Origin of the sequence: Streptomyces sp. NPDC002888, assembly GCF_042888465.1 — a bacterium.
GTDB lineage: Bacteria > Actinomycetota > Actinomycetes > Streptomycetales > Streptomycetaceae > Streptomyces.
Genome location: NZ_JBIAPU010000019.1, coordinates 168,122 through 225,792 on the forward strand (window position 1 = coordinate 168,122; position 57,671 = coordinate 225,792).

Annotated in this window: 46 protein-coding genes and 7 pseudogenes (1 of these 53 cut by a window edge); 16 read left to right on the plus strand and 37 right to left on the minus strand. The window is 69.5% G+C overall.

Annotated elements, in window-relative coordinates:
• Positions 1-573, minus strand: the 5' portion of a protein-coding gene (locus tag ACFYWX_RS29295; RefSeq protein ID WP_389427117.1) for a ScbR family autoregulator-binding transcription factor. The gene continues 120 nt to the left of window position 1, outside the view; 573 of the gene's 693 nt are visible here — the first part of the coding sequence; the start codon lies at positions 571-573; its stop codon lies off the left edge, out of view.
• A gap of 360 nt (positions 574-933) precedes the next feature.
• Here ACFYWX_RS29295 and ACFYWX_RS29300 point away from each other — a divergent pair, with 360 nt between their 5' ends.
• Positions 934-2,838, plus strand: a complete 1,905-nt coding sequence (locus ACFYWX_RS29300; protein ID WP_389427118.1) for an acyl-CoA dehydrogenase — start codon at positions 934-936, stop codon at positions 2,836-2,838.
• Between the two features lie 31 nt (positions 2,839-2,869).
• Here the strand turns inward: ACFYWX_RS29300 and ACFYWX_RS29305 are convergent, their stop codons facing one another.
• Genes ACFYWX_RS29305 through ACFYWX_RS29330 form a run of 6 tightly spaced genes read right to left on the minus strand, consistent with a single transcriptional unit; the run spans position 2,870 to position 12,241 of the window.
• Complete coding sequence (locus ACFYWX_RS29305) at positions 2,870-4,210, minus strand: TIGR02679 family protein (protein WP_389427119.1); 1,341 nt, start codon at positions 4,208-4,210, stop codon at positions 2,870-2,872.
• Entirely contained in the window at positions 4,207-8,361 is a 4,155-nt protein-coding gene (locus tag ACFYWX_RS29310; RefSeq protein WP_389427120.1) for a TIGR02680 family protein, read from the minus strand. The genes ACFYWX_RS29305 and ACFYWX_RS29310 overlap by 4 nt, the downstream gene beginning before the upstream one ends.
• Complete coding sequence (locus tag ACFYWX_RS29315; RefSeq protein ID WP_389427121.1) at positions 8,358-9,608, minus strand: TIGR02678 family protein; 1,251 nt, start codon at positions 9,606-9,608, stop codon at positions 8,358-8,360. Before ACFYWX_RS29315 ends, ACFYWX_RS29310 begins: the two co-directional genes overlap by 4 nt.
• A complete protein-coding gene (locus ACFYWX_RS29320) occupies positions 9,605-11,188 on the minus strand; it encodes a TIGR02677 family protein (RefSeq protein ID WP_389427122.1) in 1,584 nt (527 codons plus the stop codon). Before ACFYWX_RS29320 ends, ACFYWX_RS29315 begins: the two co-directional genes overlap by 4 nt.
• A 19-nt stretch (positions 11,189-11,207) precedes the next feature.
• Positions 11,208-11,417: a DUF397 domain-containing protein gene (locus ACFYWX_RS29325; RefSeq protein WP_389427123.1), complete on the minus strand. Its 210-nt coding sequence runs from the start codon at positions 11,415-11,417 to the stop codon at positions 11,208-11,210.
• A complete protein-coding gene (locus ACFYWX_RS29330; protein WP_389427124.1) occupies positions 11,399-12,241 on the minus strand; it encodes a helix-turn-helix domain-containing protein in 843 nt (280 codons plus the stop codon). The genes ACFYWX_RS29325 and ACFYWX_RS29330 overlap by 19 nt, the downstream gene beginning before the upstream one ends.
• Positions 12,242-12,438: 197 nt before the next feature.
• Here ACFYWX_RS29330 and ACFYWX_RS29335 point away from each other — a divergent pair, with 197 nt between their 5' ends.
• On the plus strand, positions 12,439-12,759 hold the full coding sequence (locus ACFYWX_RS29335) for a hypothetical protein (RefSeq protein WP_389427125.1): 321 nt from the start codon (positions 12,439-12,441) through the stop codon (positions 12,757-12,759).
• A 253-nt stretch (positions 12,760-13,012) separates the two neighbouring features.
• Here ACFYWX_RS29335 and infA read toward each other — a convergent pair whose 3' ends face one another.
• The 4 genes and pseudogenes from infA to ACFYWX_RS29355 all read right to left on the minus strand — a co-directional run bounded on the left by infA (position 13,013) and on the right by ACFYWX_RS29355 (position 15,094).
• Positions 13,013-13,237 carry a translation initiation factor IF-1 gene (gene infA, locus ACFYWX_RS29340; RefSeq protein WP_010981942.1) on the minus strand — a complete coding sequence of 75 codons (225 nt, stop codon included), beginning with the start codon at positions 13,235-13,237 and terminating at the stop codon, positions 13,013-13,015.
• Positions 13,234-14,025 carry a GNAT family N-acetyltransferase gene (locus ACFYWX_RS29345; RefSeq protein ID WP_389427126.1) on the minus strand — a complete coding sequence of 264 codons (792 nt, stop codon included), beginning with the start codon at positions 14,023-14,025 and terminating at the stop codon, positions 13,234-13,236. The genes infA and ACFYWX_RS29345 overlap by 4 nt, the downstream gene beginning before the upstream one ends.
• 260 nt (positions 14,026-14,285) lie before the next feature.
• Positions 14,286-14,381: pseudogene (locus tag ACFYWX_RS29350) on the minus strand (GNAT family N-acetyltransferase); the annotation flags it as partial.
• Positions 14,382-14,413: 32 nt separating this feature from the next.
• Positions 14,414-15,094, minus strand: coding sequence for a hypothetical protein (locus ACFYWX_RS29355; protein WP_389427127.1), 681 nt, complete (start codon positions 15,092-15,094; stop codon positions 14,414-14,416).
• A 64-nt stretch (positions 15,095-15,158) separates the two neighbouring features.
• On the opposite strand from ACFYWX_RS29355, the gene ACFYWX_RS29360 reads away from it, so the two are divergent.
• Positions 15,159-15,650: a CGNR zinc finger domain-containing protein gene (locus ACFYWX_RS29360; RefSeq protein ID WP_389427128.1), complete on the plus strand. Its 492-nt coding sequence runs from the start codon at positions 15,159-15,161 to the stop codon at positions 15,648-15,650.
• 186 nt (positions 15,651-15,836) lie between these two features.
• Here ACFYWX_RS29360 and ACFYWX_RS29365 read toward each other — a convergent pair.
• From ACFYWX_RS29365 to ACFYWX_RS29375, 3 genes and pseudogenes are all read right to left on the minus strand, one after another.
• Positions 15,837-15,974 (minus strand): annotated as a pseudogene (locus ACFYWX_RS29365) (IS701 family transposase); the annotation flags it as partial.
• The gene (locus tag ACFYWX_RS29370; RefSeq protein ID WP_389427129.1) at positions 15,956-16,546 is read right to left on the minus strand and encodes a dienelactone hydrolase family protein; all 591 of its coding nucleotides are present in this window, start codon (positions 16,544-16,546) and stop codon (positions 15,956-15,958) included. The gene ACFYWX_RS29370 and the pseudogene ACFYWX_RS29365, both read right to left, overlap by 19 nt.
• A 120-nt stretch (positions 16,547-16,666) precedes the next feature.
• The gene (locus tag ACFYWX_RS29375) at positions 16,667-17,839 is read right to left on the minus strand and encodes an epoxide hydrolase family protein (protein ID WP_389427130.1); all 1,173 of its coding nucleotides are present in this window, start codon (positions 17,837-17,839) and stop codon (positions 16,667-16,669) included.
• A gap of 103 nt (positions 17,840-17,942) precedes the next feature.
• Between ACFYWX_RS29375 and ACFYWX_RS29380 the strand changes: the two genes are divergently transcribed.
• The 5 genes and pseudogenes from ACFYWX_RS29380 to ACFYWX_RS29400 all read left to right on the plus strand — a co-directional run bounded on the left by ACFYWX_RS29380 (position 17,943) and on the right by ACFYWX_RS29400 (position 22,279).
• Positions 17,943-18,518, plus strand: coding sequence for a CGNR zinc finger domain-containing protein (locus tag ACFYWX_RS29380; RefSeq protein WP_389427131.1), 576 nt, complete (start codon positions 17,943-17,945; stop codon positions 18,516-18,518).
• A 168-nt stretch (positions 18,519-18,686) separates the two neighbouring features.
• Positions 18,687-19,295, plus strand: a pseudogene (locus ACFYWX_RS29385) (NAD(P)-dependent oxidoreductase); the annotation flags it as partial.
• A 237-nt stretch (positions 19,296-19,532) separates the two neighbouring features.
• Positions 19,533-20,780, plus strand: coding sequence for an esterase/lipase family protein (locus ACFYWX_RS29390; RefSeq protein ID WP_389427132.1), 1,248 nt, complete (start codon positions 19,533-19,535; stop codon positions 20,778-20,780).
• A 150-nt stretch (positions 20,781-20,930) separates the two neighbouring features.
• A complete protein-coding gene (locus tag ACFYWX_RS29395; RefSeq protein ID WP_389427133.1) occupies positions 20,931-21,509 on the plus strand; it encodes a DUF1275 family protein in 579 nt (192 codons plus the stop codon).
• Positions 21,506-22,279, plus strand: coding sequence for an aquaporin (locus ACFYWX_RS29400; RefSeq protein WP_389427134.1), 774 nt, complete (start codon positions 21,506-21,508; stop codon positions 22,277-22,279). Before ACFYWX_RS29395 ends, ACFYWX_RS29400 begins: the two co-directional genes overlap by 4 nt.
• Here ACFYWX_RS29400 and ACFYWX_RS29405 read toward each other — a convergent pair.
• From ACFYWX_RS29405 to ACFYWX_RS29430, 6 genes are all read right to left on the minus strand, one after another.
• The gene (locus ACFYWX_RS29405; RefSeq protein WP_389427135.1) at positions 22,254-23,303 is read right to left on the minus strand and encodes an ABC transporter substrate-binding protein; all 1,050 of its coding nucleotides are present in this window, start codon (positions 23,301-23,303) and stop codon (positions 22,254-22,256) included. The genes ACFYWX_RS29400 and ACFYWX_RS29405 overlap by 26 nt on opposite strands.
• Positions 23,304-23,762: 459 nt before the next feature.
• Positions 23,763-24,803: a YbfB/YjiJ family MFS transporter gene (locus ACFYWX_RS29410; RefSeq protein WP_389427136.1), complete on the minus strand. Its 1,041-nt coding sequence runs from the start codon at positions 24,801-24,803 to the stop codon at positions 23,763-23,765.
• A 373-nt stretch (positions 24,804-25,176) separates the two neighbouring features.
• Positions 25,177-25,425 (minus strand): hypothetical protein, encoded by a 249-nt coding sequence (locus ACFYWX_RS29415; RefSeq protein ID WP_389427137.1) that lies wholly within the window; start codon positions 25,423-25,425, stop codon positions 25,177-25,179.
• Between the two features lie 538 nt (positions 25,426-25,963).
• Positions 25,964-26,485, minus strand: coding sequence for a hypothetical protein (locus ACFYWX_RS29420; RefSeq protein ID WP_389427138.1), 522 nt, complete (start codon positions 26,483-26,485; stop codon positions 25,964-25,966).
• Positions 26,486-26,682: 197 nt separating this feature from the next.
• Positions 26,683-29,040 carry a hypothetical protein gene (locus ACFYWX_RS29425; protein WP_389427139.1) on the minus strand — a complete coding sequence of 786 codons (2,358 nt, stop codon included), beginning with the start codon at positions 29,038-29,040 and terminating at the stop codon, positions 26,683-26,685.
• A gap of 20 nt (positions 29,041-29,060) precedes the next feature.
• Positions 29,061-29,492: a hypothetical protein gene (locus ACFYWX_RS29430; RefSeq protein WP_389427140.1), complete on the minus strand. Its 432-nt coding sequence runs from the start codon at positions 29,490-29,492 to the stop codon at positions 29,061-29,063.
• Between the two features lie 445 nt (positions 29,493-29,937).
• Here ACFYWX_RS29430 and ACFYWX_RS29435 point away from each other — a divergent pair.
• Positions 29,938-31,996 (plus strand): annotated as a pseudogene (locus tag ACFYWX_RS29435) (DEAD/DEAH box helicase); the annotation flags it as partial.
• Positions 31,997-32,229: 233 nt separating this feature from the next.
• On the opposite strand, the gene ACFYWX_RS29440 reads toward ACFYWX_RS29435, so the two are convergent.
• Entirely contained in the window at positions 32,230-33,666 is a 1,437-nt protein-coding gene (locus tag ACFYWX_RS29440; RefSeq protein ID WP_389427141.1) for an MFS transporter, read from the minus strand.
• A 249-nt stretch (positions 33,667-33,915) separates the two neighbouring features.
• Here ACFYWX_RS29440 and ACFYWX_RS29445 point away from each other — a divergent pair, with 249 nt between their 5' ends.
• Complete coding sequence (locus tag ACFYWX_RS29445; protein WP_389427142.1) at positions 33,916-34,047, plus strand: hypothetical protein; 132 nt, start codon at positions 33,916-33,918, stop codon at positions 34,045-34,047.
• A 326-nt stretch (positions 34,048-34,373) separates the two neighbouring features.
• Here ACFYWX_RS29445 and ACFYWX_RS29450 read toward each other — a convergent pair whose 3' ends face one another.
• On the minus strand, positions 34,374-35,228 hold the full coding sequence (locus tag ACFYWX_RS29450) for a hypothetical protein (RefSeq protein ID WP_389427143.1): 855 nt from the start codon (positions 35,226-35,228) through the stop codon (positions 34,374-34,376).
• Between the two features lie 942 nt (positions 35,229-36,170).
• Here ACFYWX_RS29450 and ACFYWX_RS29455 point away from each other — a divergent pair.
• Positions 36,171-36,446, plus strand: a pseudogene (locus tag ACFYWX_RS29455) (hypothetical protein); the annotation flags it as partial.
• Positions 36,443-36,607 (plus strand): hypothetical protein, encoded by a 165-nt coding sequence (locus tag ACFYWX_RS29460; RefSeq protein ID WP_389427144.1) that lies wholly within the window; start codon positions 36,443-36,445, stop codon positions 36,605-36,607. The pseudogene ACFYWX_RS29455 and the gene ACFYWX_RS29460, both read left to right, overlap by 4 nt.
• A 15-nt stretch (positions 36,608-36,622) precedes the next feature.
• Here the strand turns inward: ACFYWX_RS29460 and ACFYWX_RS29465 are convergent, their stop codons facing one another.
• From ACFYWX_RS29465 to ACFYWX_RS29490, 6 genes are all read right to left on the minus strand, one after another.
• Positions 36,623-37,963, minus strand: coding sequence for an NtaA/DmoA family FMN-dependent monooxygenase (locus ACFYWX_RS29465; RefSeq protein ID WP_389427145.1), 1,341 nt, complete (start codon positions 37,961-37,963; stop codon positions 36,623-36,625).
• Between the two features lie 173 nt (positions 37,964-38,136).
• Positions 38,137-38,835, minus strand: coding sequence for a nitroreductase (locus tag ACFYWX_RS29470; RefSeq protein WP_389427146.1), 699 nt, complete (start codon positions 38,833-38,835; stop codon positions 38,137-38,139).
• Between the two features lie 274 nt (positions 38,836-39,109).
• Positions 39,110-39,847: an NADPH-dependent F420 reductase gene (locus ACFYWX_RS29475; RefSeq protein WP_389427147.1), complete on the minus strand. Its 738-nt coding sequence runs from the start codon at positions 39,845-39,847 to the stop codon at positions 39,110-39,112.
• A gap of 104 nt (positions 39,848-39,951) precedes the next feature.
• Positions 39,952-40,545, minus strand: a complete 594-nt coding sequence (locus tag ACFYWX_RS29480) for a TetR/AcrR family transcriptional regulator (protein ID WP_389427148.1) — start codon at positions 40,543-40,545, stop codon at positions 39,952-39,954.
• A gap of 247 nt (positions 40,546-40,792) precedes the next feature.
• Positions 40,793-41,629, minus strand: coding sequence for a helix-turn-helix transcriptional regulator (locus tag ACFYWX_RS29485; protein ID WP_389427149.1), 837 nt, complete (start codon positions 41,627-41,629; stop codon positions 40,793-40,795).
• A 470-nt stretch (positions 41,630-42,099) separates the two neighbouring features.
• Positions 42,100-42,849: an SDR family oxidoreductase gene (locus ACFYWX_RS29490; RefSeq protein ID WP_389427150.1), complete on the minus strand. Its 750-nt coding sequence runs from the start codon at positions 42,847-42,849 to the stop codon at positions 42,100-42,102.
• Between the two features lie 123 nt (positions 42,850-42,972).
• Here ACFYWX_RS29490 and ACFYWX_RS29495 point away from each other — a divergent pair.
• The 4 genes and pseudogenes from ACFYWX_RS29495 to ACFYWX_RS29510 form a co-directional block, all read left to right on the plus strand.
• Positions 42,973-43,267 (plus strand): annotated as a pseudogene (locus tag ACFYWX_RS29495) (DUF6233 domain-containing protein); the annotation flags it as partial.
• A gap of 134 nt (positions 43,268-43,401) precedes the next feature.
• Positions 43,402-43,542 (plus strand): hypothetical protein, encoded by a 141-nt coding sequence (locus ACFYWX_RS29500; protein WP_356044836.1) that lies wholly within the window; start codon positions 43,402-43,404, stop codon positions 43,540-43,542.
• Between the two features lie 30 nt (positions 43,543-43,572).
• On the plus strand, positions 43,573-43,965 hold the full coding sequence (locus ACFYWX_RS29505; RefSeq protein ID WP_389427151.1) for a nuclear transport factor 2 family protein: 393 nt from the start codon (positions 43,573-43,575) through the stop codon (positions 43,963-43,965).
• Positions 43,966-44,140: 175 nt separating this feature from the next.
• Positions 44,141-44,506 (plus strand): annotated as a pseudogene (locus tag ACFYWX_RS29510) (DUF4158 domain-containing protein); the annotation flags it as partial.
• A gap of 95 nt (positions 44,507-44,601) precedes the next feature.
• On the opposite strand, the gene ACFYWX_RS29515 reads toward ACFYWX_RS29510, so the two are convergent.
• The 9 genes from ACFYWX_RS29515 to ACFYWX_RS29555 form a co-directional block, all read right to left on the minus strand.
• Positions 44,602-45,441 carry a helix-turn-helix transcriptional regulator gene (locus tag ACFYWX_RS29515; protein ID WP_389427152.1) on the minus strand — a complete coding sequence of 280 codons (840 nt, stop codon included), beginning with the start codon at positions 45,439-45,441 and terminating at the stop codon, positions 44,602-44,604.
• A 370-nt stretch (positions 45,442-45,811) separates the two neighbouring features.
• On the minus strand, positions 45,812-46,561 hold the full coding sequence (locus ACFYWX_RS29520) for an SDR family oxidoreductase (protein ID WP_389427153.1): 750 nt from the start codon (positions 46,559-46,561) through the stop codon (positions 45,812-45,814).
• Between the two features lie 822 nt (positions 46,562-47,383).
• A complete protein-coding gene (locus ACFYWX_RS29525) occupies positions 47,384-48,358 on the minus strand; it encodes an Lrp/AsnC family transcriptional regulator (protein WP_389427154.1) in 975 nt (324 codons plus the stop codon).
• A 239-nt stretch (positions 48,359-48,597) separates the two neighbouring features.
• Complete coding sequence (locus ACFYWX_RS29530; RefSeq protein WP_389427155.1) at positions 48,598-50,235, minus strand: MFS transporter; 1,638 nt, start codon at positions 50,233-50,235, stop codon at positions 48,598-48,600.
• Between the two features lie 391 nt (positions 50,236-50,626).
• Positions 50,627-51,781 carry an XdhC family protein gene (locus ACFYWX_RS29535; RefSeq protein WP_389427156.1) on the minus strand — a complete coding sequence of 385 codons (1,155 nt, stop codon included), beginning with the start codon at positions 51,779-51,781 and terminating at the stop codon, positions 50,627-50,629.
• 241 nt (positions 51,782-52,022) lie between these two features.
• Positions 52,023-54,197 carry a xanthine dehydrogenase family protein molybdopterin-binding subunit gene (locus ACFYWX_RS29540; RefSeq protein ID WP_389427157.1) on the minus strand — a complete coding sequence of 725 codons (2,175 nt, stop codon included), beginning with the start codon at positions 54,195-54,197 and terminating at the stop codon, positions 52,023-52,025.
• Positions 54,194-55,195: an FAD binding domain-containing protein gene (locus ACFYWX_RS29545; RefSeq protein ID WP_389427158.1), complete on the minus strand. Its 1,002-nt coding sequence runs from the start codon at positions 55,193-55,195 to the stop codon at positions 54,194-54,196. Before ACFYWX_RS29545 ends, ACFYWX_RS29540 begins: the two co-directional genes overlap by 4 nt.
• 3 nt (positions 55,196-55,198) lie before the next feature.
• Positions 55,199-55,717: a (2Fe-2S)-binding protein gene (locus ACFYWX_RS29550; protein ID WP_389427159.1), complete on the minus strand. Its 519-nt coding sequence runs from the start codon at positions 55,715-55,717 to the stop codon at positions 55,199-55,201.
• A 459-nt stretch (positions 55,718-56,176) separates the two neighbouring features.
• A complete protein-coding gene (locus ACFYWX_RS29555) occupies positions 56,177-57,517 on the minus strand; it encodes a cation:dicarboxylate symporter family transporter (RefSeq protein WP_389427160.1) in 1,341 nt (446 codons plus the stop codon).
• Positions 57,518-57,671 lie beyond the last annotated feature (154 nt).

A 57,671-nucleotide genomic window follows, 5' to 3' on the forward strand; every position in this document is an offset into this window, starting at 1 on the left:
GGCCGTCAGGAGGTACATGTACAGATCAGCCACCCGTTCGACCAGGTCCTCACGGTCGCTCATGATGTTCGACAGCAGCTGCACTCCGGTGAAGGCGCCCACGGACAGCTCCGCGATGCGCGCCACGTCGACGTGCGGCAGGACCTCGCCGCTCTCCTTCGCCTGCTCGAAGAGCTCCAGGGTGTGATGGGTCCACTGCCTCATCGGCGCACGCCGGTCCAGGCCGTCCTTCACCGACCCCCGGTCCACGGTGAGCCGGACGCCGCCCTGCACGATCGGGTCGCCGGTGTCCTTCTTGAGCAGGTACGCGAGCAACAGCGCCTGGTCCACGGCGTCCTGCAGCTTCAACTCCTGCGGCGGAACCACCGGAAGAGAGTCGACCTGCTGGGCCAGCACCTCCTGGGCGATCTCCTCCTTGGAGGCGTAGTGGAAGTAGAGCGCCCCCTTGGTCACGCCCGACTTCTGCAGGATCTGGGAGATGGTCGCCGCCTCGTATCCCACTTCGTCGAAGACCTGCGCCGCCGCGATCAGGATCGCCTGCCGCGTCCGGATCGCTCGCTCCTGCCGTGCCATGGGGCACCTCCGCACTTCGTTGTGCGGGCCCGGGCAGCCCGCGTCTCTCTGTCACCGAGCCACCCCCTCCCCGTTTCCCCGTAGTTGTGCGGCGGCCCGTGCCACAGAATAAAACCTACGCGCTGGTTTCTTCAATCCCCGGCTGACAATCGGTACGGGCTCAGGTGGTGGGTCCTGCCTGCAACCCTATCCGACCTGGGAAGACCCCGTTTTGACCTCCCGATCCAGGGCACCTCGCGCACGCCGAGATGACCTTCACGATCACTTAATGGCCTTTACAAAGAAACCGCATGGTCCGTTTAATGAGCGCTGCAGAGCACTTCCTCATCCATCACGCTCGGAACCCTTGGGGAGAGATCCGTGACCTTGTTGATGCGCCCTCAGGAAGCCCTTCAGACCACCAGAACGCCCTCACTCACGCGTGACCTGACCCGCCTGCTCTTCGAGGGCGCAGACCAGGCCGAGGTTCATGAGCCCTGGCGCCGGCTCATCTCCAGACCGGAGTTCCGCTACCGCCCGGGGCTGTCGCCCGCCGACCGAACCGCCCTGTCCTACAGCCGCCTGCGCCTGGTCAACGACATGATCGACTCCCCCAAGGCCCTGGCGGGCGATCCACGACGCCTCGCCAGCCTGCACGAGTGGACAGGAGTGGTGGACGGCGGACTCGGCACGCTCGCCGGCATCCACTACAACCTTTTCCTGGGCAGCCTGATCGACCACGACCTCGGCGAGGAGCGCGACGTCTCCGAGTTCTCCTCGCTGCGTCGCACCGGTACGTTCCTCTGCACGGAGCTGGCCCACGGCAACGACGCCGCCGCCCTGCAGACCACCGCCGAACTCGACCGCGAGACCGGCGGTTTCGTGCTGCACACCCCCCACCCGGGCGCGCGGAAGTTCATGCCCAACACCAGCACCACGGGCGGCCCGAAGAGCGCCGTGGTCGCGGCACGGCTCCTGATCGACGGTGAGGACCAGGGCGTCTTCCTGTTCCTGACCCCGCTGAGCGACGAGGGCGGTCTGCTGCCCGGGATCAGCGTCCGCCGTCTGCCGGAGCGCACCGGCAGCCCCATCGACCACTGCCTCACCTCCTTCGACCGGGTGCGGCTGCCCCGTGAGGCCCTGCTCGAGTCCGAGCACGGACGCCTGGAGAGCGATGGCGCGCTCAACAGCAGCCGGGGAAACCGACGCAAGCGCTTCTTGAACTCGATCGGCCGCGTCACGGCCGGCAAGCTCTGCATGAGCGGTGCCGCCGTCGGCGTCACGCGCGCCGCACTGGCCATCGCCGTGCGGTACGCGCACCAGCGTGAGATCAGCGGCCCGAAGGCCGGCGAGCGCGTGACGCTGAACGCGCACCGAAGCCACCACGGCAGGCTGCTCGAAGCACTCGCCACCTCGTACGCCATGACCTTCCTGCACCGGAAGGTGACGGCCGACTGGGCTCGGCACACCGGCGAGGAGAGGTCTCAGGCCGAGCGCCTGGTGGCCGTCGCCAAGGGCTGGATCACGTGGGAGGCGCGGGCCATCACCGTGGAGTGCCGCGAACGCTGCGGAGCCCAGGGGCTCTTCCCCGTGAACGGCCTGGCCGACTTCCCGCTGAACCTGGAAGGCGCGATCACCGCCGAGGGCGACAATCTCGTCATCTGGGTGAAGGCCGCGGCGGAAATGGTCTTCGAGCACCGTACGGACGTCTCCGCGGAGCCCGGCCCGCCCCTGGAGCAGCGGGAGTTGACGAACCTGGACTTCCTGCGCGACCTCCTCGCCCGGATCGAGAAGGTGTGGCAGGACAGGACCCGTACCGCACTGCGCGGGGGCCCCAAGGGCGACCCGGTGGGCCGGTGGAACGCGGCCTCCCCGTCCGCCCTGGAGATGGTCTCGGCCCACGCCGGTCTCAACGCCGCCGACGCCTTCCTCACCGCGATCGGGCAGGCGGAGGTGCCCGAGACGCGCGCTCTCCTGGAGGACCTGTGCCGGCTGTTCCTGCTCAGGAAGGTCGGCGAGCACACCGGTGACCTGCTCGCGGAGGGCCACATGACCGCCCACCACGTCCGCGCGCTCCCCCTCGCCATCGACAGGGCGATCGCCGGCCTGGCCCCGCACATGATGACGCTCGTCGACGCGTTCGACCTGCCGAAAGAGTTCCTGGCGGGTATCCCGATAGCCAACGGCGACTACGTGGACAGCGTGCTCCCCCACACCGCGCCCAGCTGCCTCGGCCCCGTACGCACATCGTTCCCGACTGCCAGGTCCTGCACCGTGAGCGTCTGACCTCCGCGGGACCCGCCGGGCGCCGGCCGGGTCACCGTCGGGGCCCGTACGATCCGGTCGTGTCGGCGGCGCTTTCTACACGCGTTGCGTCGGCGTCCCGGTGGGCCCGCGGCTCCAGGTCCGCCAGCAAGTCGTCCAGCACCGCCTCCTCTTCGACACGTACACCGCGCTCGGCGAGAGCGACGGCCAGAGCCGGATCCCACGGCGTCTCGGCGGGCGAGCCCGTCAGGACCGGGGCCTCGGCCACCCTGGCCGCCGCTGCCCGGTAGTCAGCGGCTGTGTAACGCCATGGCAGCCAGGGAACACTGCGCCGCAGCGCCGTGGCGATGCGCACACCGCCCCAGTCGAAGTCACCGTGGTAGTGAAGCGCGGCTCCCTGGGCGGCCAGGCCGCGCAGCAGGGTGAGCGCGGCGGCCGAGGGCTGTCCCTGGAGGCACACCAGGGGCGGACATGCCGGGCCGAAGGTGTCGGCGGCGGCGGACAGGACGGCCGGGTTCTCGCACACGTGGACGGTTCCCGAAGGCGCGACGGCGGGAACCAGGGTGTGACGGGTGAGGGAGCGCAACGTCAGGACCGCGGGCTCACCGGCATCGGCCATCCAGTCGAGCGACGGGGTGCCGCGCAGGTTGAGGGACAGCACGGTCGACGACAGGTCGTCCTTGAGCAGGCCCGCAAAAGCCCATGCCTCCCGCCGCCATTCGGCACCGGCGCCGTCGGGAAAGCCCGTGAGGCAGCGGAGCCCCGACAGGACGAGAGCGGCGAGCGGTGTCCCCTCGTCCAGGGCGTGGGCGCCCGAGAGGTTCCGTGCCGCGAACGTCGCACGTGACGTGGGCGGCGACACGGGCAGCGAACGCAGCACCCGCACGGCGGCGTCCACCAGGGGCCCGGCGGCTTCCGGCGTGCGTGCCAGCCGCCGTACGAGACCGTCCCCCCGGATCCGTTCCGCCCAGTCGGCCAGCTCGGGGGCGAGGGTGCCGAGCGGGGCGTAGGCCTCCTCCCAGGCCCGCTCCTCCCTGTCCCGCGTCTCCGCTTGCAGGGTGACGGGGCCCGTGAGTGCCACCACGGCGACCGCCAGTCCGTCGGGGCTGACACCGGAGCGGCGCAGGATCGCGTCCACCGTGTCGAGACGAACGGTCAGCGAGCCACCGGCTCGCGGTGCGCGTCCCAACAGGCGCTCGACGGCTTGGCGTTGGTGTTCGTCGGGGTGGGAAAGGGTGACGGAGCCGGTGAGTGGCCGGCCGCGGGCCATCCGCTGCCGGGCACGGTCCACGAGCCAGGCGAGGCCGGGGTCACCGAGCAACCGGCCGAGGCGTTCGGCGTCGACCTTGCCGTCGGCGGGCGTCGATGAGGACGGCGTCACCGCAGGGTTCATGTCCACAAGGACTCCTGTTCGGCGATGCCGTCACCCTGCGGGGGCTCCGCCGGCGCGCTCATCCGTCCGCCGGGCTCCGTGCCGCGCCGTCGGTCGCTGCCGTCCCACTCCCACCTGGTCACCAGGACGGCGGCGATGTCGTCGACACGCGAGAGCTGTGCGATGGCGATTCCGGGGACCTGCGGATAGCAGGCCCATTCCCGTTCGCTGGTCATGACGACGTCCAGGTCGAAGGCGCGCAGCAGACCGAGGCACTTGGCCCGCGAGTCGTCGTCCACTCCGGCGAACGCCTCGTCCAGGGTGACCAGGCGTGGGGCGTACGCGCCGCCCGCACTCGCGTAGTGGGAGGACGCCGCCGCGAAGAGGGGCACGGACGCCGCCAGTACCCGTTCACCGCCCGAGGCCGGCCCGGCGGCCGGTACCCACTTGCCGTGCTGGTGACGTTCGACGCCGAACTCGTGCCAGGCCCGGTAGTCGAGGGCGGCGGTGAGATCCTCCAGCCAGCTGCCCGCGCTGTCGTCGGCCTGTCGCCTGGCGATCTGCTCCTGAAGGAACGCGCCGACCGCGGCCCTGTCCTGGGGCGACCAGGCGTCGGCGGACTGACGCAGCCGGTCGCGGGCCTGTGCCAGTCCCTGCGGGGCCCGGCGGGAGGCCCGCCACACCAGCCGCAGCTTCATTCCCGTCGAGGTCGGGCGCTCCTCCAGTTCCTGGTTCATGGCGCTCACCTGCCGTTCGGCGGCACCGATCAGTTCCTGGAGCGTTCCGGCGACCTCGGTGATCAGATGGGTTTCCAGGATCTCGCGCTCGTGCGCGGACAGGATGCGGGTCAGTTCGGCGACCTCGGCGGCAAGGGCCTCGGCGAGTTCGGGAACGGCCCGTTCACGGCCCTGGTAGACGATGTCGACCCGCATGCCGTCCTCGCTCGGACGGGCGGTGGCGGTGTGGCCGTGCCGTGACAGCGCGTCCTGCAGCCTGCCGAACTCCTCACTCAGCAGTTTTTGTACGCGCTCCCAGGCCGCGTCCGAGTCGTCGACGGAGGAGAGCCGGGACTCGACGGCGCGCGCGAGACCGACGGCCGGGGTCGCCGCCCACGTTCCGCCGTCGTTGTCCGGTACGGCGACGTCGGGAAGGGCGACAGCGAGCAGTCCTGTCGCGGTGAACCGCTGAAGAGCCGCGATGGCGCTCTCCCGCGCCGCGGTCGCGTCGGTGACGTCCTCGGCGAGCCGCTCGATGCGCCCCTCGGCGTGGCTGGCTCGGCGGTCCGCGTCACCGAAGTCCTCTTGGGCGCGCCGCTGTTCGCTCGCGCAGTCGCGCAGGGCGTTCGCCGTCTCCTCCAGCCGCCGCTGGAGTTCGGCGACGGCGGCTCCGACGGTGGAGCGCAGCGTCGTGAGGCGTTCGTCCGCCGCCGCGGCGAGACGGGCCGCTTCCGTGGCACGTTCCGCGAGTTCGGACACGCGGAGTTCGGCCCGGTCGGTCTCCGCCCGCTCGCCGGTGACCGAGTGTTCGGCGTCCGCGCGTTCACGCAGCGCGGGCCACAGCGCCGCCAGGCAGGCGGTGTGGTCGGCGAGCGCCTGGCGCACGGGGCCCAGGCCGGCCCTGTCGGTGGGGAGCTTCAGGGCGGTCGCGGTCTCGGTGAGTTCGGCCGCCGCACGGTCGGCCTGCCCGGCCGCCACGGCCAGTTCCGCGCCCCGCTCGTCCCGCCGGGCACGGGCCCTGTGGGCCGCGTCGGCCGCGGCGGTGACGCGTGCGTGGGCATGCCGCAGGTCGTCGTCACCGGGTACGGCGGCGAGCTCGGCGTCGAGCACGCCGCGGCGCTCGGCCACGGCGCGGGACTCCCCGGCCAGCTGTTCCCGTTCCGCTTCCAACGCGTCCAGCGCGGTGCGCAGTTCGACCATCCGGGCGCGGCGCGCTTGTTCCCGCGCCCCTTCTCCCACGTACTGGGCGCTGTCCTTGGCCCAGCTCCCGGTCAGCGCGCCGACGCGGAAACGCCCGTCCGTGGAGACCCAGGTGTCGTTGCCGTCGGCCTCCCAGGGGGCCTCTGCGGAGCTGCTGTCGCCGTGTTTTCCGGCCAGCCCGATCGAGGCGAGCAGACGCTCGACCGTCTCCTCCCCCACCGCGGCGGCCCGCACGTCCGCGTGGTTGACCGCCGGGCACAGCACGCGGTCCAGGCCGCCTCCTCCCGGCGTGCCCCTGGGGTCGAGCAGCACGTCGTGGCCGTCCGCGGCGACCGCGGAGCCGTCCGGCCGTACCCAGGCGTCGAGGAGCCCCGACGCCTCCAGCGCGGCTTCCAGTCCCGCGCGTTCGGCCTCGGTGACCTGCTGGCGGAAGTCGACGAGCCGCCACAGCGGGGCGCCGAGACCTCGGTCGCGGACATCGGGCGTGCGCGTGTACGGAGCCGTCGGACCGCGCTCCCCGCCCGTTTCGAGGGCTGCGAGCTCTTGTGCCGCCAGCCGTCGGCGTTCCGCCCTCGCCGCTTCGCGGTGGGCCAGTCCGGCCGCCCGGTCGGCCAGGCGGGAGGCGGCGGTGCGATGGGCCGCGGCCGCCGCCTCGCGTGCCGGGTGAGCGCCGTCCAGACTGCTCACCCAGTCCTGAAGTGCGTCCAGGATCCCCGGCAGCTCGGGCAGTCGCAGCTCCACGCACCCGGACAGATGGTCCTTCACGGCGGTGATCAGCGCCCGTCCCGCCCCGGCGACGCTCTCCTCGGCGTCGGCCAGTCGCTCCCCGCTGTGCACGACCTCCTCGTCGGCCTCGTCGGCGCGCAGCTGGGCGGCCCGGCGCGTCTCCTCGGTCCGCTCGGCCCGTGCGGCGAGTTCCTCCACGTGCGCGACGGCGCGCCGCCTGCTCGCCGTCGCCTCGTCGGCTTCCCGGCGCAGGACCGCATCGGGGGCGCCCTGTGTCCTGGGGACGTCGAGCCGGGCCGCCGCGGCACTCTCCGCCACACGGCCCTGGATGTCGTCCAGGGCCTCCTGAGCGGCGGTGAGCCGATGGTCCGCGGTGGCGAGCCTGCCCAGCGCCCGGGTGTGTGCCTCCGCCGCGGTCTGCCGGTCAGCTTCAGCACGCGTGCGGTCGCTTGCCGTGCGGGCGGCGTCGACCGCCGCCTGGTCGAGAGCTCGGGCGTCGCGCATCTCGGGTCCGGACCGCAGTGTGGCGTCCTGGGCGCTCAACCGCGTGGCCCGCTCGTCGAGGGCGGCGCCCCTCTCCTGGGCCTCCTTCCGGTCCGCGACGGCCTGGTCGCGGTCGGCCTGTGCCTTGAGGAGTTCACGCTGGATGTGCTCGTACCGGGCGTGTTCCCGGCGGGGCAGCCGGGCCCGGCGCCGGGAGGCGATGCGGGCGTAGCGCCGGTAGTGGTCGAGGAATGCCGACGACGCCTGCTCGGCCTCGCGGGCCGCCCGCAGTTCCTCCTTCTCCTCGTCCAGCGACCTGAAGGCCTCCGCCGCGTCGGCGATGACCGCCTGGTCCATCGGCGGCAGCGCCTCGGTCAGTGCCCGGGACAGGGCGGCTTCGTTGGGCCGCTTGGACAGCTGCGGCTGGCGCAGCTGGATCAGGAGGTCGACCAGCGCGCCGTAGCGCCGCTCCCCGAGCCCGAAGAGAGCTTCGTCGACCGCCCTGCGGTACGTCTTGGCCGTGTCGTAGACCATGCCGCGGCTGCCGACGGCCTCCGCGAGCCGGTCCCGGGACAGCGCGGTGCCGGTCGCGTCCAACAGGTCCAGGTCAACGCCGATCCGCTGGTCCGTCACCGCGAACCAGTGGCGGGCGATGCCACGTCCGGCGACCGCCTTCAGCCCGCACAGCAGCGTACGGAAGTGCGGTTCGCCCGTGGTCCAGTCGAGCCGTCCGAACTCGATCCAGGTGTAGCCGAGCCGTTCCGGGTGCGGGTGTTCGCCGCCCAGGAGCAGGTTCCACTCCATCCGCTTGCCCGGGTCGCCGTCGGGTTCGACGCGGCGGGCGGAGAGGTCGCCGTCCAGCAGGAACGGCAGGGTGAGGGCGAGGACCTTCGACTTGCCGGTGCCGTTGTTGCCGCGCAGCAGCAGGCGGCCGTCGCGGAACCAGAACTCCTCGACGTCGTAGTGGAACAGGTCGACGAGCCCGATGCGCAGAGGCCGCCACCGGCCGGGAGCGGGGCTGGGGAGCGCGGTCAAGGCGCGGTTCACCTTTCGTCCTTCATGGTCGGGTCCGGCAGCGCGTCGGGGTGGTGGCGTGCGGATCCCGGTTCTTTGATCACGGGCTCGCCGACCGCGTACCGCGCGAGGGCGGGTCGCGGTACGACGCCCCGTCGCGTGCGCTCGGCGAGTCCCAGCGCCACCAGCTTCGTCAGCGCCTGCTCCACGAGTTCGGGCTCGGCTCCCGGCTCTCTCGCCGACTTGGCCCAGAAACCGCCGTGTTCCTCGGCCAGTTCACGTACGCGCGACGCCAGCTCCGCCGGCTGAACCGGCCCGTCGGCCCTGGCCAGGTGTCCGGCCAGCAGCAGGGTGATGTGACCGTGCGTGCCCTGCTCCGGCATGCGTACGTCCGTCAGGTCGTCCAGCGGGTCCACCATCGCGATGCCTTCGGCACGGACCTCCGCGACCAGTCCGGTCAGTTCACCGATGCGGGCGGTGATGAAGCCGCGCTGCCGGGTGAGGTAGGCCAGTTCGTCGTCGGTCAGGTCGTCGTAGTAGAGCACCGGGTCGTCGAGGAGCCGGCGGGTCAGCTTCCAGCGGATCGCGCGGAACCTGAGCTCGTCGCTGTCGAGCGCGGTCTGCGCCGTCATCTCCGCCAGGCGTTCGTCGAAGTCCTGGGCCTCGATCATGGAGGGGCCGCGCAGGGTGGCCGGCATCCCGGCCAGCACGCGCCGCCGCACGTCGTACAGCACGTCCCCCGATCCGCTGACGTACGCCTCCTCGTCACCGGCCACCCGTCGCAGCACACCGAGCCGCAGCAGCAGGCGTACGACGGCCGCGAGGTCGAGGCGCTCGTCGCGCCGCTCCAGGGTGAACGTGATCCCGGCGGCGACGAGTTCGGGATCGGCCGCGGCCAGCACGACCTGCTCGGCGAGCCGCCCGAGTGCCACCTGCGCCTCGCCCCGCTCCAGCGCGGCCAGCGTCAGGCAGAGCAGGACGTAGCGGCGGCGGGTGAAGGGCAGGGCGGTCCGGGCCGCTTCGCGCGCGGGGTGCGTGGCGTCGGTGAGGGTGCCCGGCGTCTTGCGCAGCCGGGCGGCGTCGGCGTCCGTGCGCAGCGTCCAGCCGACGTTGCGCTCGAACCACTCCCGCAGCATGGCGGCATGCCGGCGCACCAGCCGGAACTCGTCGGCGTACGGCCCGTCGGCGGTGAGCAGCGGCTCCTTCAGCAGGGCTCGCGCGGCCCGTTGCAGATCGGCCTCGCGCTGGCCGTCCAGGACCTCGGCCAGCGGGCCGGTCATCGGTCCTCCGCGAACTGTGAGGAGGGCCGGAGAGAGGCTCCCTGTCGTGGAACGGACACGGCGGCTGTGAGGTCGATGATGTCGATCAGATGGTCGGGGCCGCTGAACACCCCGTCAGGCGTGTGCACTTCAGCTGTCGAGCCGTCGTCGAGGGCGGTCAGCCGAATCTCCATCGAGCCGTCCCCGCTGGTGGCCACGGTGGTCGTCATACCCGGCCGCCAGGTGGCGAGCGCGTCGCCCAGCAGACGCAGGAACAACTGGAAGGCGAGCGGATCGAGTTCTCCCAACCTGGACAGCCGCATCGGCCCGCCCGTCGCGAGACGGTCCCGCGCCTCCTTGGCCTCCCCCGCCTGCCGTGCGGCGATCTCGGCGAGCCTGCGCTTCGCCTCGCCCCGGTCGGCCACCCGGCGCGGCTTGCCACGCCGTTCGTAACTGCCGGTGCGGCGCAGCTGAGGGCTGATCCGCAGCGGCCGCGCCTCGCCCCACGCAGTGGCGGCCGGCTCCGGCTTGGCCGTCCGCTCGGCGAGGGTGTCGGCGTCGACGGTGAGGTGCCGCGAGGAGTACAGCCCGAACGCCACCCGCCACAGCCGGTGCCTCGCCGCGTCGTCCGGCGCCTGCGCGAACCAGCGCGCCAGCACGCGGAAGTCGGCCGAGCGGTCGGAACGCCCGGCCCGCCGCTCGTTCAACTGCCGTACGACGGCCAGCAGCTGCGGAATCGACCCGAGCGCCCGCCCACGCAGCAGCCTGGCCTGCGACTCCCGCCCCTCCGCCGACACGAACCACTGAGCCAGCCCGGACCACCGGCCGGCCCACTTCTCGTACGCCACCGCCTCCGCCTGCTCGGCGTCCTCGGGAGCGGCGTCGGCGGCCTCCCGCGCGGCGGCAAGGCGCAGCATCGGCCCGACCCGCCCCTGATCCTCCAACTCCCCGATCAGCAGGGCGATCCGCCCGCCGAGCGTGATGAGGTCCTGGATGAACCGCTCCAGATACTGGATCAGCCGGTCCTTGTACGCGAGGAACGCCTCGACCTCGATGTCGTGCAGGTCGATCGTCCGCTGGAGCGACCCCATGAAGGCACGGGCGTTGTCGGCGAGGTCGGTGAAGCGGGCGGTCAGCACGGACAGCGCGACGTAAGCCTTCGCCGGGTCTGTCTCATCCTCCGAGGCGATCACCAACAGTGCCCGCAGCTGCGTGACGATGTCGTGCAGCGCGACCGCCTGCAGCTCCCCGCGCCGCCCCAGCACCTCGTCATACGTCCCCAGCGCCGCCTCGGCCGCCTCACCGGCGCGCGTGAGCTGGTAGATGAACCGCCTGCGGTAGAAGTCCTCGACCGCCGTCACCCGCGCGTGGTCCGGATCGGCCCGCAGATTGCCCCACCCGACGAGGCTGTCCAACGCCTTCACCACCGCCTCGACGTCGGCCGGCCGCCTCTCCGCGTCGAGCGTGGCGTACACGTCCTCCGGCCGCAGATGCACGGCGAACCGCTCCTTGGCGACGAGGAACGCGCGCATCACCTGGCGGTAGAGGGGGGCGTTGGGGGCGGTCAGGTGGGCGAAGGGGGTGTAGTCCTGGGATGCCATCGTCCACCCATTGTTCCCCTCAGCGGCTCAGCTGTCCGCCCTTCACCGCCGAAACGAAGGAGGCCCAGTGGCTCGCGGGGAACACAAGGACGGGCCCGCTCGGGATCTTGCTGTCCCGTACGGGGACGATGTCGGCGAAGTCGTCGGAGACGTCGAGGCAGGCGCCGCCGTCCTGGTTGCTGTAGCTGCTCTTACGCCAGGACGCGGCAGTCAGGTCGATGGATCGCACGTCGATTCCTCCAACATCCGCAGGATGAACTTGCGCGACTCCGCCGGGGTGAGCGCCAGGTCGCGCACCGCATCGTACGTGTTCTGCAAACGTACAACCGGACCGGCTTCCTCGATGAGTTCGCCCCGGTACCCATTCTCGGTATACGCGACGGTTCGGCCTTCCGGAAGGAGCAGACACCAAACGTCCGCTCCCATGAGGCCGTGCAACCCCGCGCTCTGCAGCAGCACTTGGACCGTCACGTGGGAGCGCTCCGCAGCGTCCCCCAAGTACTCCAACTGGCCCCGCCACTCCCCCGCATCCCGTAACGGCGTGCGCAGCACCGCCTCCGACAGGATGGTCCGGAACCTCGGCGCACCGTCCCCCTCCAACAACTCCCGCCGCCCCATGCGCGCCTCGACCTGCTGCTCCAGCTCCTTCCCCTTCAGCCCACCGGCAGCAAGCACATCCCGCGCATATTCCGGCGTCTGCAACAAGCCCGGCAGCACACTCACGGCGAAGTGCGAGAGGCTCACCGCCTTCGCCTCCAGGGCCATGTACCGCCGATACCGCTCACGGAACTGCGTATGGTCCCCCGCGGCCAACTCCCACAGCGCCAGGAGCAGTCCAGGAGTCCCGTAATGCGTGTCGAGGGCCTGGACGACCTCGGGGCTCCCCAGGGTCTCCCCCTTCTCCATCTTGCCGAAGAGGGACCAGTCCCAGCCCAGTCGCTCACCGAGCTGCCGCAGGCTGGTCCCGCTCCCGGCCCGAAGCGTGCGCAACTCCTCGGCGAACCGCTGGCGTGGCTCCTGGCTGCGCCCGGTGACGACGCGTCGCTGCGGCATACGGCTCTCTCTCCCCAAAAGACCGGTGGGCGTTGTGGAAGGTGTGGAACCACCTCCGCACGACGGGGAAGCACAGGCCCGTCCACGGCATGGCCGTCCCCGGACGGGCGCATTCTCGTAACGCCCGGACTACGCAGCGTAATCCAACTGGCGCAGCCGGGTCCGCAAAACGGAAGCACCGCCCGGAAAGGACACTCATGACGACACCCCCCACGCCCAAGATCCAGGAAGCCCTGTCCGCCCGCGACACACTCGCCGCCGCCCTCAGCCAGGCCGGGATCCAGCTCCCCGCGATGGACATCCGCACCCCGTGGGCGGACGACCGCAAGGACGAGGCACCCCCGTACGCACTCGTGCAACTCGGGGTCTGCTCCCCACCCGTGGCGCTGCGGCTCGCGGAAGTGATCACAAAGGGGGCCACCGGTGGCGTCGCACAGGACAGCCACCCCCTCACCCGGTCCGAGCGACTGAGCGCCCTGCTCGCCGAGAGGAACGCCCACAGCAGAAAGACCAGATGACGCCGCCCCGCCGCGACATCTTCCGACATGTACAACAACCTCTACTCCATCGGAGACAGTCCGGCGAGCTCGTCCATGGCGAGCTCGTCAGGCAGCAGCTCCTTGTGACTTGGCGCTTCAGTCGGCGAGTTGCGTGGCGTGGTCGGCGAGCGAGCTGAACTCGCCCCCGACACGGGGGCTCTCGTCGCCCCGGTCACGGAAACGCCGTGACCGGGGCCCCGGGATCAGCTACCTCGGAAGGTGCCGACCGCCGCTAGTTCCGGTACCGGAACACGATCCGGCCGCGCGTCAGGTCGTACGGCGGGAGCTCCACCAGCACCCGGTCCTCCAGCATGATTTTGATGTAGTTCTTGCGGATCTTCCCGCTGATGTGCGCGAGCACCTGGTGGCCGTTCTCGAGCTCCACGGTGAACATGGCGCTGCGCAGGCACTCGACGACCTTGCCCTCGACTTCGATGACGTTCTTGTTCTTCGTCATCGCACCAGCTCCAGGTTGCTGCTCATCGGCCGGGCGCCGATGCCCTCGAACAGCGCCGAGGCTGCCTTGTTGGACTCGTGGACTTCGGTCCAGGCCGCGGCGAACCCGGAGCGGTGCAGCGTCCCCAGCGCGTGGGCCAGCAGCGCCCGCGCGATGCCGCGGCGCTGCTCGCCGGCCCGGACCGCGACCAGCCCGATGCGCGGCCGGTTCACCGTCACCACCCGGATCAGACCCAGGTAGCGGTCCGGCGCCGCGGCCACCGCATACTTCGACGGGTCGACGATGGTGTCGCCTTCGGGGCGGGGAATCACCTCCGCGGGCATCGACTGCCACCCGACGGTCGCCTCGACTTCGTCACGGATCGCGCGGTCAACCGCCCGCAGCAGTCTCTCGTCCGCCTGACCGGCGGGCACGATCGTCACGCCCGATGGCGGCAGGACTGCTTCGAGCCCTGTGACCCGCGGGTCGGTCGGCACGACGTACTCCCACTCGCGGCGCCGGATCGTGAAACCGGCCCGCCGCCAGCCGGCCGTCAGCTCGACGTCGGCTTCGTCGACCACCGTGTACAGCGGCGCCGGCAGTTCCGTCAGCATCGCCTCGGCGAGCCGGTCGAAGGCGGCGTCGTGCCAGGCGTCGATGCTGACGAACAAGCGTCCGTCGGGCCGGTGTTCCGCATGCCCGCGGCCGACCACCAGGTCGTCATCCAGTGCATGCCATTGCCTGTCCGCGACGCGCGTGATCATCACCGCGTTCTCGCTCAGGCCAGATGTGAAAGGCTTCGTGTTCATCGGAGTCTCCTTCAGGAGTGCCTCGATCTCAGGCGCTCCTGGCGACACCGAACGTCAGCCGCCGGACCGTGACGGGTTGAGGGAGCACCCACGGGTAACTGCGTTCACGGGGCTCACCTCCATACGACGACTTCACGGTCCACCGCGAAAGTAGCAGCGGGGCGCCACCTCGCTCAAATCATTTCGTATGAGCTCGTGACGCGATCATGATCCGGTCTTCTTGAGGCGTCTCCAGCAGATGAGGCTGCAAGCCAACGAGAGTCGGCCTCCCCGGCATCCGGACGGACGTGACCCGGACGCCCTGCCTCGCGCCGATCGAGCGTGACCATGCCGATCATCGCTCCGTCGAGATCAGAAGGCCTGGTGCGGGGCCGGGGCGCCCGGTGGATCAGTCCTCGGACAGGAGCCAGCCGATGTGCAGTTCTTCCGCACCCGGGCGGAATGTCTGCATGAGTTCGGCGCGCTCGGGGTCGTTTTCGGGGAGGTTGTCGGCGAGGAGGGCCTGCGCGGCGATTGTCTGGGGCCGGGCACCGAGCGCGGCGCGCAGGTGGAGTGAGCGGCGCAGCATCGCTATCCGCTCGGCGGGCTCCTTGTGCGGTGCGAGGTGCCGGATGATGTAGGACTCGAAGTAGCCGTCGCCGGACTTCGTCGCGATCTCGAGAGCCCTCTCGTAGCGCGGGAGGGCGCCGGCCGGGTCCTCGTCGATGTTGTCCAGCAGGACGGCCCAGTGGTACTCGGCCCAGCCGCGCTGCTTCTCGTCGCCGCACTCGACGGCCGCGCGGTAGCCGGCCTCGGCCACGGCGCGGTCGTCGGCGCGGGGGTCGCGCTGGAACAGCAGGCGGCTGTAGGCCAGTCGCGCCGTGAGCAGGTGCGCGGTCGGCGATGCGGGATCGAGCGCCGCGACCGCCTTCTCGGCCTCCTCGTGACCCTCGATCCGGAAGAACCAGCGGTCGACGGCGATCTCCGCGCGCAGCTCGGGCTCGACGTCCGGGCCCAAGGCGGCGAGCGCGGCGTCCCACTCCCCGAGCAGCTGCAGGCGACGGGCCACGTAGGTGTCATCAGATAGCATGGCACCTACATTAAGAAGCGGCGATGTAGGCGGTCAAGTGCAATACGGTGACTACATTGGGAACGTGACGCGGCTGGCCGTCGAGCTGGCCAATACCGGGACCCTCGACCAGCACGGCGAACTGGTCGCCGCGTTCTTCGCAGAGCACGAGGTCACACCGCCGCCGGGCGGCGACTACGGCGAGCTGCCGGACCTCGTACGCACGGCCCTGGCCCAGTCGGTCGACGGCGCCGCCCCCGACGCCGTGCACCGCCTGCTGCGCGACTATCCGCCGGACATGCACCTGTCCGACCACGACGGCCTCGACGGCTGGCACATCCACTTCAGCCGCAACGGCACCCCGGCCAAGCGCTGGGTCGGCCAACTGATCGCCGCCCAGCTCGCCCTGGTCGCGGCCGGGGAGCCGGCGGTGACGCTGGGGCGGTGCGCCGCGGCCGGGTGCGAAAACTACTTCGTGGACCAGTCACGGAACCGGACACGCCGGTTCTGCTCCAACGCGTGCGCGAGCCGGACGACGGTCGCGGCTCATCGGGCCCGGGCGGCGAAAGACTCCTAGAACTTCCCCCGCGCCGCCGACTTCACCCGCGGCTTCCGTGCCGCCTACGGCCTCTCGCCCAAGGAATACCGGCTCCAAGCACTCTCCGAGCGGGAGCAGAGGCTCAGCGGACCTCCTCCCGGTCGCGGTGAAGCGGGACGGAGGCGGCATCGGTGACCGCGTGCACGCTGACCGCCACCTGACAGTTCGCCTGCCGTCCAGCATCAGTCCCCGCAGATAGCAGTCGCCCTTCGCCCGCTGATCCTCGCGCGGCACCGACGAGAACACGTCAGCTACGAATAACGCCAACGTCGCCCGAGAACGGTTCACTTCCTGTGCGTCCACACCCCCAACATGCTGAGGAACTCGATCGTCCGCTGGGTCAGGAGCTTGGCGGCGTCCGGGTCGTGGGACGGCAGCGAATTGTCCGTGAACAGGTGCTGGTCTCCGGGGTACAGGAACATCTCCGCGTCGGCGCAGTCGGAGACGAGCGCGCGGGCAGCGTCGATGTCCTCGGCGAAGAACGGATCGGCTTCCTTCGCATGCACCTGCACCGGCACACGGTTGGGCCATGCCGCGCCGAACTCCGAGACGGGGATGCAGGCGTGGAACAGGAGCGCGCCCCGCGCGCCCGCCCGCGTCTGCGCCAGCTTCTGGGCGGGCAGCACACCGAGTGAGAAGCCGACGTAAACGGCGTCCTGCGGCAGGAGTTCGGCCGCGCGGACGCCACGCTCGGTTATCTCGCCGAAGCCGAGCTGCTCGACGTAGCCCTGGCCCTCTTCGAGGGAGTCGAAGGTGCGCCCGTCGAAAAGGTCAGGCGTGTGGACGGTGTGGCCGACCGCGCGGAGCTCGTCGGCGAAAGCGACGACTCCGGGCGTCAGCCCCTGCGCGTGATGGAACAGTACGACCTCTGTCATGCCCAAACCCCTTGCTTGTGGGTAGCGAACGATCCGGAACTCTAGAGGCTCTTCGCAGTTGAGGGCGTACGCCTTGAGCCGGCTCAGGCGGTGATCGAGTGCCGGGTCGCCGAGCCGCGTTCACCGATCAGCGGCCAGCACTGCCGCGAGGCCCTCTTGCAGATCTTTGACGAAATACTCGGGAACCTCCAGCGACGGGAAATGTCCCCCGATTTCGGGCGACCTCCATCGGACGATTTGCCGGTACCGCTCCTGTGCCCACGGGCGCGGACACTTCTCGACGTCGCGGGGATACATAGTGATTGCTGACGGGACGTCGACCCGAAGTTCGGGGTCCAGCGAGTTGTGGCTTTCGTAGTAAATGCGAGCCGACGATGCGCCGGTCCGCGTCAGCCAATACAGGGTGACGTCGTCAAGAACGCGGTCTCTGGAAATCGTCTCGAACGGGCTGTCTTCGGTGTCTGACCACTCAGCGAACTTGTCAAGGATCCAGGCAAGAAGCCCGACCGGTGAGTCGACGAGCGAGTAGCCGATGGTCTGCGGTCGGGTCGCCTGCTGCTTCGCGTACGCCGCGCGGTGGCGCCAGAAATCGCGGGTTTCCTCGGTCCACTTGCGCTCGACCGCCGTCAGCCCGTCCGTGGTCAACCCGGGCGTTCCCTCCGCGAACGTGGTGTGGATGCCGAGAACGTGCGCCGGGAACCTGCCGCCGAGGACCGTGGTGATATTGCCTCCCCAGTCGCCGCCGTGGGCTGCGAACTTGCTGTAGCCGAGCCTTCCCATCAGTTCCACCCAGGCGGCCGCGATCTTTTCGGTTCCCCACCCGGTGGTGGCCGGCTTGTCGCTGTAACCGAAGCCCGGTAGTGACGGGACCACGACGTGGAACGCCGGCGCGTCTGCATCTTTCGGATCTGCCAGCTCGTCCACTACATCGATGAACCGAGCAATGCTGTCCGGCCACCCGTGCGTCAAGATCAGAGGAGTGGCATCCGCGCGCGCGGATCGGCGGTGCAGGAAGTGGATTCCCAGATCATCGATGGTCGTGCGGAACTGGCCGATCCGGTTGAGGCGCTCTTCGAACGACCGCCAGTCGTACCCGGTGCGCCAGTAGTTCACGACATCGACGAGGTCGGCGAGAGGAACGCCCTGTTCCCATCGGCGAGGGTCGGGCGCGGCGCGATGGACCGTCTCGGCCTCCGGTAGTCGCGCCGCGGCCAGTCGCGCGCGCAGATCGTCGAGGTCAGCGTCAGTTGCGTGGGCTTCAAAGGCTTGCACGTCGCTGGTTGGACGGGGCATGAGACCTCCTGACCGTCGTGGAACCGGCTACGGCCTGGCGCGAACCGGCTAAGACGGTTCTAGCACTTCTCCGAGCCGCGCTGCAACCAGCTAAGGTGGTTCCATGCGTGCTGCGTTCCCTGACTTCCGCCTCGGTAATGTGCTGGCGACCAGCTTCACGGGGACTCTGTCGGAGCGCCATGGCGACGCTGTGGAGCGCATTCCCACGCCGCACCGACTCATCGACTGGCTGGCAGTGAACGGCCTCGCCGTGGACTCCTGCACCACTGCCCAGCTCGACCTCGCCCGGGAACTGAGGGAGTCGATTCACGCCGCCGCGACAGCGGCCGCGATCCAGGACGCTCTCCCCGCGTCCGCTGTCCAAGTCATCAATGACTGCAGCACTCAGGGTCGGGCCGCGGCGATTTTGACGCCCGAGGGTGAGCGGCGATGGCGGCTCAGCTCGGCTTCCCGCGTGGAAGATGCCCTCAGCGTGATCGCCGCCGACGCGATCAGCATCATCGCAGGCGAACGAGACGGAAAATTGGCCTTGTGTGCATCACCAACCTGCCAAGCCGCCTTCTTCGACACCAGTCAAAGTCGCACCCGCAAATGGTGTGACATGAACACGTGCGGGAATCGTCAGAAGAAAGCGCGCTTCAATGCCAACCAGCGCAGAAACCCCAGATCAGCGGAGTGATCGTTACCCTCGGTACATCACGGGCCACATGCCCCAGACCGAGACGCCCGAGCAACTCCTCCCGGCGCTCCGGGACTTCACCGAGGCCCACGCCGTCGACCGGCCGCGGCACTGACTCGCTCCCCCGACGGGCTCAGCCAAACCCCTTCTGCCGCAACATAGTTGGCCGCCCGGCAGGTGACGGCCGAGAACCGGGCGCTGCGGGAGGGCGGGCCGTGGCAGTCCACGGTGGGCCCCGATCTGTACGGCCGGACCCTGGGACTGCTCGGACTCGGCAGGATCGGCAGCCACATGGCCCGCATCGGCACCGCCTTCGGCATGGAGGTCGTCGCCTGGAGCCCGAACCTGACGGCGGAACGCGCGGCTGCCGAGGGCGTACAACTGGCCGACAGCAAGCACGACTTGCTGCGGTGCAGCAACTTCGTGTCCATCCACCTCGTGCTGTCCGAGCGGACGCGGGGTCTGATCGGCGAGGCGGAGCTGCGGGCCATGAAGCCGAGCACCTACCTGGTCAACACCTCGCGCGCCGGCCTCGTCGACCAGGCCGCTCTCCTGAGCGCCCTGCGCGAGGGCCGGATCGCCGGCGCCGGACTCGACGTGTTCGAGACCGAGCCGCTCCCGGCCGACGACCCGCTGCGCTCCCTGCCGAACGTCCTGGCCACACCGCACCTCGGCTACGTCACCGAGGTGAACTACCGCACCTACTACGGCGAAGCGGTGGAGGACATCGCCGCGTTCATCGCCGGGGAACCGATCCGTCTGCTGCACACCGGCTGATCCCCGTACGCCCGCACGACCCCTCATCCGAAGGGCAGCACCCCATGAAGCACCGTCCTGCCCGCGTAGGCACCAGGCAGGGCGCGCCCGCATACGAGAGGCGCAAGGAAAGGGAGGTAAGAGGCATTTTGTCCACGAACGAGTGATGTCGCCTGATTTGCGCGAAGCGCTGAGCTCGCGTGGGGACGATAACCGTGTTCGGTGTGATCGGCCGCGACACCAAGGAGTCGTCGAAGCATGTCCAAGCCTGTTGTCAGTATCTGGGGCACCCCTCCGGGGGCTCGGCCCGCAGCCGCGGAAGCGGCCCCCTGGGACACCGAGTGGGAGCTCCGCAACGGAACCGCCTGGGTCTTCTACAGCTCATCCGGCCGGACGAACGTCAGGCGGCCGGTGATCCTCGCCGACGGCTTCGCCATGGGAGGGAGCAACGGCTACGAGCTGTACGACGGCCTGGAGAACGGGGACTACCCGTTCATCTCCACGCTGCGCGAGAACGGCTTCGACATCATCCTCCTGGGCTTCAACGAACGCTCCGCGTCCATTCCGGTCAACGCCGACGTCGCGATCGAGTGCATCAGGAGGACGGTCGCCGACCGCGAAGGCAACGCCATGCTGACGGTGGGCGGCTTCAGCATGGGAGGACTGGTCACCCGCTACGCCCTGGCCAGCATGGAAAGCCAGGAGGAGGACCACGAGACCTCCACCTACCTCTCCTACGACACCCCGCACCGCGGGGCGTGGCTGCCCCTCGGAGTCCAGGCATACGCCCACTTCGTGAAGGAGCACTGGGGTAACACCAACCCGCTCCTCAGCCTCTACTCCGACCTGGTCAACAGCCCGGCCGCACGCCAGATGCTGCGCTGGCACGTCGAAACCGGCACCGAGGTCACCCTCGACGTAGCCGCCGGCCAGGACCGGGAACGGACCGACTTCCTGAAAGCACTCCACCGGATGGGCGACTGGCCCCAGCGCCCCCGCCTGCTCGGTGTCGCCAACGGAACGGGCACCGGCGCCGGGAACAACATCCCCGCCGACGACACCGCGATGGCCGCCCTCGGACCGAAGGTGAACGCCCACCTCCGCACCCAGGGCTCCGGAAAACAGACCGTCGCCCAGATGGCGAAGGCACGCCAGGCCGCCGTCTCGATCAACACCACCGGCTTCCCCGAACTCGACGGCGCTCCCGGCGGCCTCTTCCCCAAGGCCCCGCTCCTGCAAGACGCCGCCAACTTCGGCATGGCCGCCGTGCTGACCGCGATCATCAACGAGCATCAGCCGGAACTCACCCACAACACCTCCACCTTCATCCCCACCATCAGCGCCGTGGCGTCGGCCGACATCGACGACCAGACCGCCCTCTACACCAAGGTCGACCGCGAGAGCAGCGACCTCCACGACTTCCTCTGCGCCACCACCAACGAAGGCCACACCGTCATGACCCCGGAACTCGGCCGGTGGATCCTGGCCAAGCTCCAGGAAGCGTAAACACCGGCCAGGGACGCCTTCGGCGGGCATGGCTTCCGACAACGGCTGTAACGCCGAACGCCAGCCGCTGGCCGCCACCAAGTAGCCCTGCTTCAGGACGCCTCCGCCCGCCGGGACACCACCGGTCCGGCGGAGGCGTCGAAGGCATGGGTGACCTCGGGCAACGTCGTCTTCTCCGGCTTCGCCCTCGCCGGCGCGGCCGGCTTCACCCTGACCGCCTCGCTCGCGGCACTCGCCACGTTCGCCGTGGGCGCCCTGCTCGGCGGCCGCCTGGCGCACGGGGCCCGCGCCCACCGTGGCCGGGTGCTGCACCTGGCCCTGCTGGAGACCAGCCTGGTCCTGGTGGCGTACGTCATCGCCGAGGCCGCCGCCACCCCTTACGCGAGCACCGTCCAGTACTCCCTGATCGCACTCCTCGGCCTGGCCATGGGCGTGCAGAACGCCGCCGCACGCGCACTGGCCGTACCCGATCTGACCACGACCGTACTGACGCTCACCATCACCGGAGTCGCCGCGGCCAGCCGCGCCGCGGGCGGTAAGGGCGGCAAGGCGGGCCGCCGCTCGCTCTCGGCGGCGGCGATGTTCACCGGCGGCCTCGCCGGGGCGGTCGCCGTCCTGCACGGTGGCTCAGCCCTGCCTCTGCTGTTCGCCACGCTGCTCCTGGCAGCGGCCACGGTCACCGCGTTCACGCTGACCCGCTCCGACGCCACCTGGACGAAACCGCTGTGACCACTGTGACCACGAAACCCGTCCAGGTCGGCTCCGGTGTCCCACGGCCCGCCCGGCGGCGCACCCTCCAGCCCGCCCTGCTCGAACTCGCCCTCACCGCGCTCATGTTGTTCGTCGTGGTCACCACGGTCCGCTGGCTGATGGGCACCCTCGACCCCGGCGCGGACGGCTGGTGGAACACCCCCGAAGGCAGACTTCTCGCGATCGCACCCCTCTCGGGTTACACCGTCACCGCCGTCATGTTCTCGCCCTGGGGCAGGGTGACAGGCGGTCACGTCAACCCGGCCATCACCCTGGCCATGTGGCGCTACGGCCGTACGCCGGGCCGCGGCGTCGCCCCCTTCATCGCCGGTCAACTGGTCGGCTCGATCCTGGGTGTCGCGATGGGCCGACTGGTGTGGGGACCGGCGATCACCACTGCGGCCGTGGACTACGCCGCCATCCGGCCCGCCCCCGGCTGGTCCTGGGCCGCCGTCGCCGCGATCGAGGCCGCCACGATGTTCGCCATCGTCGCCGTCGCCGGCATCGGCATCTCCAGCCACCGCCTCGCCCGGTTCACCCCCTGGGCCGTCGGCACCATGATCGCCGCCCAGATCATCGCCTTCGGCACCCTCTCCGGCGGAGTCGCCAACCCCGCCCGCGAGTTCGGCCCCGCCCTGCTCGCAGGCACCCCCTCGCTGCTGCCCGCCTATCTGCTCGCCCCTCCCGCCGGAGCATGGGCCGCAACCGTCGTGATCCGGCGCATCAGCGCGCGCTGCCGACACTCGTGACGGCCGACCTGCCCGGGTGCAGCCCCAGCCACCCCGGGCTCGGGTCGCCCTTGACCTCGCCGAAGTACAGGGTGAACGTCTGCTTCCAGGACTCCACCTCGGCACGGTCGGCCATGAACCGGGGGAAGTCGGCGAAGTGCGCGTTGGGGTACTCCCAGGCCGGCTTGAGGCCCGTGGGCGGGGTGATGTCGGTGCGGACCGACCAGCCGGTGGCCGACTGCTGACGGGCCGTCGACAGCCACCAGTTGAGGTAGAGCTTCGCGGCCTCGGGATGCGCGGCCCGCCGGAAGATCGCGGCGCGCTGGCCCCACGCCATGAACGGGGCGTCGTCCTCGGGAATGGCCCAGCGCAGCGTGGCACCGGCGGGTGCGACGGCCGCACCGCTGCCACCGACGCCGATGACCTTCTCCTTGCTGTTGATGGCGAGGGCCGGGGTGTGCGTGCCGCGCGCGAACCGGATGTCCTGAGCGGCCAGTCGCGCCACCCAGTCCCAGCCGTACGTCTCGGCGTAGAGCTTGTAGAGGAAAAGGGACGCGTCGTCGTCGTTGGGGCAGGAGGAGGCGATCCGTCCCTTCCAGCGCGGGTCGACCAGCTGCTCCGGCGTGCGGGGCGCGCCCGCGCCGGCCGCCGCGATGTCGTACATGAAGCTGAAGGCGGACAACCGGACGGCGACCCAGGCACCGTCCCGGTCCCGGAGCGCCGGGTGGACCTTGGAGAACCCGGCCGGCTTGTAGGGCAGCAGGTGGCCCGCCTTCTTCCAGCGGGGGAAGTCCTGGAGGGTCTGGAAGTGGCCGACGTCCGGCACCAGGCTGTCGGTGGCGATCTGGTTGTCGATGCGGGCGTCGTGGAACTTGCTGTAGTCCACGACCATCGTCAGCTCGACGCCGGGGAACTGCTGGGTGAACGCCTGCACGTTCGCGGCCTGTTGGGACGCGATGTCGCCGCCGGCGTAGACGATGAGCTTGCCGCCCTCGGCCAGGGCGGCCCGGTAGAGCTCGTCGAGGGTTCGAGTCTCCCTCGTCAACGGCCTTACTTACGAGGGGTGTTGCCTCGGCGGGGGCGGCAAGGGCGCCCGCGCCGAGGACGGCGGTGCCGGCGGCCAGTGCCTGACGTCGACTCAGGGAACGGGTCGCATCTCCTACGAGGACTACGCGGTCGCCCTGGTCGACGAGATCGACCACCGGCATCACCTCAACCGCCGCTTCACGGTGGGCTACTGACCGGCGCTGCACACCCGCCGTGGTGAGGGCCTTCTCGAGGCGCTCGATCTGCTCGGGCCTGCCGGGATGAACCGGGCAAGCACCATCGCCCCGCCATGGTTGTCCACCGGCCAGAAAGCCCAGTCCGCCCGCGCGGGCGGCAGCGGTGACCGGCCCCGGGCGTGCTCGGTCCTACCGGTCATCGGGCCTGCGATGACGGGAAGGTCTGCTCCGATGTCGGACAGCAGTGTGCTCACGACAACTCCTGCTGGACGGTAGGGCTGTCAGGCCGCCGAAGTCACGGGACCGAGGTGGTGCGGGAAGCGGACACAAACCGCGGCGGCCGAGACCGCGGCAACGACTACCATCGCGCTGCCCAGCAGGAGCGCCTGGTGGTAGCCATGACTCAGCAGCGGAGCGGCGAGCAGCGGGCCGAGGATCTGGCCGGCGCTGTATCCGGCGGTCAACAGGGCGACGGCGCGGGGCACTTGAAGGTGGCTTCCGATGGACAGCGCGATCGTGCTGACACCCATGAAGGTGGCGCCGAACAGCACCGCTGACACGAGTGCGGGCGTGGCACCGCCGAGCAGCGCCGACAGGGCGATGCCGATGGCCTGGATGGTCAGCGAGGCGAGCAGGAGCACCGGCCTGGACCAGCGGCGGGCCAGCCGGGTCCACAGAGCGCAGGAGGGAAGGGCGGCGAGGCCGACCACGATCCAGGCCGCGGAGCCGAGCCAGCCCTTGACGCCCTGTTGGATCGCGGCGACCAGGAAGGTACCGGCGATGATGTAGCCGATGCCCTCGAAGGTGTAGCTGGCAAGCAGCGCGAGGAAGCATACGGCGATGCGCGGCTCGTCGTACAGGTGCATGGTCCGTGCCCCTCTTGTCGCGTCGACATCACCCCGGACCAGCACGATGTCCAGGGTGCGCCGGCGCAGTGCCTGAAGAGGATCGTCCGTCCGGGTCAGGGCGACCGACGCACCCGTGCTCTCCTCGAAGCGGCTCACGGTCTGCTGCGCCCAGGGATCGGGCAGCAGCCAGCTGAAGCCGAGCCGGAGGGTGACACGGTGGCTCACGGCGGCGAGGGCCTGGTCCAAGGTCGCGAGGACACGCTCGGCGTGTACGAGGAACTCCGCACCGATGTCGGTCAGTTCGACGTGCCGTGAGGACCGGTCGAGCAGACGGATGCTCAGGTTGCCCTCCAACTGCGCGATCGTACGGCTCAGTGCAGGCTGCGTGATCAGCAGTTCCTCGGCGGCACGGGAGAACGAACGATGACGGGCCACGGCCGTGAAGGCCCGCAGGTGACGCAGTTCGACATCCATGCCCCTCGCGCCCCTTCGCCGCATCCATGCCTGCCATGCATAGCGGCAGCTTAACCGGCATTTCACAGGGCAAACAGGCGATTCTGGAGCCTGCGGGAAAGGGCCGCTGACGGTACAGAACCCCAGGTCAGAAGCGGTCTTCCGAGTGCCCCTGACGCCCCCAAGACCCTGAGCGTCAAACGAGCCTCAAGTTTCATGGCAATGCATGTGGGGTTGTGCGGGACGAAGAGGCGGCGAGCGCAGTGGGCCGAGGCGTGCGGCTGCGACCTGCAAGGCCTGGTCCGACCGCCGTACCCGCATGTGCATCACTCTCCGCGGTAAATGCGGTGCAGGTCGACCAGCTCGACATCACCGCGCCGGTCGGCCTCGCGCCTCAGATCGCCGGTGAAGCCAGAGCGGGCGAAGAGCAGGAGCTTCGGCAGGGCCCCACCCTGGCGCTGGGCAGTAGCCCCCGCAGGTGCTCCAGCCGCTCCAACTGCGGCAGGCCGACAGGCGTGAGCGTCCCCTTGGCCTCACCGATCGCGGTGATCCGCTCGGCTCCGAACGCCGGCGACTCCGCGACCACCAGGTCCAGTTCGTGACCGCGTCGATGTTCCCGGAAGGCGATCTCGGTCGGGCGCACCCATCTTGCCCGGCCCCCGAGGCCTTCCGGCGCGGCATGTTCGAAACACCACTGGCGGGCGAGCTCCTGGAAGGCTCGGGAGCCTCCGGCGGATCGTGTCGGGAAGCATCGCGGTCGAGCCGCCGGGTTGGGTCGCCGTGCAGCACTCCACGGCCGGGAGGGGTGCGATCTGCACGCGGTTGTTGAGCTCCAGCGGGTCCGCACAGGCAGCAGGATCCACATGTGGCACTCGTCACCGTCGGCCAGGGGTGACCCCAGCGTTCACCGGTCGGGTCCTGGCGGGTCAGCACGGCCCAGCCGGCGCGGGGGTGGGCGACCGGTACGCAGATCTCGACCGGGTCTTCGCCGAGGAGGGCTTCTCCGCACCGTCCGGTACGGGAGCCGGGCCGGGTCGGAATCGTGGGCGAGCGCGAGGTCTGCGCCCCCTGGAGACGAGGTCCGTGCACCGCTCGTCCGTGGCGCACCGCATACAGCAGACGGCCCCTCCTCCGGACAGGAAGGGCCGCCTGATCATGGTCGTTTCCGCATACGCCGGCGGCTACGCGGGATCCAGCACGGGCCTCGCGGGAAGCCCGCCGTTCTTCTCGCAGCGCAGTTCCTTGGCCATGGCCAGTGAGAAGGAGTGGGCCACGGTCGCGTAGGCGTCCTTCAACGCCTCGACGTCACCCTCGGGCTCCGTCGGCATGCCCCAGCGCTCCACGCCGATCATGATGTGGGCCGCTGTCGACGAGCCGTCCAACTTGTCGCTTTTGCACGCGAACTGGACGTTCGCACTGTCCGCCGCCGCCACGGCCCGCTCCCCCATCTTCAGAACGGTGAACTTCGGGGCGGGGGTGCCCGTCGGGGCGCCGTCGATCCGCCTCCAGGTGATCCTGAGCTCGAAATCCGGCGTGCCGCGGGGCGTGTAAACACGGCAGGCGTCCCCGCGATACACCTTGGGGTCCCAGAACGCCTCGACAAAATCCGCCGCGGCCTGCGCGACGGTGTACCTCTCTCCCGACGCCTCGAACCGCGACGACCCCGTGATCACCTTCAGTGCCTTGGACGCGTCGGCGGACACGGCATCGCCACCGCAGAGTTGTGTCCCCGCAACGACCTTGTAGTCCTTCGGAACTTGGTCCTCATCCCCGTCCCCTCCACAACCCGTGGCCCCGAGAAACAACGAGCCGGCCAAGGCCGCGGCAAGAAGTCCCCCGCGCACCGACCCACGACTGATCACTGTCCGCATCCTCATGTCTCCTCGGCCCTCCACCGGCCTCAGCCGGTCTCCGGGTCGTTGCCCTGCTGGTTCTCCCGGTCGTTGCCGACCCCGTAGCCGATCAGCATCGATTCGTGTAGGTCCTGTGCGAAGTCGCTGTTGGGGTCCACGTCGTTGTGCCGCAGGAAGTCCTCCATCGGGGCCTCGGCCATGCTCTCACCGGCGGAGTAGATCGCGTTCTTCTCCTTGTCGGTGAGGTCCTCCATCTTCTCCTTGTGCTCATCCACCGAGTTGTCGGAGATGTCGCCGACCACCTGGCCGATGACCTGTTCGGCAGCACCACTGGCGGTATCGGTCGCCAGCGGGATGAGCACTGCGGCCGTGCCCACGGCCGCGGTCGCGGGCAGGAAGGCGACGCCCGCCGCGACGCCCGCCGTGGCCCCGAACTCGACCCAGCCCGCCCGCTTGGCGACCGCCTTCTCGTAGTCCTCGTGGGTCTTGAGGTTCGTCGCCTCCACCTGGTCGGCCCGGGACTGGTCGAGCATGCCCTGCACCTCGGCGCCCACGCGCACAGTCGCCCTGGCCCTGGCAGCGACCTCGTCGTCAATCTTTCCGTCCGGGCCCACTGTCCCTTCCAGCACGCTGCGGGTGTAGACCTGCTCCGCGGTCGAGACCGTCGCGTAGGCGTCCGGGTGCTGACCCAGGGTGCTGAGGAAGCCCCGGACGACGCTCCGCCCGTTCCCGTCCGCGGTGTCCGCGAAGTCGAGGTGCCCGTCCGGGTTCTTGCCCGGCGCGAACACGCTGTCCGGATCGTTCTTGGTCAACGCCCAGTTGATGTCGTCGATGTAGCCGGCGCCCATGACGCCCAGGCTGTCGGCCATCGCCTCGTGGTGCTCCTTGAGCAGACCCGGGTCCGCAGCGTATTTCTCCATGACCTTCTGCATGACCGTGGCGTTGTCCGCGTCCCGCACCACGTCGGCGTCCGGGTGCCCGGCCGGGTAGCCGAGGGTCGCCGCCTCCAGGGCGTGGCCGAGGGCGTCGGGCATCTGGTCGAGCGACGCCTTGAGCTCTTTCTCGTCGAGCGAGTTGACGTCGGGGAAGGACTCCCACTTCTCGTTGCCGAAGAAGTCGAGGTAGTTGTCGATCGCCTCGCCGTCCTTGTTCTTTCCGAGGTCGGCCGTGGCGCCGTGGTTGACCGTGCCGTCCTCGTTGTACGCGGTCGGGGGGTCGGCGAAGAACTTCTTCGCCGCTTCCGGACTGTTGCCGAGCGCTTCCAGCATGGCGGTGGCCGGGTCGTAGCCGGCACCGTTCACGCCGGAGGGGTTGAACGGGTTCTTGAACGGACTGTTCACCACCTTGTTCTCGGCGAACATGTACGGATCCTTCTGGTGCAGCTGCGCCACGTGTTCCGCGATCGGGTTGAGGAACTTCGCGTCGTAGTTCCCGTACCGCATGATCCCGCCGAGCAGCTGGTATCCGAACGGCCCGCCGTAGTCGTTCTTGGCCAGCGGAATGCGCTCCGTACCCAACTTGCGGAGCTCCGGACCCCACTTGTCGGTGAATTCCTTGTCGTGGGAGGCGGTGGCCAGGTTGAGGCCCAGGTTCTTCTGGAGCTCCTGGACGTCCTTGAGGCGCTCCGCGTCGACCTTGCCGTACTCGTACGTGTCCGTGGAGAGCTGGCCGAAGAACGCCAGTGACTTCTCGGGGCCGAGCTTCTCGTAGAAGTTCTTGGAGAACTCCACCGACGAACTGTTGTCCTTCAGCAGCTCATTGAGCTGCTGCAGTTCGGTGTGCGTGATGTCCCGGCCCTTGGCCGCCAGGGCGGCGGCGCGGGCGGCCTCCTCCTGGTCCAGCTTCGTGTACGTCGGAGAGCTGAAGTCCTTGCGGTCGGTGACGTTGGCCTCGAGGGTGTTCTTGAGGGCGAGGTCGGTGTCGTTGCAGTTGTCGACGATGAGGTCGATCTTCTTCTGCCACGACTCGATGTTCCGCCTCTCCTCCTGCAGGAGCTCGCTGTAGTCGGGGTCGTGCCGCGCCGCGGGGATCTCGGACAACGGTTTCCGTGCCGTGACCTTGCCGTTGCCGTCCACGCGGATGCCGGCCGCGGGCCCCTCGTGGTCCCGGATGTTGACCAGGTCGTCCTTGGCCTTCTTGATGGCCGCGTGACCCTCTTCCAGGATCAGCTTCACACCCTTGGCCTCGGCCGCGGCGTCCGCGAACTCCTTGGCCGTCTTACCGATGAACGCCTTGGTGACCCCTGCGTTGACGCCCTCCCAGGCCGCTTTTTCCGCCTTAGCCTTCATCCCGTCGGCGGCGTCGGTGGCAAGCTTGTCCAGCTTCCCCGCCATCTCCGACCAGTCGTCGGCGGCGGCCTTCAGCTTCGCCACCGGGGCGTCGATTATGTCCTCGTACTTCAGCATGTTGCGCGCTCCCCCGAGCCCTATTTCATGTATTCCGTGAGCACGGATATCCGCGTCAGATCTCCCTCGATCTTCGCCTCGTCCTTGGCGTGCTGGGCCTTGCTGTAATCGAGGTGATTCGAAATCTGCGCGCAGGCGTCCAACAGCGTCTTCAGGTGGGTCTGCCAGAAGTCGTGCACCTTCAGCACGGCCGAACCGCTCACGAAGTTCCCGTTGGTCAGCGCCGTCGCCGCGTCGAACGTGGAAGGACGGGCGATGTCGCCCTCCTTCGCCAGCCGACCCAGCAGGTCATACGCGTCATTGCCGATAGCGCCGAGGTCGTCCCGATTGACCACCAGGTCGCTCCCGCCACCACCACCTCCGCCGCCGTCGGCCGGAATGCTGTTGATCTGCATGGCAGTCCGCTTGGCCGCCGCCGCGCGCAGTTCGGCCCATTCTTGCTCGAACGTCATGAATTCCCCCAATTCCATCCGGGCAGGCCACTCCACCGTACTCGCGCGGCCACCGACCTGATCACCCGTCTCTTGTATCATCACCGCCCACGGGGCGGCCGGTAGTTGATTCCCCGAAGCCCGGACGACAACGATCGAATCCCGGCAGGGTCATGCCCCGTGGAAGCGGCCTCCCCGCCTGACCGAAGGCGGCAGATGCGGCCCCAGAAACGACTACTCGCGATTCATCAGACCCCTCACATGATCCGCCGATGGTGCCCAGCCATCCGATGACCTACTGGCGGACGCCCCTACCGTTCCTCTATCGGGTGATCCCAAGGGCTATGCAGCAGCTCCGTCTGTTCCCCCGACACCGGCAGCACTTTGATCGCCATGTTCCCCCTGCAGTCTCAACGGCTCAACACCCCAAGGCGGCATACTGCCCAACAGCTTCTGTCCGAGCCCACAACTGTGGAGCGAACCGGCCGAAGTGGAGCGGCTGCTCGGCCCGCGCGCCGAGACCGAGACGCTGCTTGCGCTGCGCCGCGGCGCCCGCGTCTGGCCACCGCCACCGGCTGCTGAAGGACGCAGCTCCGGACCAGCTGCGGCTGACCGACGACGAGGCCCTCGACCTGCTGGGCGACGCCACTGACACACTGCGCGCTACCGGTGTCGACGTGCACTGGCCGCGCGAGCTGGTCAAGGCACTCACCGCGACCGCGGAGATCGGGCAACGCACCGCGCCCGGCTCCAGCGCGGCCGGCATGCTCGGCGTCGACACCCTCCTCGACTTCCGCTGGCAGCTCTCGCTCGGCGGAGACCCGCTCACCGAGGCCGAGATGGACGACCTCGCCGAGACTCACCGCCCCCTCGTCCGGCTGCGCGACCAGTGGGTGGTCGCCGACCCGAAGCTGGTGGCCCGCGCCAGGCGCCGCCGAATGGAACCGCTCACTCCCATGGAGGCACTGGGCGCCGCGCTGACCGGCGAGGTGGAGCGGGACGGGGAGACTCTTCGCTGCGCACCGGTCGGGGCGCTCGCCGACCTCGTCGCCCGTATCCGCGACCCCGAATCCCGCACCCCCGCCGCCCAGCCCGCCGCGCTCAAAGCCACCTTGCGTGACTATCAGAAGCGGGGCCTCGCCTGGCTGGCCGAGATGTGCGAGCTAGGCCTCGGCGGCTGCCTCGCCGACGACATGGGCCTGGGCAAGACCATCACCCTGCTCGCCCTGCACCTGCACCGCCAGACCAGCCCCGCCACCGCGGGCCCCACGCTCGTCGTCTGCCCCGCCTCACTGCTCGGCAACTGGCAGCGCGAGGCAGCCAGGTTCGCACCGTCCACCCCCGTGCGCCGCCACCACGGCGGCGACCGCCACCTGAAGGACCTCGCCGACGACGAGATCGTCCTGGTCACCTACGGTGTCCTGCGCCGCGACCGGGAGACCCTCACCGAGAACGCCTGGTCGCTGATCGCCGCCGACGAGGCCCAGCACATCAAGAACCCCTACGCCGTCACCGCCCGTGAGCTGCGCGCCCTGCCCGCCCGCGCCCGCGTCGCCCTCACCGGCACCCCCGTGGAGAACAACCTCTCCGAACTGTGGGCGCTCCTCGACTGGACCACCCCCGAACTCCTCGGCCCGCTCACGGCTTTCCGCGACCGGCACGCCCGAGCGATCGAATCGGGCGAGGACCCGCAGGCCGCCGAACGGCTGTCCCGCCTCGTCCGCCCGTTCCTGCTGCGCCGCCGGAAGTCCGACCCGGGCATCGCGCCCGAACTGCCCGCCAAGACCGAGACCGACCGCGTCGTACCACTGACCGCCGAGCAGGCCAGTCTGTACGAGGCGGTGGTCCGCGAAACCATGGCGAAGATCGCCGAAGTCGAGGGCATCGCCCGCCGCGGCCTGATCCTGAAGCTCCTCACCGCGCTGAAGCAGATCTGCAACCATCCCGCCCAGTATTTGAAAGAGCACAGCCTGCGCCAGTCCACACCATTGCACGGCCGATCCGGCAAGCTCGACCTGCTCGACGAACTGCTCGACACCATCACCGCCGAAGGCGAGTCGGTGCTGGTCTTCACCCAGTACAAGCAGATGGCGACCCTGCTGGAGAAGCACCTCGCGGAACGCGGCATCCCCACCCTGTTCCTGCACGGCGGCACCCCCGTCACCGCGCGCGAGGAGATGGTGGATCGCTTCCAGCGCGGTGAAGTACCGGTGTTCCTGCTGTCGTTGAAGGCAGCGGGCACCGGACTCAACCTCACCCGTGCCACCCACGTCGTGCACTACGACCGCTGGTGGAACCCGGCGGTCGAGGACCAGGCCACCGACCGTGCCTACCGCATCGGCCAGGACAAGCCCGTACAGGTCCACAAACTCCTCGCGGAGGGGACCGTGGAGGACAAGCTGGCAAAGCTTCTCGAAGCCAAGCGCGTGCTCGCCGACGCCGTGATCGGCTCCGGTGAGGCCGCTCTGACCGAACTGTCCGACGACGATCTCGCCGAACTCGTCGCCCTGGGGAGGCAGTCATGAGCGTTCGGGCCGCCCGTTTCGACCGCAGCCCGGCCCGGGCAGGCTCCCACGGGGTCAGCCGCGAAAGTGACCTGTGCCCGCACGGCACCCACAACCAGCAGCCGCTGCCGAACGCCGGCCGACGGGACCGCGTCGCGCGCCGTGCGAGCTGCCGGACCCGCGCCTTGAGCTGATCGCGTTCTCCCTTGACGCTCGTCAGGGCGGCTCGCACGGCGTCGTCGTAGAACGCATCGTCAGTTTTTCGGCGCCGAGTCCTGTTTTTCGACCAGCACCGCTGCCTCCTCCTCGGTCTGGACCGAGGGCGGGGAGCCTGCGAGCGGCTTGCGGGCGGTCTCCTTCATGCAGGCCACCGCGATGATGCCGATCAGGGATGCCGCCATCGAGTAGTAGGCGGGGATCATGTCGGATCCGGTGGCACTGATCAGGGAGGTGATGACCAACGGGGTCGTACCGCCGAAGAGGGAGGCCGACAGGTTGTAGCCGACCGACAGGGAGCCATAGCGGACCGAAGTGGGGAACAGGGCCGGGAGCGCCGCCGACATGGTGCCGAGCAGGCAGACGAGGGAGAGGCCGAGCATCAGCATCCCGGCCGATACGGCGACCAGGCTGCCCTGTTGGACCAGGAGGAAGGCCGGGGCGGAGAGACCGAGGAAGCCGAGCATGCCGGCCATGAGGACGGGCTTGCGGCCGAAGCGGTCGGACAGGTGGCCCACCTGATTGATGATCAGCATCAGCAGGACCATGGTGCCCAACAGGAGCAGCAGCCCGTGCGTCTCGGGGTAGTGCAGCTCTTCCGTGAGGTAGGTCGGCATGTACGACAGCAGCATGTAGTTGTTGACGTTGTACGCGCCGACGAGCCCGATGCACAGCACCAGAGTGGGCCAGTGCTCTCGGAAGATCCGGGCGAGGTCGCCCTTGGCCGAGGTCTCCACCGTGTCCGCGGCTTCGGAGACGTGGACGCTCTTGTTCTCCTGCTTCAGGAAGGCGGGGGTGTCATCGAGCCGGAGCCGCAGATAGAGGCCGACGAGGCCGAGAGGGCCCGCGACGAGGAAGGGGACGCGCCATCCCCATGCCTCCATGGCGTCGGTGCCGAGCCAGGCCGTGAGGGCGGTGACGAGTCCGGCCGCACAGCTGTACCCGGCGAGTGTGCCGAGCTCCAGGAAACTGCCGAAGAAACCGCGCCGCTTGTCGGGGGCGTACTCGGCGATGAACGTCGACGCGCCGCCGTACTCCCCGCCGGTGGAGAACCCTTGGAGGAGGCGGAACACAACCAGTAGGGCCGGGGCCCAGAAGCCGATCGAGTCGTACGAGGGGATCAGTCCGATGGAGACGGTGCCGAGCGCCATGAGGATCATCGTGAGCGCGAGCACCCTCTTCCGGCCGATCTTGTCGCCCATCGGGCCGAAGACCATGCCGCCGAAGGGACGCACCAGGAAGGCGACGCCGAAGGTGGCGAGCGAGGAGATCAGTTGTGCCGTGTCATTTCCGGATGGGAAGAAGACGCGGCCGATGGTGGCGGCCAGGTAGCTGTATATGCCGAAGTCGAACCACTCCATGGCGTTGCCGAGCGAGGCGGCCTTCACCGCCCGCTTGACGGCCTGATCGTCCGTCACCGTGATGTCGGACCGGCGGAGTCGCGGGTTCTTGCGGCGCCATACAGCACGGAACAAGGCAGGATGGCGCCTGACCGCTGCGGGGTCAGAAACTCGGTCATGCTCGGTGGCAACCGTGGCAACACTCCGTCCCTCGGGGCATACCGCGACAGCGGAAAACCTGCTCGTACATATGATCTGGTTCGAATCCCCGAACTCCGAGATTTAAGTCATGTGGACCGGCAGACCAGGGCGAGCAGCCTGATTGCCACAGGATCAGGAGGACCTGACCGGCCACGCCCGTGTCGCCGCTGATGCGGCAGCCCCGTGTCGCGGTCGCGGACCCGCGAGGTCATGGTGGCGATGCGGGGCGGCCACTTCGCCCGCAGGCTCATGGAGTACGAGTACGCCGAACTGTGCACCCGCCCGCCGAAGTGCGCCCGCTGCGGCGGCACGTGATGCATGGCTCGACGTCAACACCCGGGCTGTGCATCCGAGGCAGGGCGCACTCGGCCCGGACAGTGGGGCGGGGTGAGTGTCGATCACCTCGATCCGGACGACGCCCCGACTGTCGTCGCTCGACAGCGACAGGGCGAAGTCCCGCCCCGGGACCCGGCCGTGGAGCACCGCGTTGACTCGAAGGACACCCGGAGGCAGCCCCTGACTGTCTCCCTCGACGCCTGGTCGGTGTCTACGGAGCTGGCGAACGACTCGCGCGTCTGAACTTCCGGCGGGGCATGCTGCACGGCGGGCCCATCGGCCACCGCGACAGTCCCCGACCCTACTCAGGCATCCCCGGACGTGTCCCGTATTCCTGCAGCGCGCACTGCTGCTTTGATGGCGAGGCCCAGCACGAGCCCGATACCCGCGAGGGCGAGGGCGATCTCGCCGGCTCCGGTGGCAAAGGCGACCACGAGGACGACCGCGAGAGCGACGGCGCCGAGGGCGATCAGCGCCTTGACCACCCAGTCGGGCAGCGGCTTGCGCAATTTGTCCCAGATGGACTCCTGCTCCGATTCCTCCGCTTCACGTAGGCTACGCACAGGTTTGGTCGGAAATTGCTTGTCGCCGAACTCCCGGGCCTCCGCCAGGTCCTCCTGCTGCTCGCGGGAGAGCCGGAACTTGCCGCAGTCGTCGTCGGCCTCCCATTCGGCGATCTTGCGCCGCAACTCTTCGCGCTTCTGGTCGTACTTGCTGCGGTGGCCGTCCCAAGAGCCGTGCTCCGGGTGGGACTCATCCAAATGACGGTGGTACTTGAAGAGGTCGTGCGGGTCGTCCTGAGCGTCTCTGAACCGCTTGGCAACCTCGTTCAGCAGGTCGATGATGGCCTGCAGCAGGTCCTCGCACTTGCCTCCGCCGCCCGTCGGCAGGGCGGGTGTTACCGCGGTCTGCCGGAGCACCAGCGGCACCGCCACCGGGCCCGCGATCTGGCTGGACGGCTGCCGGGCGGACCACTGTACGAGCGCTTTGTCCGGCGTGCGCGCCTGGCCGGCCTGATCTCCCCGGCCGGACGCGAGCATCTTGCCGACCGCCGCGTTGCCCGCCGCGCGCTGCAGGGCCAGGACGTCGGCCGGGCGGGTACGGTCGGGGCGCGGGGCAGCCGCCGCCGAGGTTACCGCCGTGGCCGCGGCCGTGGTCATACCCCGAGACGGGGCTCTCGCGTCCTCGGTAGGGACCGGCCGACCAGCGCGTTCCTGACGGATGACCGCCGCCTCCGCGTCTTCCGCGCGGCTACGCATTTCCGGCCCCGTACCGCGCACCCCAGAACGTGCCGCAGAGAGCCTCGCACACAGTTCCACGCAAGTCGGCCATCACCCCACAGTAGGACGGAGGCCGCTCCGGTGAATACCCAGTGAGCGGCCCAGTTCGAGACACCGCATTCGCGCACGCCAGGTGTTGCACCCGCTATGACGGCCGCGAGCTCCGTCTCACAGCCTGCCGGCCTCGGCAGGTCCAAGAGCCTCTCTGCACCAGGGGATCAACATGACCCTCAAAGACGCCACTTGCTGAGCTTGACGTTCAACATCGCTGGTCACCCGACCTGGCGAGGAACGGCCGTCGTCCATGAGTCTGCCCGTCGATGTGCCCGGAAGTGAGGCGCTGGGGCCTCAGTCGGTCTCACCGATGGGAGTCCAGCGTCATATGAGGGTCAAGAGTCCCGACGACCGGGCATCACGCAGCCGCTCCCACCAGTCACTCCAGCACAAATCCGCAGGTGAGGCGGGCCCGATGGGCTCGATCCGCTGAATATCGCGAAACAGGTCGAGACCCACCGGCGCTACTGTTGAACCGCAGGTCAGCGGCCCTTTGCGGCAGGCTCCAGAATCGCCACGCACTCCACATGGTGGGTCATCGGAAAGATGTCGGCCTGAACAGATCCCAGAAAAGACCTGGTCAGAGCCGGTTTTTCGGCTCATCGCCCTTCGTGCAGACGCCCAGAGCGTCAAACGAGCGTCAAGGCCGAGAGTCCGTCCTGCTGAGGGCTGAGCAGACTGCGGCAACCAGCTCACCCGGGGATCCGCCCCCGCTCGCTCCGGACGCCGGCTCGCACATCATGGCCCTCGCAACGTCTCCGGCGGCGACAGTTGCACGGCCCGACCCATGGGGTCGTGGAGCTGCCGCTGCACATGGCCTGGTCCGGGATGACCTCGTACGACATGGGCAATCCTCGCCAGCGCATGGGCCTGTACCGCACTGTCCTGCACGAGGGCCTGCACGACGACTTGCCTCACTACCTCGACCAGGACCTGCTTCTCCAGATGTGGCCCGTGCTGCGCATCCTCGTCGGTCGCACCGTGCGCACCGTATGGGAGGACGCCCTCCCGCAGCTCGCCTCCCGCACCCGGGCAGCCGCATGACGGACATGCCGGAGTCGCCCGCACGGCTCCTGGCGGACGTGATCGCCCTCGGCTCCCCATACCCCCTGGATCTGCGGTTCGCCTACCGCGCCAAGGGCGGCACGGAGTCGTGGAACCTGTTCGGGCTGGAGTGGCGGCCGCTCACGAGGCACCCTCTCTGACCTTTCCGGTGGTGGTCATGACCGGGCCGGCTTCGTGAGGCGCGGGTCCAGGCCGTACTGCTCATGGGCGCCGAGGTTCTCGCGCAGTGTGGGGCCTTCGTAGTCGTCGTGGAAAAGGCCGCGTTCCTGCAGGATCGGGACGGCCTGGTCGACGAAGGCGTCGAAGCCGTCGTGGTAGCTGTCGATGGCGATCGAGAAGCCGTCGCATGCCCCTGCCTCGAACCACTGCTGCATGTGGTCGGCGACGTCGGCGGCGGTGCCGGCGACCACCGGGTGGTAGTCGATGACTCCGTGGGCGAGCACGTCGCGCAAAGTCCAGCCTTCCCGGGCCACTTCGAGGGCGCGGGCGGAGCGCGGGTCGTGCGGGCTGGGTATGGCGTCGGCGAGCTGGTCCGCGGTCAAGGGCTCGTCGAGCTGGCCGGGGCCGAGCGGCAGGCCGATCATGGCGCCGAGGTAGCGGACGCGTTGGTTCAGGTCGACGACCTCGTCCAGGAAGCGGCGCCGTTCCAGGGCGGCCTGGCGGGAGGGGGCGATGGTCGGCATGAAGCCGGCGAGCATCTTCACCTCGTCCGGGTCGCGTCCGGCGCGCTCGGCGGCGTCCCGCAGGGCCTGGCGCTGGGCCCGGGCGTCCTCGATGGTGTACGGATTGGCGTAGACGCCGCTGGCGTAACGGCCCGCGAGCTCCAGGCCGTAACTGCCTCCGCCCGCCTGGAAGATGACCGGCTGACCCTGCTCGGACGGCGGGATGGGCAACGGGCCGCGGGAGGCGACGTGCTTACCCTGCAGGTTGACCGGCTGGATCTTGTCCATGTCCGCGAACCGCTTCGCCTCGACGTCGAGCAGCCAGGCGTCCTTCTCCCAGCTGCCCCACAGCCCCTGCACGATCTGGATGACCTCATGGGCACGCTCGTACTTCTGCGCGCGCGGCGGGATCGTCGCGCCGAAGTTCGCCGCGGCTGCGGGGTCGGAGGTGGTCACCGCGTTCCAGCCGGCCCGGCCGTGGCTGATCACGTCCAGGGCCTTGAACTGGCGGGCGAGATTGTAGGGCTCGGTGAACGTGGTGGAGGCGGTGGTGACCAGGCCGATCCGCTCGGTCTCGCGCGCGAGGACGGTCAGGATCAGCAGGGGGTCGATCATGTGGTGCGGGGCATGGTGGTCGAGGCCGACGTCCAGGACCGGGGTGTCCGCGATGAACAGCAGCTGGATCTTGCCGCGTTCGGCGGCCTGCGCGTAACGCACGAACTGGTCCATGTCGGTGTAGCTGTTCAGGTTCGCGCCCGGCAGCCGCCAGGCTCCGGGTGCGGCCCCGTATCCGCCGCTGAACTGCATGCCCAGGACCATCTGTCGGCTTGTCACGGTTACTTCTCCAGGATGAGCGATGAAAAGGGGAGAACACCTCCACTTGCTTTCTCGAGGGCGGAGGCATCTTCGGGGTTGTCAAAGGCCGTGCGGACGCCCGGGTTTGAGGTCGGCCGATTGTCGGCCCCAAACCCAGGCACGGCACCGGATGGTTCCTGCGGGCGGAGGAACTACGGCCTGTCGAGGACTCCGGGTGTGTCGTGGAGGACCACGCTCCGCTGCAGCGGAACCCGCTCTGTGCGGAGCGTGTTCACGGGTGCCGCCGGGTCCGCCATGCCGAAGGAGATGCCGAACAGCAGCTTGAGCTCCGCGGGGACACCCAGGAACCCGCGGACGGTGTCGGCGTAGACGCCCAGTACGGTCTGCGGGATGCCGGCCAGCCCCCGGGCCGCCAGCGAGAGCAGGAAGTTCTGCGCGTACATGCCGATGTCACCGGCCGTCCGTACCCCGTCGCCGAGTGCCGGCATGAACAGGAAGGCGGCATGGGGAGCGCCGTAGAACTCCAGGTTCTCGCGGACCGCCGCCCTCCTGCCGTCCCGGTCCGAGCGCTCGACGCCCCGGGCCCGGTAGACACTCGCGCCCAGGGCCCGCGAGCGCTCGAGGTAGAGGCCGTCGCCGTAGCCGTCGGTGAAATCCGGGGAGGTCCGCCCCTCCTCCTCGGCCCGGAGCAGCTCTTTGGCCAGGGCGTCCCGCGCCGCACCCGAGACGACGTGCACTGACCACGGCTGGGTGTTGCTGTTCGAGGGCGCCGTCTGCGCGTCTTCCAACACGCCGTAGATGTCCGAAGGGGACAGGGCGGTGGGCAGGAACTGCCGGGGAGAGCGTCGAGAGCGTGCGATCTCGGTGAAGGCTGACGTGGTGCCGGGCAAGGCGATTCCTCTCCATGGCGCGCGCAGTCGCCGCCTCCGCGGCCGCGGCACAGCGCAGTACGGCAGGCCATGTGAGGCGGCAACCGAAGTGAGAGCCGGACGCGAGATGCACTCTTGCGGGTACCTGCAGGCTTGCGGATGTTCGCAGGCAGGCGGGGTGCCGAGGCTGCAGCGTGGGGGGACTGTGCGCTCTTCGTGTTCGTCTTTGTGTGTTCGTGGCGCCCAGCGCTGCCGCCCTCGTGCCGTTGGGTGCACAAGAGCCGCGTCGGGTGCCTCAGCGGTGGGCGGCCCGGTTCATCTCGACGACGTCGTCGACGGTGGGATTGGCACCGAGGGCGGCGAAGCGTTCCGGGAGGCTGTCGCGGACGGCCGCGTCCTTGACGCGGTCGGCCGCGGCCAGGGCCGCCGGCAGCTCATCAAGGGTCAGCTCGGTGCAGTAGGCGGGGCTGTTCGGCTGCTGGCGCCAGGAGTCGGCCAGCGGGCCGGCGTCGTAGGGGTCGAAGCCGGTGTCGTCCACCAGGCTCATGGCCACCCTCCGCGCCTCCTCGGAGTCGCCGGCGACGGGGATGGCGAGGCGGCCGGGCGTTCCGGCCGGGACGCCCTTGGTCCGCTGGGTCTCTGCCAGCGCGGCGTTCCACGCCTTGACCACGGGGCGGCCGAGCAGCTCGGCGGTGTACACGCTCTCCACCTGGCCGTTGTCCACCGCCTCGATCGGCTCGGTGAGCATGCCGGGGTAGTAGTTCGAGGTGTCGATGACCACCGTCTCCTCGGGCACCGACGCGAACAGGTCCGCCAGCTGGCCCGCCACCCCGAACGGGATCGACAGGACGATGACGTCCCGGCCCTGGACGGCGTCGGCGAGGTCCGCCGCGCGGGCCCCGGACTCCAGCACCTCCGCCCGGATGGCCTCAGGGCCGCGGGCGTCGGCCACCTGGACGTCGTGACCCGCCACGCTGAGCTTGGCAGCAAGGTTCCCGCCGATGACACCGGCGCCTATAACAGTAATTTTCATGATTTGTTCCTTAGGAGGTTGCGCCGCCCCTGGGGGCAGCACGATGTGATGGATGGGTGGTGGTGCCGCCTGGCGTTGCGGGGCGGGGCTGGGTGCCTGGCGATTTACGCCTGGGTGTCCTGCTGGCGGTAGCCGCTCGCGATGAGCGTGCGGAGCCGGTCGAGCGACTCCTCATCGGTACCGGTGCCCTTGATCCAGGCAACGGAACAGGCCGCGAGGAACAGGTCGTTTCCCCGCACCGACGCGCGCACGCGCCCCGCGAGCTGCGCGGCTCGCACGTATTGATCCGTGGCGGAGATGAGGATGTCGCAGGGGATCGTGAGGGGGTTGTCCGGCTCCTGCGCCCGGGCTGCGGCCATGAGCGGGTCGGGCAGCCCGCTGAAGGCGCTGAAGTACTCCTCCATCGCCCGCAGCCACTGCTCCAGCGCCTCGGCGGGGTCGCCGAGTTGCTCGATGTCCGCCTGGCGGGCCACGAGTTCCTCGGAGCGGGTCTGAAGCACGGCCGCCAGCAGTGCCTCCCGGGTGGGGAAGTGCCGGTACAGGGTGCCGGGCCCGACGCCCGCCTCCTTGGCCACCGCCTCGAGGGAGGTGCCCACCCCGTGCTGCAGGAAGTGACGCTGCGCGGTCTCCAGAAGGGCCGTGCGGTTGCGCTGAACGTCCGCGCGGGGCCTGCGTCCCCGCTGTTCACCGGCGCTCATGCGCCCTCCTGCCTCTCGTGATCCTGCGGCCGCATCAAAACGGATGCTGCCTCCGCACTTAGTCGAGAGTAAAACGGAGGCAGCGTCCGGTCAAACCGGCGGCCTGAGCGCGGAGCCCGGACATCGCAGGGGGCCAACATATTTGGCCGTAGATCGCAGGACAGAAGGGGTGCGGGCTGCACCGTTCCAGCGTGCCCTTGTCCGGCCCCTCCCGCGCCGAGCCCGGCCCGGTCCCCGGTCCAGGACGTCAGGGGGTGAGCTGCTGGTGTCCGATGACAGAGAGCAGTTCGAGCTTGCTGTGGCTCTCCGTGCCCGGGCGAGTGGTCAGCACCACCAGGGTCTGGGCGCGGTTCTCGGTGTACAGGAGCTGGGGGTCGACTTCGATGCGACCGAGTTCGGGATGGAGGATGGTCTTGCAGTCGCCGTAGCGGGCGACTTCCTGAAGTTCCCACATGCGGACGAACTCGGGGCTGTGTTCCTGCAGTTCGGCGAGGATCCGGGCGGCTCGGGGGGTGTCGCTGCCCGCTGTCAGCGCGGCCCTCAAGCGTGCTGCCTGGGCACGGCCGTGGCGTTCGTGGGTCTCCTCGGGATACACCAGACGCTCGGCCGGGTCCATGAACCAGCGGTAGTAGCCGCTACTGGCCAGACCGGTGTGGCGGGTCTGGTCGCCGAGCAGCGCGACGGCCAGCGGATTCATCGCGAGGGTGTCGACCAGGTCGGTCGTTACCAGGGCCGGGGAGTCGTCCAGACGGTCCAGGACCCGCATCAGCGTCGGGCTGACATGCTCCGAGCGCAAGAAACGGGCCGGGGCGTTGTGGCCGATGAGGACGAAGAGATGGTCGCGTTCGTCCAGCGTCAGCCGCAGCGCCCGGGCGAGAGCCGCGGTGATCTGGACTGAGGGCTGCGGAGCACGCTGCTGTTCCAGCCGGGCGTAGTAGTCGGTGGACATGCCGGCGAGCTGGGCGACCTCCTCGCGGCGCAGCCCCTGCGTACGCCGGCGCGGCCCCTCGACCAGCCCGACGTCGCGGGGCCGCAACATCTCACGTCGGTGGCGCAGGAATTCCGCCAGTTCCTTCTTGTCCATGCCGTCCATCCTCGCCGTATCCCGCCCGGCTATCCAGAGACCGCCGATCCATGGCTGAGCCCTCCTATCCCACCCGCGCGAAGCCGCTCGTATGGCTGACTGGCCGACGCGAGGGCGCGCGCGGCGAGACGACCCGATGACCACCTACCTCTGCATGACCCGCTGGGCAATTCGCCGGCTGTCGGCGCTGCGCCGCTTTGGACCCAACGCTTTGACCGGCCCCGGGCCTCGTCGCCCGGCCCGTCTGACACGACGATGTTCGCCGTGTCAGACGGGCGCTCGCGTGCCCCTCGGCGCTCAGGACGGAGCCGGTCGCCTCCGTTGCGACGACCGGGGCGGAGCCGAAGGCGCTTCCTTACCGTTCCGCGTCTTCGGCGAGGAGCTCCGAGGCGGTCCAGCTCGCGTTCGTCCATGATGCGGCCCGACAGGAACCGCCCGCGTGCTGTGGTTCCGCGCCTGCCACAGGTCGGTCAGCTGCCGCTGATCATGGCGAGGACGTCGTCGTAGGAGCCGTTGGCCTGCGCGTCGCGGAGGAACCTGGCGCGCTCGACGACCAGCTCCTTCGCGTCGGGCTTCTCACGCAACAGGCCGAGAGCCTCGGTGAGGAAATCGTCCAACGGCATGGATTGCTCGTTGTCCTGCTGGCCCATCAGGGTCGTGCGCACAGCCGGCGGGACCACCTCGATCACCTGGACGCCGGCGTCAGCACCGGCGAGCTGGATGCGCAGGCTCTCGGAGAAGGAGTGCAGCGCGGCCTTGGTCGCGCTGTAGGTCGGTGTGAACGGGAGCGGTACGAACGCCAGCGCGGAGGTGACGTTCACGACGACCGCGTCGTCCTTGCCCACCAGGAGGGGCAGGAAGGCGTATGTCATCCGGATCGTGCCAAGCAGATTGGTCGCGATGTGATCCTCGGCGGCCTGGAGTCCGGCCGGGTCGAGGACGCTCTCCAGCAGCTGAATGCCGGCGTTGTTGACCAGGACGTTCAGCCCCGGGTAGCTCGCCGCCACGGTCTCACGGGCCCGGGCGATCGAGTCGGGGTCCGCGACATCGAGGACGAGCCCGTCGACGCCCGGGTGCTCGGCCGTGATCTCGTCGAGGAGTTCCTTGCGCCGGCCGGCGACGATCACCTTGTTGCCGGCCTCGTGCAGACGCAGGGCCAGACCGAGGCCGATGCCCGAGGTGCCGCCGGTGATCAGGATCGTGTTGCCAGTCATCTTCATGAGGGTCCTGCTCCTTCGGTACGGCGAGCCGGTGAGCGCCCGCAGCCTCGACCGTAGGAGCGCCCGCGCAGGGGCGGGAGAGGAAGGTTTGTCCATGGATCGGCGGTCTCTGCCTCGTGAAGCGAACGCCGCCCGTCGGGCTGGGTCCTGCAGAAGCCGGACGGCGGGCCGCGGTCCCGGCCGAGGCGTCGTCCACGCCGTCGACTGCGAGGAAGCACCCACCGGGGCGCCGCTGCTGACCCTGGACCAGGCGCTGGACGCCGCGAAGCATCCCGGTACCCGGCTGTGCTCCGTGTGCAGCCCATGCTCGACGTCCCGTACGAGCTGGTTGAGCACGCCTCGTGGCTCATCCACGCCCGATCGCGCCTTACGACAGCGCCTGCGCCACCGTCCGCACCTCTTACTACGGCCACCGTGAACTTCCGGAGTGCTACCAGCAGTACAACCGCGACCACGCCCGTCTCCGCGCTCCGGGCGAAGGCGCCTTCGCCCGCCTCAAGTCCTGGCGACTCGATGGTGGCCGGCTGGGGAGGATCGTCGGTCCATGGATATGTGATCCTCTCCCGCCCCCGCCGATACACCCCCATAGTCGAGACTGCCGGGCGCCCGGCCTCTGCGGCGAAGGAGAGAATCGCCGAGGCCAACGGCGCCTACGACCAGGTGCTGGCCATGCTGAGCGGCGCCAAGACCTGATCCAGCAACGCACAAAATGGAGAGCCGCACGTGAAACCCACGACTGAAGACACCGTCGAAATCAGCAGGGCCCTGGCGCTGTGGGCGCACATCATGGACGACCACGAACTGGACCGTCTCGGCGAATGCCTCACCGAAGACGCGGTGTGGGACGGCAGCGTCTTCGGCGGCGACCCGGTCGTCGGGCTGGACGCGATCGCGACCTTCATGAACGCCCCCGGACACGCGAAAGCCCACCACACGACGAACATCGTCGTGTCGGAAGGCCCGGGCGACGAGGTGCGGGCCCGATCCAAAGGTCTGAGCCTGCTGGAGGGCGGCGGTGTCGCCAGCGTCGTCTACGCCGACGACCTGCGACGCACCGATGACGGCTGGCGCATTTCCCGGCGGGTCATCCATCTCACGTGGCCACATCGCCGCTAGGAGGCCGTTGCATATCGCCGTTTCAGGGGCTGGACTTGAGGCCGTCGGCGGGGTGGCCGGGCCTTGAGGACACCCGGAGCGTCGTGCAGGGCAACACCCTGCTCGAGTGGGATGCGCCCCACAGTACGGGTCTCCACAGTGCTCCCGGATTGAACGCTAGTGTCTTTCAGGAGAGCAGAAGACCGGTACGCGCGCTTCGCCGGCGAGCCGTCCGTGGGAGCTGGAGGAGTTCCTCTGGCTGGACGCGGTGGCCTTGGAACAGGCACGGGCCAAGCGCCGGTCTCATGACCGGCTGGGCGGGGCGGTGCAGTGGGGCACCGCCCAGATGCTGGGCACCTTCTTGTCTGCGCCGGCCCACGTGCCACCGGGGGTGGCGGCGTTCGTCGCGGAGCAGCTGGAGACGAGGGCGAGACACGAGGGCCTCTCACGGGTCACCGCGTCGGCCCCCGTCCCTCCTCACATGGAAATTGCGCGGTTCAGGCGGACAAGGTATTCCGCGTCTGGTTGCCGTGCCGACGAATTCCGGAGTCCTGGACCGTGACCCGTATGCATCACCCGCGCCCCTGACCGGATTCGGCACACAGGTCTCCAACTTGTTCGGCCTCTCCCGCGCCGAGCCCGGCCCGGCCCAGGACGTCAGGAAGTGAGCTGCTGGTGCCCTATGACGGATAGCAGTTCGAGTTTGCTGTGGCTCTCCGTGCCGGGGCGAGTGGTCAGCACCACCAGGGTCTGGGCGCGGTTCTCGGTGAACAGGAGCTGGGCGTCGACATCGATGCGACCGAGTTCGGGATGGAGGATGGTCTTGCAGTCGTCGTAGCTTTGTGCGACTTCCTGAAGTTCCCACATGCGGACGAACTCGGGGCTGTGCTCCCGGAGTTCGGCGAGGATCCGGGCGGCTCGGGGGGTGTCGCTGCCGGCTGTCAGCGCGGCCCGCAGGCGCGCTGCATGGGCGCGGCCGTGGTGTTCGTGGACCTCCTCGGGATACACCAGTCGCTCGGCCGGGTCCATGAACCAGCGGTAGTAGCCGCTACTGGCCAGACCGGTGTGGCGGGTCTGGTCGCCGAGCAGGGCGATGGCCAGCGGATTCATCGCGAGGGTGTCGAGCAGGTCGGTCTGTACCAGGGCCGGGGAGTCGTCCAGGCGGTCCAGGACCCGCATCAGGGTCGGGCTGACATGTTCGGAGCGGTGGAAGCGGGCCGGGGCGTTGTGGCCGATGAGGACGAAGAGATGGTCGCGTTCGTCCAGCGTCAGCCGCAGTGCCCGGGCGAGAGCCGCGGTGATCTGGACTGAGGGCTGCGGAGCACGCTGCTGTTCCAGCCGGGCGTAGTAGTCGGTGGACATGCCGGCGAGCTGCGCGACCTCCTCGCGGCGCAGCCCCTGCGTACGCCTGCGCGCCCCCTCGACCAGCCCGACGTCGCGGGGCCGCAGCGCCTCACGCCGGTGCCGCAGAAATTCCGCCAGTTCCTTCTTGTCCATGCCACCCATCCTCGCCGCATCTGGCCCGGCTATCCAGAGACCCCCGATCCATGGCTGAGCCCACCTCTCCCACCCGCGCGAAGCCGCTCATACGGCCGACGCGAGGGCGCGCGCGGCGAGACGACCCGATGATCACCCGCCCCTGCGTGACCCGCTGGGCAATTCGCCGACTGTCGGCGGTACGCCGCAGGCCGTCGGCATGGAAGGCGGCCTGCGGCGACGGTCTCCGTCGAGGACGCCTGACGCTGGACGGGCCCCGGGCCCCGGGCCCCGGGCCCCCTGCCTCGTCGCCCGGTCTGGCCGATACGACGAGGTTCGTCGTGTGACGGCGCCCGCGTGCTGTTGTTTCCCGTCGGAAACAACAGGTCGGTCAGCTGCCGCTGATCATGGCGAGGACGTCGTCGTAGGAGCCGTTGCCCTGCGCGTCGCGGATGAAACTGGCGCGCTCGACGACCAGCTCCTTCGCGTCGGGCTTCTCACGCAGCAGGTCGAGGGTCTCGGTGAGGAAGTCGTCCAGCGGCATGGCGTGGTCGCTGTCCTCCTGGCCCAGCAGGGTCGTGCGCACGCCCGGCGGGACCACCTCGATCACCTGGACGCCGGCGTCAGCACCGGCGAGCTGGATGCGCAGGCTCTCGGAGAAGGAGTGCAGCGCGGCCTTGGTCGCGCTGTAGGTCGGGGTGCTCTGATACGGGACGAACGCAAGCGCCGAGGTGACGTTCATGACGGCCGCGCCGTCCTTGCCCACCAGCAGCGGCAGGAAGGCGTACGTCATCCGGATCGTGCCAAGCAGATTGGTCGCGACGTGATCCTCGGCAATCGGGAGTTCGGCCGGGTCGAGGAGGTTCTCCCGCAGCATGATGCCCGCGTTGTTGACCAGGACGTTCAGCCCCGCGTGGCTCGCAGCCACGGTCTCACGGGCCCGGGCGATCGAGTCGGGGTCCGCGACATCGAGGACGAGCCCGTCGACGCCCGGGTGCTCGGCCGTGATCTCGTCGAGGAGTTCCTTGCGCCGGCCGGCGACGATCACCTTGTTGCCGGCCTCGTGCAGACGCAGGGCCAGACCGAGGCCGATGCCCGAGGTGCCGCCGGTGATCAGGATCGTGTTGCCAGTCATCTTCATGAGGGTCCTGCTCCTTCGGTACGGCGAGCCGGTGAGCGCCCGCAGCCTCGACCGTAGGAGCGCCCGCGCAGGGGCGGGAGAGGAAGGTTTATCCATGGATCGGCGGTCCATGGCTGAGCCGTAGAAGACGCCCCTGCCGGTCAGCGCCTCCAGAGCGGGCGTAGCGAGCCCCCGGTAGGAGAACCCGGTGGCCAGGATCACAGCCTGTGCGGTCACGGCGGATCCGTCGTTGCACCGCAGCACCTGCGCGGACCCGGCCGACTCCAGCGTCCGCTGGCCTCCGCGGCAGCACTGCTCCCGCGTGCACAACCAGCGCCTTCCCATCGGCCGCCGCCGACAGCCATGGCCCCACCCGGTACGCCTGACCACCGGAAAGGTTTCCTGACGCCCGCACCGGATACGTACTCGTCACTCGCATCCTTGCAGGTCAGCTGCACCTTTCTACCGTCAGGACGTCAGCTCACCCAATCCCGCTGAACAGCCGGGGTCGGTCCAGGGAGCGGGCAACCACGGACAGTCCTGCGGTCTTCCCTCCAGGTCGATGCCGGTGGTGGCCCGGACGACGGTCGGCAAACGCGCCCCGGTTGTGACCTCGCTGGACGGCAACGGGCATGAGCACCGTTGTGGTCGCCGATGAGAAAGCGGCCATAGGGCTGCTGGAAAGCAAGGCGGGCTGCCGGGCCACCTGCCGCGTACCCCGCCCCGAGTCGAAAAGACGAAGAGGTGACGAGCGCGTCCGTCGACGGTGCAGCACCCGACCACGGGTCGTTCCGTACGCAGGGGCCCGTGGGCGATCTCAGTCGCTTGGTGGCCGTTCGGCGGTCAGCGGCTCGGCTCGTAGGTGAGTTGCTTGACATGCCGCAGGGTCAGGGCGGTTTCAACGGCCTGCACGCCGTCGAGGCCGCCGATCTTCTCGCTGAGGTATGTGTAGAGCTCGCTGGTGCTCGAGGTGGCGACGGTGGCGACGAGGTTGGCCTGGCCGGTGGTGGCGCCGGCGAAGCGGACCTCGTGGTGTTCTGCCAGCTTCCGTCCGGCGGCGTCGAGTGCGGAGGGGGCGACGGTGAGCCAGAGCATCGCGCTGATGTCGTGTCCGAGGGACTCGCGGTCATGCTGCACTTTGAAGTAGAGGATGCCCGTGGAGCGCAGACGCTCCAGGCGCCGCTTGACCGCGGACTCCGACTGGCCGGTGCTGGTCTGCAGTTCGCTGAAGGTTGCCCGGCCGTCGCGCCGTAGCACGGCGAGCAGCGCCTCGTCCGCTTCTTCGAGAGCGATGGGGGCAGCCACCGGTTCGCTGTACGGGAGACGCAGTGCCGCCTCCTGGTCGGGTTCGAGCGCTTGAGTCTTGTCGAGCCAGCCGAGGGGACCGCCGTAGAAGGTGTGCAGCAGGCAGTGGGCGCTGACTGAAAGGACCTGAGGCGTGCGTTGCAGGCGGTCGAAGAGCAGTTCGTCGCGGTCCTGTCGGCTGCGGGCTCCCATGGCACACAGCACTTCGGTACCGCCGGAGATGAGATCGACGTGTGAGGTGTCGGGGCGCCGGGCCAGCGCGGTGGCGAGTTGTTCGGCCACGTCGGGAGTGCAGCGCAGCCGGACGATCCAGCTCTGGCGGCCCAGCAGGCTCTCGTCGGTCATGCCGACGATCCTGAGTCCGGCGGTGGTGCGCAGTTTGCGGAAGCGGCGGGCGACGGTCTGATCGGACACTCCGAGGATTTCGGTGATACGGCTGAACGGCGCCCGCCCGTCCACCTGGAGCGCGTGCAGCAGTTTCAGATCAAGCGCGTCGGGTGAAGGGGACTGCAACGATGGCTCCTGTTTCGAGCGGGTTTTGTTCACGTCAGGTCGTACGACAGCGCTGTGTGGCCTGGGACCGGCAAGGTCCGGTCACAGCGCTGTGTGGCCTGGGACCGGCAAGGTCCGGTCCCAGGCCACTGGGCGGCGCCGTGCCCGTCCCCACGGACGGCGCCGGTACCGGCGCGGTGACTGTCCGCTCCTGAGCCCGTGCCGGTACGTCTGGTGTCACCTCGGTGCGGGGCCGGCGCTCAGGAGGGGCCGCTTCCTGCGGCCGGTACCGTCCGAGTGTCGGCGGTGGGCAGGTCGGGGGTGCGAGGCCCTTGGACGGAGGCAGCCGAACCTGTGGCCGATGGGGCGTCCTGCTGCGGCCGGCGCAGCAGGACGAATCCCACCGCGGCTGCCAGCAGGGTCAGGGCGGCCGAGGCGATCAGACAGAGCTGAAGACCGTCGATGAACGCCTGCGACAGGGCGCCGAGGACGTGCGGGGTGTCCGCGCCCAGGCGAAGCCTGCCGACCGCACTCAGTCCGTCGGCGTCCGCGGTCGCGGTGACGCGCCGGACCGTCGCCCCGCTCAGCCCGGCGGCGGTGAGATGTCCGGGCAGAGCGTCCACGGCCCGAGAGGACAGCAGCGCGCCCAGGACAGCGGGGCCGAGGGCGGCGCCGAGCTGACGGAAGGCGTTGTTGGCGGCAGCGGCCATACCGGCCTGGTGGAACGGCACCGAACTGACGGCGGTCGCGGTCATCGGGGTCATGACGAACGACAAGCCCAGGCCGAGCAGGGCCAGCCGCCAGGCCACTGAACCGAACGAGGTGCCGACGTCGATCGTGGTCAGCGACAGCAGTGCGACCGCCGCGCCCAGCAGGCCGCCGGGAATCAGCACCCGAGGAGACACCCGGTGCACCAGGCGCCCCATGGGGACGCCGAGGACCATCGGCACTATGCACACCATCAGCAGCCGCCAGGCCGATTCGAGGGTGCTGAGCTGCTGGACCATGCCGAAGTAGAGGCTGAGGGCGAAGAAGAACCCGATGAGCCCGAGGAAACTGATCATGGCGATCAGTGCGGTGGCGGTGAAGGAGGGGCTGCGGAACAGTGTCAGGTCCAGCATCGGGCTGGAGCTGCTCCGCTCCACCAGGACGAAAGCGACCGATGCGACAACGGCAGTGAACAGGGCGAGCATCACCTTGGTGTCGGTGAAGGAGTCGGCGCCGGCCTCGATGATCCCGTAGACCAGTGCGGTGATGGCCAGGGCAGAGGTGAACTGGCCGGGCCAGTCCAGTCGGCGTGCGCCCGGGGCACGGGAGTCGGTGAGCAGCTTCGTCGAGACGACCAGCGCGATCAGCGAGGCGGGGACGGGCAGCAGGTAGAGCCAGCGCCACGCGAAGTGGTCGAGGACCACGCCCGCGATGACGGGGCCGAATGCGAGGGCGGCCATCAGGGAGGTCGCCCACACGCCGATGAACTTCCCGCGCTCGCGCGGATCGGGAACGGCGTGGCTGATCAGGGCGAGGGTCGAGGGCAGCAGCGCGGCCGCGCCCAGACCGGCGAAGACCTGCCCGGCCCAGACGACCTCGATCGACTGGGCACACAGGGCGATCAGGGCACCCAGACCGCTGAAGGCCAGGCCCGCCTGGAACACCTTCTTACGGCCGTGCACATCACCGAAGACGCCGGCGGTGAGGATGAGCGCGGCCATGGGCAGCACGAACGCGACACTCACCCAGGACAGCTGAGCGGTCGATGTGTCCAGCGCCCGCTGAATGGCGGGCAGGCTCGCCGAGACGGTGGTCACCGGCAGATAGGCGACGAACACGCCGACGCAGGCCATGACGAGTGTGGGCACCCGCCGGTCCTGCGGCGCGTTCGCCGTGGTCGTGACGTTCACGAAAGACTCTCTCCCTCAGGCGCCAGGCGCTGTGATCGGCCGGCTTCCGCCGCAACGTTCCGCCCCGCCGGGGAGCCGAAGCCAGCCACGACCGCCAGATCCCGGAAAACCGACATCCGAGCCTTCGGTCCGGAGGAAGTCCGACCCTGCAAAGAAACTCCGGTCAACAGCTCTCTCCGCTGCACTGCGAAGACGGCGCCGACCAGCGGTGCCCGACGGGGGTGAGCAGTCGCATCACCCGACCTGCCCGAAGGTCTGACAGAGCGGCGGGTGCAGCCGTCCCGGCCGCGCTGGAATTCGGGCCCGGGGACGGCGCCGGCAAAGGCAAAGGTCGTCATGATCAGTCCTTGTGTGGGAGGGGCCGTCCCGGAGGGCGTGCCCGGTCACGGCGTCAGTTGCGGGCGTTGAGGGCACGACGCTCGTCGACTGCCTGGTGACCCGGCCGGTGGATCGGGCCCGTGCCGAGAGTCAGGGGCAGACCCGTGCCCTGGTTGGCGTGGGCGATGATCTCCGCGGTGATGGAGATCGCCGTCTCCTCAGGCGTGCGCGCGCCGATGTCGAGACCGATCGGGGAGCGCAGCCGAGCCAATCGGTCCTGCGCGACGCCCGCCTCGCGCAGGAGACGCAGGCGTTCGTCGTGCGTCCGACGGGATCCCATCGCACCCACGTAACCGACGGGCAGATCGAGTGCCTGCCGCAGCAGGGGGATGTCGAACTTGGAGTCGTGGGTGAGGACGCAGACGGCGGTACGGCCGTCCACCTCGGTGCGTTCCATATAGCGGTGCGGCCAGTCGACCACGACCTCGTCCGCGTGCGGGAAGCGTGCCGCGGTGGCGAAGACGGGGCGGGCGTCGCACACGGTGACCCGGTAGCCGAGGAAGCGGCTGGCCTGGCTGAGCGCGGTGGCGAAGTCGACCGCGCCGAAGATCAGCATGCGGGGGCGGGTCGCGGCCACGTGGACGAGGACGGAGAGCCGGTCGGGGCAGGTGTCCGCGTCCCCGCCGAGCGAGACGACCGCGGTGCGGCCCACCCGCAGCTGGGCTGTGGCCCGGTCCGCCACGGCCATGCCTGTCGGCCCTGCGGCCAGCGACCCGTCGGCGATCCAGCTGTCACCGAGAACGCTCAGGGTGGCGCTGATCAGTCCGTCGGGGGCGTCGACGACTTGTGCCACGGCGGCGGGCCGGCCCCCGACAACCTCCGCGAGGGCCGCGCCGAGATGCGGCCGGGTCGCGGGGTCGATGCGCTGGACGAGGACGTCGAGTTCGCCGCCGCAGGTCAGGCCCACCGCGAAGGCGTCGTCGTCGGAGTAGCCGAACCAGGCGCGCTGCGGGGCACCCAGGTCACTGAGCACCTGTCGGCACAGTTCGTAGACGGCGCCCTCGACGCAGCCGCCGGAGATGCTGCCGACCGCGTTGCCGTCCTCGTCCACGGCGACCGACGTACCGAGGGGCAGGGGTGCGCTTCCGGTGACGTCGACGACGGTGGCCAGGGCGAAGGGGCGTGCCTCGCGGCACCAGCGGTGCAGTGTGTCCGCGATGTTCAGCATGGGGCGTTCTCCGGGTTCGCCGCAGGGGTGGGTAGGGCGGTTGCCGCCGCGCGCGGACGCTGAGCGCATACGCGGGGCGACCCTGGTAGGTCCGGCGGTCGGACGGGGACCGACGGCCGGTAAGGCCGGTGGCATTGAAGACCGCGTTGGCGAACGGGGCCTGCGCCGTGCAGAACAACACCCGGGCAAGCCCCGGACGCGCATTTCCCGGGAGGGCGCGTTTCCAGTGGTCCCGGTCGGCCTACATCACGTGCTCGATCCGGATGGGCAGCTGGTTCTGTCGCTGTCCGGTGGCGTGGAAGACCGCGTTCGCGACAGCGGCTGCCGCGCCGATCATCGTGACTTCGCCGAGGCCCTTCACCCCGATGTCGTTGAGGAGCAGGTCGGGCTCGTCGATGAAGTCGAAGTCGATCTCCTGGATGTCGGCGTTGACCGCGAAGGGGTACTCCTCCAGCGTGGTGTTGAGGAATCCGCCGAAGCGCCCGTCGACCTCGCTCGACTCGCGGAGCGCCTGGCTGATGCCCCAGACCACGCCCCCGCGGACCTGACTGGCCGCGGTGACCGGGCTGGCGACCCGTCCGCAGTCGGCCACGCAGAGCGCTCTGGGCACACTGATGCGCCGTGTCGTGGCCTCGATGCGGACCTCGACGAAGTGAGCGGCCCAGCTGAAGGCCGTGAAGTCCGGGAAGACCGGACCCGCGGCGGAGAACAGGCCGGCCCGTGAACGGTCGAGCATCTCGGGGGGCTGGCCCTGTCCCACGGAGGTCACCTCCACCTCCGGCGACCCGCCTCCGGTGGCTCGGACCGCGGCTGCCACATCCACTGTCCCGGTGTCGCCCGTGCCGAGCTGCCCCCGCAGCTCGCGCAGTGCCTTGTGCACCGCGGGCAACGCCGTGGCGGTGCCCCACGCACCGGCGGTGAGATGCTGCGGCGCGAAGCGCGTGTCACCGACTTGTACGACGACGTCCCGCACGGGAACACCGAGGTCCTCCGCGACCAGGAGAGCGATGGCCGAGCGGACGCCCTGCCCCATCTCGTGGCCGTCGACACTGACGGTCACCCGGCCATCGGCCGCCGCGGACATACGGGCCACAGCCGGAGCGACCAGGACCGGGTGGGCGCCGACAGCGACGCCCAGGCCCACGAACGATCCGTCAGCGGCACGCATCGACCCCGGACGCGGATCGCGTTTGCCCCATCCGAACCGCTCCGCACCCCGCGTCAGACACTGCGCCAGGTGGCGGGAGGAGAAGGGCAGCCCGGTGACCGGGTCCGTGGCGGTGTCGTTGGCCAACCGCAGCTCGACGGGGTCCTGGCCGGTGGCGTACGCCAGTGCGTCCATGGCCGACTCGAACGCGAAGCTGGCCGGGCCCTCCATCGGAGCCCTCATGAATCCCGGCGTCTGGACATCGGTTTGAACCAGGCGCTGACGTCCCCCGAAGTTGGGTACGGCGTACAGCCTCGACGTCATCTCCGTGAACATGGCGGGGTACAGGTCGTGGCGGGACGTCTGGTGCTCCGCGTCGTGGAGGACGGCCAGGAGCCGTCCCGACGGGTCGGCGCCGAGCCGGATGCGATGACGACTGACCGGCCGGAAGCTGCCGGCGTGGAACGTCTGCGGGCGCGGAATGACCAGCTTGACCGGACGCATCAGCCGGCGTGCGGCGAGCGCCAGTGGCCCGATGTGCGGCTGCAGTGCGTTGCGGGATCCGAAGCCGCCTCCGATGTAGGGCGAGATGACTTCGACGTCGGCGGGATCGAGGTTCAGTTGCGTGGCGACTCCGTGGCGGAGTGCGCCGGCGTTCTGGGTGCTCTCGTGCACCACAAGCCTGTCGCCCCGCCATTCCACGACTGAGCTGATCAGTTCCATCGGGACCTGGTGCTGCGCCGGGTGCAGGTAGGTCTCGTCGATCTGCACCGGGCTCGCCGCGTACGCGCTCTCGGCGTCGCCCACCTTGACGTCGGGAAACCAGGCCAGGGCTTCTTCCTGGATGACGGAGGTGGCGCCTTCGTCATCGAGTCCGACGGCGAACGGCTCGGTCTCGTAGCGTGCCCGGACGAGTTCCGCCGCCTCGGTGGCGGCGACCAGGGTGTCGGCGACGATCAGCGCGATCGGCTGTCCCCGGTAGGCGACAACATCGCTGAGCAGCGGCTGCAGGCTCTGGAAGGCGAAGCCTCCACCCATCAGGAACCCGGGGCCACGCAGTTCGTCCTCGGTGAACCGGGTCAGGACCAGACGGACACCGGGGACCGCCTCGGCCGCGGCGGTGTCGATGGCCACGATGCGGCCCCTGCCGATCGTGGCCACGGCGAACATGGCATACGCCAGGTCGTCCGGGACACGGTCGGCGCCGTAGCGTGCGCTGCCGGTGACCTTTTCGTGGGCGTCGACGCGGCGCAGGTCTGGGGTCTTCATCGGGCGGCTCGCTTCCCGGCGGTGAGCAGTGCGTCAGTAACGGTGCGGATGCCCAGCTCCACTCGGAACGCGCCGGTGCGAGAAGGGCGGGCCTCGGCGAAGGCGACTTCCCCCGCGCGGCGGGCGGATTCCCTGGTGAGTCGCTCGCCGATCAGTGAGCGTTCCGCTGCCGTCGCCCGCCAGGGGCTCGTGGCGACCCCTCCCAAACCGATCCGGCAGTCCGTGACCATTCCCTGTGCGTCCAGCGTCACGGCCGTGGCGGCCGAGGTGAGGGCGAAGGCGTAGGACTCCCGGTCACGGATCTTGTGATAAGTGGAGCCGCGACCGGCGGGTGTCGCGGGAACGCGGATCCGCAGGATCAACTCATCGGGAGCCAGGGTGTGTTCGAGCAGGGGGTTGTCTCCCGGTTCGACGTGCAGTTCGCCGAGCGGCAGCGTCCGCTCGCCTGCCGGGCCGACCACGTCGAGTTCGGCGTCGAACGCGATCAGGGCTACGGCCCAGTCGCCCGGGTAGGTGGCGATGCAGGTGTCACTGGTGCCCAGCAACGCGTGGGTACGGTCGAGTCCCTCGAGAGCCGCACAGCCGCTGCCGGGATTCCTCTTGTTGCAGGGGAACTCCGCTCCGCCGCGGAAGTAGCCGCATCGCGTGCGTTGCAGCAGGTTCCCGCCCACCGTCGCCATGTTGCGCAGTTGCTGGGACGCCGCCCGCCACAGGGATTCCGACAGCGCCGGATAGTCGCGGCGTACGACCGGATGGTCGGCGACCTCGGCCATTCTCGCCCCCGCACCGAACGACAGTTCGTCCTCACCCGTGCTGATCTCTGTCAGCTCGGCCAGACGGTGAATGTCGATGACGGCCGGCGGCGCCTCGATGCCGAGCTTCATCAGGTCGTACAGGGTCGTGCCACCGGCCAGGATCTTGGTGCCCGGCTCGGCGGCGGCCAGAGCATCGACGGCCCCGGTGACGCTGTCGGGCACTACATAGGCGAATGAGCGCACCGTCTACACCTCGCTCTGCGCGGCCTGGTCGGCCACCCGGCGGATGGCGGCGGTGATGCCGACATAAGCGCCGCACCGGCACAGGTTGCCGCTCATGTACTCACGGATGTCGCCGTCGGTCTCGGTGTGGCCTTCGGCCAGGCAGGCCAGGCCGGACATCACCTGCCCAGGTGTGCAGTAGCCGCACTGCAGGGCGTCGCAGTCGACGAACGCCTGCTGCAACGGGTGCAGTGTGCCGTCGGGGGCCGCGATGCCTTCGATGGTCGTCACGTCCTGTCCCGCGACCTGGACCGCCGGAGTCAGACAGGAGACGACGCGACGGCCGTCGATGTGCACCGTGCAGGCGCCGCACTGCCCCTGATCGCACCCCTTCTTGGTTCCGGTCAGCACGAGACGCTCGCGCAGCACGTCGAGCAAAGACTCGCGAGGGTCCAAAGCGAGGCGCACCTCGTCGCCGTTGACGGTGAAGGCCGTCTCGACAAGGTCAGTCGGCGGCCGCGTGGTCGTCGATGTCTTCTCCATAGAGGGCTCGCTCCTTCGTTGCGGCGGGCGGGTGAGCGCCTGCGGCCTCGACCGTAGGAGCGCCCGCGCAGGTTCGGGAGGGGAAGGTTTATCCATGGATCGGCGGTCTCTGGCTGGTGGAGAGGTCCCTGAACGGTCCAGCCACCCCAGCCCAAGCCCCTCAGACGACACGCACAGGCGCGCATCCGCCAGGCCGTTCCTGGTCGGTCGTCAGTACGTCGCGTTGTCTGATCAAGTGATCACGGAGGGCTTCGCACCACGTCTGACCAGCGGGTGCCTTCGGGGGATGTGTGGACCGCGCTGCCTGCCGCGGGACTTCGAGCCGAACGGTCATCGAGTAGGACGCTGGGCGTGCTCACGGGAAGGGTTTTCATCTGTCCCGGTCCACGGCGGCCCGGAGGATGCCGCCGGTGGGTGACGTCTATGCCGTCGAGGGGTGAGCGCACTCAACGGGCACGGCTACTTGTCGGCGCCGACCTTGGCGGTGTCCAGCTCGGCCTGCGGCGGCGTGGTGGTGCGGGAGTGCAGGACCTTGCGGGCCTGTTCGGTGTCGAAGTCGTTCTCCCACTTGCCGATCACGATGGTGGCGACGGCGTTGCCGAGGACGTTGATGAAGACGCGGCCCTCGTTGAGGATGCGGTCGACGCCGACGATCAGGGAGAGGGCGGCGAGCGGGATGTGGCCGACCGCGGTGACGGTGCTGGCGAGGACGATGAAGGCGCCGCCCGCGATCCCGGCGGTGCCCTTGCTGGTGAGCATCATGACGCCGACCATGATCAGCTGCTGCTGCCAGGAGAGGTCGATGCCCATGGCCTGGGCCAGGAAGAGGGAGGCCATCGTGAGGTAGACCGCGGAGCCGTCCAGGTTGAAGGAGAACCCGGAGGGGATGACGATGCCGACCACGGGCCGGCCGATGCCTAGGATCTCCAGTTTGCGTACCAGCTGGGGCAGGACGGCCTCGCTGGAACAGGTGCTGAGGGCGACGAGCAGTTCGGCTTTGAGGAAGCGGATGAGGCCGAACAGGCTCAGGCGGCAGGCCCGCATGATGGCGCCGAGGACGACCAGGACGTAGACGATGCAGGTCGCGGTGAACAGGATGATGAGGTAGCCGAGCTGTTTGAGGCTCTCGGCGCCGTAGGTGGCGACCACGGTGGCCAGGGCGCCGAAGGTGCCCAAGGGCGCGAGCCGCATCACCCAGCCCACGATGCGGAAGACGACGTCCGACAGCGCCTTGATGCCGCGGGTCAGCGGCGCGCCTTCCTCGCCGGCCATGTTCAGGGCCACGCCGAAGACGATCGAGACCATCAGGGCGGCCAGGATCGCGTCCCCGGTGATCGCGCCCAGCAGGGAGGCGGGGATGAGGGAGGAGATGAAGCCGGTGAAGGTGGCGTGCTCGGTGGCGGTTTTGGGCACGTCGTCGGCGTTCAGTGACGAGGGGTCGACGTGCAGGCCGGAGCCGGGCTGGAAGATGTTGGCGACGACCAGCCCGATCAGCATGGACGCCAGGGACAGCACCAGGAAGTAGCCGATCGCCTTCACACCGATCCGGCCCGCCTTGCGCAGGTTGTCCATGGAGGCGATGCCGGTGGTGACCACGCAGAAGACGACCGGGATCACGATCATCTTGACCAGCGCGATGAACCAGTCGTTGAGCGGCTTCAGATCCTCACCCAGCCCGGGCGCGAGGATGCCGACGGCGATGCCGAGGACGGCGGCCAGTACGACCTGGAACCACAGCTCCCGTATGAGACGGCTCAGCCGTGACCGCTGCGGGCGCCCGGCGGTGGTGGTGCTTGTCATCGTTGGTGCTCCTTTGCACGACGATCGTGTGTAGCCCTGTCCCGTGGGGGGGTGTGGGGGACGCGACGCGGCTCGCGCGCCCCCGATCTCGTGTGTGGCGGATCTCGTGTGTGGGGCCCGTTCGGCGGGGCCGGCCGTCGGCGCCCGCCCGGTG

Coding starts and splice junctions, on each gene's coding strand:
- ACFYWX_RS29305 (WP_389427119.1), bottom strand. CDS start 4,210: ATGAACCCTGCGGTGACGCCGTCCTCATCGACGCCCGCCGACGGCAAG.
- ACFYWX_RS29315 (WP_389427121.1), bottom strand. CDS start 9,608: ATGACCGGCCCGCTGGCCGAGGTCCTGGACGGCCAGCGCGAGGCCGAT.
- ACFYWX_RS29320 (WP_389427122.1), bottom strand. CDS start 11,188: ATGGCATCCCAGGACTACACCCCCTTCGCCCACCTGACCGCCCCCAAC.
- ACFYWX_RS29330 (WP_389427124.1), bottom strand. CDS start 12,241: ATGCCGCAGCGACGCGTCGTCACCGGGCGCAGCCAGGAGCCACGCCAG.
- ACFYWX_RS29335 (WP_389427125.1), top strand. CDS start 12,439: ATGACGACACCCCCCACGCCCAAGATCCAGGAAGCCCTGTCCGCCCGC.
- infA (WP_010981942.1), bottom strand. CDS start 13,237: ATGACGAAGAACAAGAACGTCATCGAAGTCGAGGGCAAGGTCGTCGAG.
- ACFYWX_RS29345 (WP_389427126.1), bottom strand. CDS start 14,025: ATGAACACGAAGCCTTTCACATCTGGCCTGAGCGAGAACGCGGTGATG.
- ACFYWX_RS29355 (WP_389427127.1), bottom strand. CDS start 15,094: ATGCTATCTGATGACACCTACGTGGCCCGTCGCCTGCAGCTGCTCGGG.
- ACFYWX_RS29370 (WP_389427129.1), bottom strand. CDS start 16,546: ATGACAGAGGTCGTACTGTTCCATCACGCGCAGGGGCTGACGCCCGGA.
- ACFYWX_RS29375 (WP_389427130.1), bottom strand. CDS start 17,839: ATGCCCCGTCCAACCAGCGACGTGCAAGCCTTTGAAGCCCACGCAACT.
- ACFYWX_RS29380 (WP_389427131.1), top strand. CDS start 17,943: ATGCGTGCTGCGTTCCCTGACTTCCGCCTCGGTAATGTGCTGGCGACC.
- ACFYWX_RS29390 (WP_389427132.1), top strand. CDS start 19,533: ATGTCCAAGCCTGTTGTCAGTATCTGGGGCACCCCTCCGGGGGCTCGG.
- ACFYWX_RS29410 (WP_389427136.1), bottom strand. CDS start 24,803: ATGGATGTCGAACTGCGTCACCTGCGGGCCTTCACGGCCGTGGCCCGT.
- ACFYWX_RS29425 (WP_389427139.1), bottom strand. CDS start 29,040: ATGCTGAAGTACGAGGACATAATCGACGCCCCGGTGGCGAAGCTGAAG.
- ACFYWX_RS29430 (WP_389427140.1), bottom strand. CDS start 29,492: ATGACGTTCGAGCAAGAATGGGCCGAACTGCGCGCGGCGGCGGCCAAG.
- ACFYWX_RS29450 (WP_389427143.1), bottom strand. CDS start 35,228: ATGACCACGGCCGCGGCCACGGCGGTAACCTCGGCGGCGGCTGCCCCG.
- ACFYWX_RS29460 (WP_389427144.1), top strand. CDS start 36,443: ATGACGGACATGCCGGAGTCGCCCGCACGGCTCCTGGCGGACGTGATC.
- ACFYWX_RS29475 (WP_389427147.1), bottom strand. CDS start 39,847: ATGAAAATTACTGTTATAGGCGCCGGTGTCATCGGCGGGAACCTTGCT.
- ACFYWX_RS29480 (WP_389427148.1), bottom strand. CDS start 40,545: ATGAGCGCCGGTGAACAGCGGGGACGCAGGCCCCGCGCGGACGTTCAG.
- ACFYWX_RS29485 (WP_389427149.1), bottom strand. CDS start 41,629: ATGGACAAGAAGGAACTGGCGGAATTCCTGCGCCACCGACGTGAGATG.
- ACFYWX_RS29490 (WP_389427150.1), bottom strand. CDS start 42,849: ATGAAGATGACTGGCAACACGATCCTGATCACCGGCGGCACCTCGGGC.
- ACFYWX_RS29515 (WP_389427152.1), bottom strand. CDS start 45,441: ATGGACAAGAAGGAACTGGCGGAATTTCTGCGGCACCGGCGTGAGGCG.
- ACFYWX_RS29520 (WP_389427153.1), bottom strand. CDS start 46,561: ATGAAGATGACTGGCAACACGATCCTGATCACCGGCGGCACCTCGGGC.
- ACFYWX_RS29535 (WP_389427156.1), bottom strand. CDS start 51,781: ATGCTGAACATCGCGGACACACTGCACCGCTGGTGCCGCGAGGCACGC.
- ACFYWX_RS29540 (WP_389427157.1), bottom strand. CDS start 54,197: ATGAAGACCCCAGACCTGCGCCGCGTCGACGCCCACGAAAAGGTCACC.
- ACFYWX_RS29550 (WP_389427159.1), bottom strand. CDS start 55,717: ATGGAGAAGACATCGACGACCACGCGGCCGCCGACTGACCTTGTCGAG.
- ACFYWX_RS29555 (WP_389427160.1), bottom strand. CDS start 57,517: ATGACAAGCACCACCACCGCCGGGCGCCCGCAGCGGTCACGGCTGAGC.